51 protein-coding genes and 1 pseudogene (2 of these 52 only partly in view) are annotated in these 57,671 nt (G+C 67.8%); 9 read left to right on the top strand and 43 right to left on the bottom strand.

Annotated elements, in window-relative coordinates; all coding sequences use genetic code 11:
- The 7 genes from ABD206_RS01980 to ABD206_RS01950 form a co-directional block, all read right to left on the bottom strand.
- A protein-coding gene (locus tag ABD206_RS01980) for an ATP-binding cassette domain-containing protein (RefSeq protein ID WP_344068504.1) crosses the window boundary here: on the bottom strand, nucleotides 1-1,462 show its 5' portion. Its footprint begins 665 nt before the window's first position; the window shows 1,462 of its 2,127 coding nt (coding positions 1-1,462); the start codon lies at nucleotides 1,460-1,462; its stop codon lies beyond the left edge, outside the window.
- Between the two features lie 67 nt (nucleotides 1,463-1,529).
- Nucleotides 1,530-2,279: a biotin/lipoyl-containing protein gene (locus ABD206_RS01975; protein ID WP_344068501.1), complete on the bottom strand. Its 750-nt coding sequence runs from the start codon at nucleotides 2,277-2,279 to the stop codon at nucleotides 1,530-1,532.
- Nucleotides 2,276-3,697 (bottom strand): SagB family peptide dehydrogenase, encoded by a 1,422-nt coding sequence (locus ABD206_RS01970; RefSeq protein WP_344068498.1) that lies wholly within the window; start codon nucleotides 3,695-3,697, stop codon nucleotides 2,276-2,278. Before ABD206_RS01970 ends, ABD206_RS01975 begins: the two co-directional genes overlap by 4 nt.
- Nucleotides 3,697-5,964 carry a TOMM precursor leader peptide-binding protein gene (locus ABD206_RS01965; protein ID WP_344068495.1) on the bottom strand — a complete coding sequence of 756 codons (2,268 nt, stop codon included), beginning with the start codon at nucleotides 5,962-5,964 and terminating at the stop codon, nucleotides 3,697-3,699. Before ABD206_RS01965 ends, ABD206_RS01970 begins: the two co-directional genes overlap by 1 nt.
- Nucleotides 5,965-6,029: 65 nt before the next feature.
- Nucleotides 6,030-6,416: a hypothetical protein gene (locus ABD206_RS01960; RefSeq protein WP_344068492.1), complete on the bottom strand. Its 387-nt coding sequence runs from the start codon at nucleotides 6,414-6,416 to the stop codon at nucleotides 6,030-6,032.
- Between the two features lie 5 nt (nucleotides 6,417-6,421).
- A complete protein-coding gene (locus ABD206_RS01955) occupies nucleotides 6,422-6,802 on the bottom strand; it encodes a hypothetical protein (protein WP_344068489.1) in 381 nt (126 codons plus the stop codon).
- A gap of 180 nt (nucleotides 6,803-6,982) precedes the next feature.
- Entirely contained in the window at nucleotides 6,983-8,254 is a 1,272-nt protein-coding gene (locus ABD206_RS01950; protein ID WP_344068485.1) for a M50 family metallopeptidase, read from the bottom strand.
- A gap of 87 nt (nucleotides 8,255-8,341) precedes the next feature.
- On the opposite strand from ABD206_RS01950, the gene ABD206_RS01945 reads away from it, so the two are divergent.
- The 4 genes from ABD206_RS01945 (at nucleotide 8,342) to pflA (ending at nucleotide 13,569) form a co-directional block, all read left to right on the top strand.
- Complete coding sequence (locus ABD206_RS01945) at nucleotides 8,342-9,958, top strand: Mur ligase family protein (RefSeq protein WP_344068482.1); 1,617 nt, start codon at nucleotides 8,342-8,344, stop codon at nucleotides 9,956-9,958.
- Between the two features lie 35 nt (nucleotides 9,959-9,993).
- Nucleotides 9,994-10,257 (top strand): GlsB/YeaQ/YmgE family stress response membrane protein, encoded by a 264-nt coding sequence (locus tag ABD206_RS01940; protein WP_344068479.1) that lies wholly within the window; start codon nucleotides 9,994-9,996, stop codon nucleotides 10,255-10,257.
- Nucleotides 10,258-10,472: 215 nt separating this feature from the next.
- Entirely contained in the window at nucleotides 10,473-12,755 is a 2,283-nt protein-coding gene (gene pflB / locus ABD206_RS01935; protein ID WP_344068476.1) for a formate C-acetyltransferase, read from the top strand.
- 1 nt (nucleotide 12,756) lies between these two features.
- Nucleotides 12,757-13,569, top strand: coding sequence for a pyruvate formate-lyase-activating protein (pflA, locus tag ABD206_RS01930; protein WP_344068473.1), 813 nt, complete (start codon nucleotides 12,757-12,759; stop codon nucleotides 13,567-13,569).
- 13 nt (nucleotides 13,570-13,582) lie between these two features.
- Here pflA and dxr read toward each other — a convergent pair whose 3' ends face one another.
- Both dxr and ABD206_RS01920 read right to left on the bottom strand, forming a co-directional pair.
- Nucleotides 13,583-14,665 carry a 1-deoxy-D-xylulose-5-phosphate reductoisomerase gene (dxr, locus tag ABD206_RS01925; RefSeq protein ID WP_344068471.1) on the bottom strand — a complete coding sequence of 361 codons (1,083 nt, stop codon included), beginning with the start codon at nucleotides 14,663-14,665 and terminating at the stop codon, nucleotides 13,583-13,585.
- 26 nt (nucleotides 14,666-14,691) lie between these two features.
- A complete protein-coding gene (locus ABD206_RS01920) occupies nucleotides 14,692-15,642 on the bottom strand; it encodes an FKBP-type peptidyl-prolyl cis-trans isomerase (RefSeq protein ID WP_344068468.1) in 951 nt (316 codons plus the stop codon).
- A 135-nt stretch (nucleotides 15,643-15,777) separates the two neighbouring features.
- Here ABD206_RS01920 and ABD206_RS01915 point away from each other — a divergent pair, with 135 nt between their 5' ends.
- On the top strand, nucleotides 15,778-16,503 hold the full coding sequence (locus ABD206_RS01915) for a lysophospholipid acyltransferase family protein (protein WP_344068466.1): 726 nt from the start codon (nucleotides 15,778-15,780) through the stop codon (nucleotides 16,501-16,503).
- A gap of 7 nt (nucleotides 16,504-16,510) precedes the next feature.
- Here ABD206_RS01915 and ABD206_RS01910 read toward each other — a convergent pair whose 3' ends face one another.
- A complete protein-coding gene (locus ABD206_RS01910; protein ID WP_344068463.1) occupies nucleotides 16,511-16,987 on the bottom strand; it encodes an OsmC family protein in 477 nt (158 codons plus the stop codon).
- A 33-nt stretch (nucleotides 16,988-17,020) separates the two neighbouring features.
- On the opposite strand from ABD206_RS01910, the gene ABD206_RS01905 reads away from it, so the two are divergent.
- The gene (locus ABD206_RS01905; protein ID WP_344068460.1) at nucleotides 17,021-18,010 is read left to right on the top strand and encodes an asparaginase; all 990 of its coding nucleotides are present in this window, start codon (nucleotides 17,021-17,023) and stop codon (nucleotides 18,008-18,010) included.
- A 5-nt stretch (nucleotides 18,011-18,015) separates the two neighbouring features.
- Here the strand turns inward: ABD206_RS01905 and ABD206_RS01900 are convergent, their stop codons facing one another.
- The 19 genes from ABD206_RS01900 to prmC form a co-directional block, all read right to left on the bottom strand.
- Entirely contained in the window at nucleotides 18,016-20,760 is a 2,745-nt protein-coding gene (locus tag ABD206_RS01900) for an FtsK/SpoIIIE domain-containing protein (protein ID WP_344068457.1), read from the bottom strand.
- A 91-nt stretch (nucleotides 20,761-20,851) separates the two neighbouring features.
- Complete coding sequence (locus ABD206_RS01895) at nucleotides 20,852-21,625, bottom strand: PP2C family protein-serine/threonine phosphatase (RefSeq protein ID WP_344068454.1); 774 nt, start codon at nucleotides 21,623-21,625, stop codon at nucleotides 20,852-20,854.
- Nucleotides 21,626-21,704: 79 nt separating this feature from the next.
- Nucleotides 21,705-23,657, bottom strand: a complete 1,953-nt coding sequence (locus ABD206_RS01890) for an ABC transporter ATP-binding protein (RefSeq protein ID WP_344071384.1) — start codon at nucleotides 23,655-23,657, stop codon at nucleotides 21,705-21,707.
- Between the two features lie 26 nt (nucleotides 23,658-23,683).
- On the bottom strand, nucleotides 23,684-25,417 hold the full coding sequence (locus ABD206_RS01885; protein WP_344068451.1) for an ABC transporter ATP-binding protein: 1,734 nt from the start codon (nucleotides 25,415-25,417) through the stop codon (nucleotides 23,684-23,686).
- Between the two features lie 26 nt (nucleotides 25,418-25,443).
- Nucleotides 25,444-26,445: an aldo/keto reductase gene (locus tag ABD206_RS01880; protein ID WP_344068448.1), complete on the bottom strand. Its 1,002-nt coding sequence runs from the start codon at nucleotides 26,443-26,445 to the stop codon at nucleotides 25,444-25,446.
- A 77-nt stretch (nucleotides 26,446-26,522) separates the two neighbouring features.
- Complete coding sequence (locus ABD206_RS01875) at nucleotides 26,523-27,215, bottom strand: large exoprotein (RefSeq protein WP_344068445.1); 693 nt, start codon at nucleotides 27,213-27,215, stop codon at nucleotides 26,523-26,525.
- Between the two features lie 133 nt (nucleotides 27,216-27,348).
- Nucleotides 27,349-28,095, bottom strand: coding sequence for a YaaA family protein (locus tag ABD206_RS01870; protein ID WP_344068442.1), 747 nt, complete (start codon nucleotides 28,093-28,095; stop codon nucleotides 27,349-27,351).
- A 115-nt stretch (nucleotides 28,096-28,210) separates the two neighbouring features.
- Nucleotides 28,211-28,471: a F0F1 ATP synthase subunit epsilon gene (locus ABD206_RS01865; RefSeq protein WP_344068439.1), complete on the bottom strand. Its 261-nt coding sequence runs from the start codon at nucleotides 28,469-28,471 to the stop codon at nucleotides 28,211-28,213.
- Nucleotides 28,472-28,473: 2 nt separating this feature from the next.
- Entirely contained in the window at nucleotides 28,474-29,922 is a 1,449-nt protein-coding gene (gene atpD, locus ABD206_RS01860; RefSeq protein WP_344068436.1) for a F0F1 ATP synthase subunit beta, read from the bottom strand.
- A 23-nt stretch (nucleotides 29,923-29,945) separates the two neighbouring features.
- Nucleotides 29,946-30,842 carry a F0F1 ATP synthase subunit gamma gene (locus ABD206_RS01855; RefSeq protein WP_344068433.1) on the bottom strand — a complete coding sequence of 299 codons (897 nt, stop codon included), beginning with the start codon at nucleotides 30,840-30,842 and terminating at the stop codon, nucleotides 29,946-29,948.
- Between the two features lie 21 nt (nucleotides 30,843-30,863).
- Nucleotides 30,864-32,501: a F0F1 ATP synthase subunit alpha gene (gene atpA, locus ABD206_RS01850; protein ID WP_344068430.1), complete on the bottom strand. Its 1,638-nt coding sequence runs from the start codon at nucleotides 32,499-32,501 to the stop codon at nucleotides 30,864-30,866.
- Between the two features lie 59 nt (nucleotides 32,502-32,560).
- Nucleotides 32,561-33,349: a F0F1 ATP synthase subunit delta gene (locus ABD206_RS01845; protein ID WP_344068428.1), complete on the bottom strand. Its 789-nt coding sequence runs from the start codon at nucleotides 33,347-33,349 to the stop codon at nucleotides 32,561-32,563.
- Entirely contained in the window at nucleotides 33,349-33,903 is a 555-nt protein-coding gene (locus ABD206_RS01840) for a F0F1 ATP synthase subunit B (protein ID WP_344068426.1), read from the bottom strand. The genes ABD206_RS01845 and ABD206_RS01840 overlap by 1 nt, the downstream gene beginning before the upstream one ends.
- A 28-nt stretch (nucleotides 33,904-33,931) precedes the next feature.
- On the bottom strand, nucleotides 33,932-34,165 hold the full coding sequence (gene atpE, locus ABD206_RS01835; RefSeq protein ID WP_324253920.1) for an ATP synthase F0 subunit C: 234 nt from the start codon (nucleotides 34,163-34,165) through the stop codon (nucleotides 33,932-33,934).
- Between the two features lie 49 nt (nucleotides 34,166-34,214).
- Nucleotides 34,215-35,012 (bottom strand): F0F1 ATP synthase subunit A, encoded by a 798-nt coding sequence (gene atpB, locus ABD206_RS01830; protein ID WP_344068422.1) that lies wholly within the window; start codon nucleotides 35,010-35,012, stop codon nucleotides 34,215-34,217.
- Nucleotides 35,013-35,172: 160 nt separating this feature from the next.
- Nucleotides 35,173-35,640, bottom strand: a complete 468-nt coding sequence (locus ABD206_RS01825) for a Cg1360 family ATP-synthase-associated protein (protein WP_344068418.1) — start codon at nucleotides 35,638-35,640, stop codon at nucleotides 35,173-35,175.
- Nucleotides 35,637-36,782 carry an MraY family glycosyltransferase gene (locus ABD206_RS01820; protein ID WP_344068415.1) on the bottom strand — a complete coding sequence of 382 codons (1,146 nt, stop codon included), beginning with the start codon at nucleotides 36,780-36,782 and terminating at the stop codon, nucleotides 35,637-35,639. Before ABD206_RS01820 ends, ABD206_RS01825 begins: the two co-directional genes overlap by 4 nt.
- A complete protein-coding gene (locus ABD206_RS01815; protein WP_344068412.1) occupies nucleotides 36,779-37,504 on the bottom strand; it encodes an L-threonylcarbamoyladenylate synthase in 726 nt (241 codons plus the stop codon). Before ABD206_RS01815 ends, ABD206_RS01820 begins: the two co-directional genes overlap by 4 nt.
- Nucleotides 37,505-37,560: 56 nt before the next feature.
- Entirely contained in the window at nucleotides 37,561-38,457 is an 897-nt protein-coding gene (prmC, locus tag ABD206_RS01810; protein WP_425561153.1) for a peptide chain release factor N(5)-glutamine methyltransferase, read from the bottom strand.
- A 98-nt stretch (nucleotides 38,458-38,555) separates the two neighbouring features.
- On the opposite strand from prmC, the gene cysK reads away from it, so the two are divergent.
- Together cysK and epsC are read left to right on the top strand one after the other, a co-directional pair.
- Nucleotides 38,556-39,494 carry a cysteine synthase A gene (cysK, locus tag ABD206_RS01805; protein ID WP_344068409.1) on the top strand — a complete coding sequence of 313 codons (939 nt, stop codon included), beginning with the start codon at nucleotides 38,556-38,558 and terminating at the stop codon, nucleotides 39,492-39,494.
- A gap of 5 nt (nucleotides 39,495-39,499) precedes the next feature.
- On the top strand, nucleotides 39,500-40,078 hold the full coding sequence (gene epsC / locus ABD206_RS01800) for a serine O-acetyltransferase EpsC (RefSeq protein WP_344068406.1): 579 nt from the start codon (nucleotides 39,500-39,502) through the stop codon (nucleotides 40,076-40,078).
- 32 nt (nucleotides 40,079-40,110) lie between these two features.
- On the opposite strand, the gene ABD206_RS01795 is transcribed toward epsC, so the two are convergent.
- The 12 genes and pseudogenes from ABD206_RS01795 to ABD206_RS01740 form a co-directional block, all read right to left on the bottom strand.
- Nucleotides 40,111-41,664, bottom strand: a complete 1,554-nt coding sequence (locus tag ABD206_RS01795; RefSeq protein ID WP_344068403.1) for an MFS transporter — start codon at nucleotides 41,662-41,664, stop codon at nucleotides 40,111-40,113.
- Nucleotides 41,661-43,397 carry an amidohydrolase gene (locus ABD206_RS01790; protein WP_344068400.1) on the bottom strand — a complete coding sequence of 579 codons (1,737 nt, stop codon included), beginning with the start codon at nucleotides 43,395-43,397 and terminating at the stop codon, nucleotides 41,661-41,663. Before ABD206_RS01790 ends, ABD206_RS01795 begins: the two co-directional genes overlap by 4 nt.
- Nucleotides 43,398-43,433: 36 nt before the next feature.
- On the bottom strand, nucleotides 43,434-43,853 hold the full coding sequence (locus tag ABD206_RS01785) for a hypothetical protein (protein ID WP_344068398.1): 420 nt from the start codon (nucleotides 43,851-43,853) through the stop codon (nucleotides 43,434-43,436).
- Nucleotides 43,854-43,913: 60 nt separating this feature from the next.
- Nucleotides 43,914-44,996, bottom strand: coding sequence for a peptide chain release factor 1 (gene prfA, locus ABD206_RS01780; RefSeq protein WP_344068396.1), 1,083 nt, complete (start codon nucleotides 44,994-44,996; stop codon nucleotides 43,914-43,916).
- 28 nt (nucleotides 44,997-45,024) lie between these two features.
- Nucleotides 45,025-47,013, bottom strand: a pseudogene (gene rho, locus ABD206_RS01775) (transcription termination factor Rho); the annotation flags it as partial.
- A gap of 176 nt (nucleotides 47,014-47,189) precedes the next feature.
- Nucleotides 47,190-48,131: a homoserine kinase gene (thrB, locus tag ABD206_RS01770; RefSeq protein ID WP_344068393.1), complete on the bottom strand. Its 942-nt coding sequence runs from the start codon at nucleotides 48,129-48,131 to the stop codon at nucleotides 47,190-47,192.
- Nucleotides 48,128-49,216 carry a threonine synthase gene (thrC, locus tag ABD206_RS01765; RefSeq protein WP_344068390.1) on the bottom strand — a complete coding sequence of 363 codons (1,089 nt, stop codon included), beginning with the start codon at nucleotides 49,214-49,216 and terminating at the stop codon, nucleotides 48,128-48,130. Before thrC ends, thrB begins: the two co-directional genes overlap by 4 nt.
- Before the next feature lies 1 nt (nucleotide 49,217).
- Entirely contained in the window at nucleotides 49,218-50,555 is a 1,338-nt protein-coding gene (locus ABD206_RS01760) for a homoserine dehydrogenase (protein ID WP_344068387.1), read from the bottom strand.
- A complete protein-coding gene (lysA, locus tag ABD206_RS01755; RefSeq protein WP_425561152.1) occupies nucleotides 50,552-51,964 on the bottom strand; it encodes a diaminopimelate decarboxylase in 1,413 nt (470 codons plus the stop codon). The genes ABD206_RS01760 and lysA overlap by 4 nt, the downstream gene beginning before the upstream one ends.
- Before the next feature lie 144 nt (nucleotides 51,965-52,108).
- A complete protein-coding gene (locus ABD206_RS01750; protein ID WP_344068381.1) occupies nucleotides 52,109-52,834 on the bottom strand; it encodes a GntR family transcriptional regulator in 726 nt (241 codons plus the stop codon).
- Between the two features lie 19 nt (nucleotides 52,835-52,853).
- Nucleotides 52,854-53,789 (bottom strand): nucleoside hydrolase, encoded by a 936-nt coding sequence (locus ABD206_RS01745; RefSeq protein WP_344068378.1) that lies wholly within the window; start codon nucleotides 53,787-53,789, stop codon nucleotides 52,854-52,856.
- 95 nt (nucleotides 53,790-53,884) lie between these two features.
- A complete protein-coding gene (locus ABD206_RS01740; RefSeq protein ID WP_344068375.1) occupies nucleotides 53,885-54,730 on the bottom strand; it encodes an LmeA family phospholipid-binding protein in 846 nt (281 codons plus the stop codon).
- A gap of 282 nt (nucleotides 54,731-55,012) precedes the next feature.
- Between ABD206_RS01740 and ABD206_RS01735 the strand changes: the two genes are divergently transcribed.
- Nucleotides 55,013-55,768 carry a hypothetical protein gene (locus tag ABD206_RS01735; protein ID WP_344068372.1) on the top strand — a complete coding sequence of 252 codons (756 nt, stop codon included), beginning with the start codon at nucleotides 55,013-55,015 and terminating at the stop codon, nucleotides 55,766-55,768.
- On the opposite strand, the gene argS is transcribed toward ABD206_RS01735, so the two are convergent.
- Both argS and ABD206_RS01725 read right to left on the bottom strand, forming a co-directional pair.
- Nucleotides 55,769-57,436, bottom strand: a complete 1,668-nt coding sequence (argS, locus tag ABD206_RS01730; RefSeq protein WP_344068370.1) for an arginine--tRNA ligase — start codon at nucleotides 57,434-57,436, stop codon at nucleotides 55,769-55,771. It abuts the gene before it with no gap.
- A 51-nt stretch (nucleotides 57,437-57,487) separates the two neighbouring features.
- Nucleotides 57,488-57,671, bottom strand: the 3' portion of a protein-coding gene (locus ABD206_RS01725; RefSeq protein ID WP_344068367.1) for a transglutaminase-like domain-containing protein. Its footprint extends 626 nt past the window's final position; 184 of the gene's 810 nt are visible here — the last part of the coding sequence; the start codon falls outside the window, past its right edge; the stop codon is at nucleotides 57,488-57,490.

The raw sequence follows: 57,671 nt of genomic DNA, 5'->3' as shown, positions 1-57,671 counted from the left end.
CGGTGGGGTCGTGTCGCGTGCTGTAGCCGAAGGTGACACCGCGGAGCCTCAGCACGGGCGGCTCGGTCGTGTCGGAGTCGGTCGTACGCGCCGTCGTGCGGAACCGCAGGTCAGGCGACAGCCCCGTCACATCATCGAGCGCGCGCAACTGGGCACGCAGAAGCTGGATCTCACCGCCGGCATCCACGAGGGTATTGACGGGTTCGTTGAGCGCGAAAGCGAATACCTGCACTGCCAGCAGCGCCCCGAGCGTGAATTCGCCGGATACGACGAGCATGCCGCCGATGGTGAGGACGCTCGCCGCCGTCAGCAGGGATGTCACGACCGGACTGGCCACGAGAATTGCATCGGTCCCCGCCATCGACGCGTTCGCGCTGAGGTAGGAGGCCTGCCTGCCGGTCAGCGCCCGCAGGCTCTGCCTTTCAGTACCTGAAGCCTTGATGGTCTCGATGCTGTCGATCTGCGAGAGCAGCACGCCGCGCAACTCGTCCTGATCGAAGGTCACGCGCGACTGCGCGGTGGTCCGCGCCCGCACGACAGCGCGGAGAACCAAGAGGTTGATACAGGCCAACAGGATGACGATCAGGCCCAGGAGCAACTGGTAACTCAGCAGCAGCGTCGCGTAGGCGACCACTCCGACCAGCGCGATCGCCGTCGCCGCGAGCCGACCGGCGATCGCCTGCGCGACCGCGGTGTTGTACGTCAGTCGCTGCGCGAGATCCCCCGCCGAACGTTGCATGAAAAAGCTCAACGGCAGGGTCAGCAGTCGCTCCAGAAACCGCGTCGCTCCGACCAGAGCGAGCTTGGTCTCCAGCCGAGCCAGCACAAGGTACTCAAGCCAGATCGAGGCGAACTGGATCGCCGCGATCGCGACGAAAGCGATGACCAGATTGACCGCCGTCGAGGTGAGGTCGCCATCCAGGGCGCTGTCGACGAACGCCTGACTGAGCGGGCCCACCGCGACCCCGGTGACCATCGTGAGCAGACCGGCCAGAGCCGCGAACACCATGCCGCCGCGTGACTTCGCCATTCGTGTCGCCAGCGCCCGGAGCGTGCTGAAGGGGCGACCATCGCGGCGGAAGTCCGGCGTTCGCTCGAAGGTCAGCGCGGCATCCGAATACTGGTCGGCGAACTGTTCTGCCGACATCCGCACGCGACCCTTGTCCGGATCATTCACCGTGAATGTGCCGCCGTGCGCACCCTCGAGCACAACGAAGTGCGACTCCCGCATCCAGATGATCGCGGGCATCGCCATGCCGTTGAGTTCGGCGAGTCCGCGCAGGTGGCCTTTCCCCTCGATGCCGTAGTCCCGGCCGGCGCGCACGAGGTCGAGCGCGGTTGCGCCGTCGCGGGAGATGCCGCACGCCTCTCGCATCTCGGCGATCGGAACCCAGCGCCCCTCGCGGGCGAGGATCATCGCGAGGGATGCTGCGCCGCACTCCACCTCGGATAGCTGAAGCACAGACGGCACCTTGCGTCGCGGCCCCGTCGCCACCCGTCGGGCAACCGCCACGCGCGTGGCACGTTCACTACCCGACATCCGCGCTTCCCCAGAGGATCTGCCACGGCGAGACGGTCGCATAGCGGATCTGCACGTTCGCCAGCTCGCCTGCGGTCGCCGTCTCCGACTCCTCCAGATCGATCTGCACACGATAGGCCGCGCCGCCGTCGTCGGCGAGTTGCTGCTCGGCGAACGCGGCGAGCCCGAACACGGCATCCATCTCGGCCGCCGGCGCCGGAATCTCACTCACGGCACTCACCGTCGCCGACAGATCAGCGGAGCCGGCAATGGCGACGACCACGTCGTCACCGCTGTGGATCCGCGCCGCCTCCACCTGCGAGGCGTAGAACAACAGCGTCGACGTCGACGCGTCGGACACGATGATGAACAAGGGTGTCTGAGACTCCACGGCCGACCCGTCCGCAACGAGGACCGCGTGGATGGTGCCTGCACCCGTTGCGACCGCGGCCGTGACGCGACTGCCGTCGGCAGAGGTGATCTCGGCGACCTCATCGCCCTGCGATACCTCGTCGCCGAACGTCACGCTCAGTCGCACGACGCCGTCCGCTCCCGCCAGAACACTCTGCTGCCCCTGCGACGAATAGGCGACCGCGGTGCCTTCCGCTACCAGCGGCACAGCACCGAACAGCGCCCAACCGAGCGCGCCGACGACCACCAGCGCCAGCGCGGCGAGCGCGACCCACAGCCGTGGCCGCGTGGTCGACGTCGCCTCGTCCAGGCGATCCGCAGATGAGGTGAATCCCGGGGCGTCGGTCACTCTGGCACTTCCCGCTCCTCCGCCGGCGCTGTGCGCCGCTCGGTCGGATCCGGCGTGTTCAGAATGAACTCGCCGATGCGAGGCTCCGCCCACATCGAGACGCCGCTCACCTGGGCGAACAGCGCGGAGTCGCCGCCGCCAAGCGCGCAGGGCGCGAGTCCCATCGCCGTGGCGGTCATGTACCAGGTGCTATACAGCACGCCGAGGTCCTTGAGCGCGAGCGCATAGGGGATGGCCTCGTACTTGTACGTCAGACGTCCCATCCGCGCCGTGACGAAGAACATCACGTCCGGATACGAGTCGGTGACCGCGGTCCGTGAGATCTCATCCGCGAGTGCCTCGAGCCCGTCGCTCCACGGCGAGAGCGGCACGAGGGCGTGATCGGCGGGGTTGTAGTGGTAAAGGCCTCGGTCGAGACCGTCCACGCGGTTCACGAGCGGATAGATCTCGAGTTCGTAGTCAGCGCCACCACCCGGATAGGGCCGCAGACTGATGTCTTCGCGGTCCGTGGACCTTTGGGCGCGCACGCGCGCGCTGCGATACAGAAACTCACCCAATTCGTCCGCGGTGACCGCCCGCGGGCCCGATCGGCGCCACGACTGGCGTGATTCTTGCACCGTGACCAGCGGGGGGTCCGTACGGCTGAGGTCGGCGAGGTCAGGACGAGCGAGCGGGATGCTCGGGGCATCCGACGCCGATGTCACAGCCGGGAGCGGGGCACGCATCGAGGCATTCGCGTAGGTCCCGCCGTAGGGACCGTCGTGATAGCCGAGCCGGCTGCGGGTATGGAAGACGCTGTCATGGAATGACCACTCCCGAAGCTCAGGAGACGAATCCTCGTCCGGACGCAGGTGCCCGGTCTCGAGCAGGGCGATGACGACCGCTTCGGCGAGCGCATCGTCGACACCCTCGGGCCACGTCAGCTCACGCCACGGCACCCCGGATGCCTGCGCGAGGGTGGCGATGACCGCGGGCAGACGCCAATCGGTCACGCGCACGAGTGAGGTGGACCGTGCACACTCGAAGATCATGCCGTCGGGGTCGGCGCGCAGATACGCGGTCGGGTCCACACGCACACGATCAACGGCGCGCCCCCCGGTGTCATCGAAGACCATCCGACGGATGACCGCAGCGGAAGGGATTCCGATCGACTCGACAACCAGCCCCGCCCGGACGAATTTCTCGAGGGTGCGGTAGACCCAGACGGTATCGGTGGCCGCTCCCCCGACGATCGAGAGCAGGGAGGCGACGTCGGCTCCGCCGTCGCTGAGGTGATGGAACATCGTCCGTCGCTCGCGCTGACGTACGGACAGGGAGAGCTCGCCGCGCGGGGTCGCCAGCAGGATCGCTTCGCCGATCTCGCTTACGCTCACGTCGTCGTCGAACCGGTATCGGCGCAGCGTGTGAGGACGGATCATCAGAAGAACACCGGTGTGGGGTTGAGGTCGCTCTCGGACAGCGGTTCCGCGAGCCACCCCAGTTCGACCGGGGTGTCATACAGGCGACCAGGCGCACGACGATCCCAAAAGTGTCGGAGCCCCGGAGCCAGCGCCTTCACGACCGCCATCCCCGTGTCGGGCCGGCTCTGGTCCAGCAGAAGGACGCGCGGTCCCCGCGCCTCGATGAGGTCGATCGTCGTCTGCACCTCGGTCGCGAGATCATCGCCGGTGAGCGTCGCAAAGTCCGAGTGCCGTCGCTGCTCACCCGAGGGGACCAGATACGGTTCCGATTCGACTGTCGCAGTCCGCCACCACTCGGTGGCGCCCGGGTCGAAGGCTTTGTGGAGATCGCCTTCGTCGATGGTCGAAAGCGCGGCGAAGAACTGTGTGGCTTCGGTGGCAGCTCGTAGCACCGCGACATGCGGATCGAGGTGGGCTCCAAATCCCAGGATGATCTGATCTGATTCATCCGGGGCGGCGTCACGCCGCGGCGCGCAGGCCGCAACCACGGGGATGCCGATGTCGTTCGTCACGTCGATGAGCCAGAAGTCTCGACCGTTCGTGTCGAGCCAGTCGATCAGCTGACGCAGATAGTCGGTCATGAAGTCCTCGAGGCGCAGCGCGGGCCGACGCACGCGGCTGTACCACCACGTGGCCACGGCATCGCGCTCCACGAGCTCCAACAACCCCTGGAGCGCTGCCTCGGCAATCGTGCTGCCGGCGGCGCACCCGTTGGAGTCCGCGTAGAACGACCTACGATTCGGAGCGTCTTGCGGCGCGAATCTCGAGTAGTTGTAGTAGAGCAGTCCCGTCGGGACCCACACGTGTTCTTGCGCGGTCGGGGACCACATCGGGCTCCAGTCGGTCGGCAGCTCCGGATCGAAGACCTCCGGCACGGTCTGAAGGGCGTTTCCCGACGCGTTCGTCTCTCGGCGCCGCTCGTATTGGGCGTCGGAGAAGAGCATGATCTCTCTGGGATCGACCACATTCGGCGCAAAGTCAGACAGCAGACCGAATCGACGGATCTCGTTGCCCCGATAGACACCGCTGTAGCGTTCGACGGCTTCCCCGAGCGCGCCCATCTTCGCCTGCGCATCGCTTGTGCCCTTACCCCCGCTCTGCGACCTGAGCGACGATCTCAGGAACGCCAGGCTGTCAGCGTGCGTCGCCCAGTTGTGACTGGAGGCATACGTGTGCATGAGCGTGTCATCGTCCGCGGTGATCCGCTGCAGCCCACCGACGACTCCGGTGATGGGGCTGACCAAGTGCCCGAATCGGGCCAGGGCCTCGTCCACCGTGAGCGCGCGATGTCCACCCGGGTCGCTCGTGAGCGGCGAAGAGGAGAACTCCATTGGCTGCGGCTCGCGCGTCGTCTCGGGTAGCACCTCGTCGCTGTGCATCCCCGAGACAAACCGCGGCGGATAGGTCACGCTGTGCCAGGTGCGCTCCCACGTGACGGTGTCGATGCTCAGTAGCGAACCGGTGAGCTCGGTGGCTCCCGCTGACCCGATCCATCCCGCGATCTCGGTCGCGAACATCGCCCGCACAGCGGGGGTGGCGGCACTGGGTCCGCTCGCGGTGATCGGCGTCGATCCCGTGACGTCTTCGACGAACGCGTCCGTGGCGAAGTTCAAGCGGATTCTGTCGATCAGCCCTTGCCAGCTGGCCTCGGTTCTCGGAAGGAAGGCCGGACCGATCCATCCCGAGAGCGCCTCGGGCTTCACCAGAATCCAAGGCACGGCCCGCTCGGCGTGTGCGCGAGCGATCGAACCGAGTTCCGGGCGCCGATAGTCATCGACGACGACGACGGTCAGGTCCCCCTCATCACCGACGTGCACGCCGGCCGACCGCAGCGCGTCGATCATCGCCGCCAGGTCGACCTCCCCCACGGCGATGACCGACACCGTCATCTCTGACAGTCGAGTCGACGCCAGCGCCGGGTCGACCTCTCGACGCCACCAATAGGCGCGCTCACCCGAAGGTGCCAGCTGCGCGTCGGCGTCTTCGAGATATCCGCGCCGCTCAAGGGTGGCCAGCGCGAAGTACACCTGCGCGCCGCTGATCGTGCCGGCCAGGTCCGCGACGATCTGCGACGCGGACCGCTCTCCGTCGATGAGCGGACACACCCGAGAAAAAGCCGCGCCGTTCAGCGCGATCGGCCCCCCTTCGGTGAGCAGGAGCGTCCCCTCCTTTCCGAAGTGGAACGGGTGGTATTGCGGCTTGAAGCGCGGTCGTGCGAGGGTCATTCGTACAGGGGTCCAGACTCGTGCGGTGCGGTGGGGCTGCGTCGTGCCGCGGCACGTCGGAACGCTCAGTGCGCGTTGTCGGGGCTTGCCACACCGGTGCAGCAGCAGGCGGTGAGCGTCGAGCAACTGCAGGCGACGGTGTTGTGATGCGACCTGGCACCACCGATCTGGGCGAGATCGTCCTCGGAGACGTCCTCGTCACTCGGTGCCTGCGGGATGGGCACTCGCATTTTTCCGGAACCGTCCTCGGCGAGGCTCCAGTCACCGGGCTTGGCCGCGGGGTCGTCGTAGAACTCGATCGGGTGCTGCTCCGGCCACCGCAGGTCAATCTGCGCGAATGCCGACGTAGGGTCATCCAGCAGCTGCGCTTTGAACTCGGGATCTGCCCATGCCAGACCCACCGCCTGGGCCAAGCCGTCGGTGATCTCTCGGATGTCGTCGTCAGTGGTCATCGTCGTCAGACCCAGTCATCCTGGCTGACGACCCCGCCCGACAGCAGGCAGCAGCAGCACATGACCGTGGACTTGTGCGACTGGGCACCGCCGATCTGGGCGAGATCGTCGTCCGACACCGAGGCCTCGTCCGGAATGCTCGGGATCGGAACGCGAAGCACGGCGTCCTTGCCCTGTCCGCTCATGGTCCACGAACCCAACTCCGCATCCGGTGCGTCGTAGAACTCGACGCGATGCTCCTCTGGCCATTCGATCGCGATCTGCGCGAAGGCCTCACCAGGATTCGCGATGAGAAGCGCCTTGAAGTCCGGGTCGGCCCACGCGAGGCCGATGAGCTGCTGCATCTTTTCGTGCATATCGTCGCGGTATGCCGTATCCGTGCTCATCGCTTCGCATCCCTTATTCACATCAGTTATGGCAACTCATTCAGGTACAACGAGTCTGACCATAGTGGGAACAACGGATGGCGCGCAAAAGGCCCGATGATCGCTCACAGCAACGTCAAAGACCGCTCACGAGATGCACAGAGTGGCGAGACGTGTCGAAGACTGAATGCCACGTCAGCCTCAGAACAACGACACCGGGTTGATGAGGTCAGCGAGGATCAGCACCCCGCCCATCACGACGATCGCGATCACCACCACGAACGTCACAGGCACGAGTTTCGTGGCATCGATGGGGCCGGGCTCGGGCCGGCCGATGAGTTTGGCCCACTTACGCCGGATGCCGTCCCACAGCGCGACCACGACATGGCCGCCGTCGAGGGGCAGCAGCGGCACGAGGTTGAAGACGAACAGCGCGATGTTCAGGGATGCCAACAACGACAGCATGACCGCGATGCGGTTCACGATCGGCGCATCGGCCGCCGCGACCTCGCCGGCGATCGCGCCGGCGCCGACGATCGAGAGCGGGCCGTTGGGATCGCGGTCCTCCCCCGTAACCAGCGACGCGGCCGTCTCGTAGACCTTCACCGGCATCTGCACGACGATCTCGGCGACGGCGACGACATTCTCAGCCGCGGCGACCGGCGCCGCCCACAGCGGCTCGCGCACGAACTCGGTCGCGCCCGTGATGCCGATGACGCCCACCTGCACCTCGGTGCCGTCCGACAGGGTCCGCGTGACCTCCGCCGGCGTCACGGCCAGCGCGACCTGCTCTCCGTCGCGATCGACGACGACGCGCAGACTCTGCCCGGCGGCATCCTGGATGATCGCCGCAGCCTCGGCGAAGTCGGCAACCTCCTGGCCGTCGATCGAGACGATCTCATCGCCCGCTTCCATCCCCGCTGCCGCGGCGGGCGCGAGCGGGTCATCCGCGGTGCAGGCGGACGCGGATGTCGTGGCCACACAGTCCGAAACGGCGCCCACCGTCGTGGTGACGGTCTGCACGCCGATGCCGCTGAGCACGATCATCATCAGGACGATCGCGAAGAGCAGGTTCATGAACGGCCCGCCGAGCATGATGACGATGCGCTTCCAGACGGGCAGACGGTAGAAGACCCGACTCTCGTCGACGCCTTCGAGACTCTCGTCGTTGGCGACCCGCGCATCCTGCACCATCGTCGCGAAGAAGCCGCCGCCGGCGCGCCCCTCGGCCTTCGAGGGCGGGTACATGCCGGCCATGGAGATGTAGCCGCCCAGCGGAATCGCCTTGATGCCGTATTCGGTCTCACCGCGACGGCGCGAGAAGAGCGTCGGACCGAAACCGACCATGTACTGGCCGACGCGCACGCCGAACTTCTTGGCGGGGACGAGGTGTCCGATCTCGTGGAGGGCGATCGACACGGCCAGGCCGACGACGAGCACGACGACGCCGATGACGAACGCGATCATTTCCACCCGGTCACGCTAACGCGTCCGCCTTTGAGTTCTCCCAACGCGCCGCAGACGGGTGCACGCGAAACCGGGTGAGAAGATGGTCTCGCCATGACGACAGTCCCCTCGAACCTGCCGCCCGTGCTCCGGCCCGCGCACCCGCCCGTCCATGCGCTCGCGGAGCTGGCGCGCTTCGTGGATGCCGCCGTCCACGGCGATCCCGCGGGGGTCACCGTCACCGGACTCACCCTGGCCACCGCCGACCTGCGCGAGGGCGACCTGTTCGTCGCGATACAGGGCGGTACCCGCCACGGCGCCGAGTTCGCGGCCGCCGCAGCCGACAAGGGCGCGGTCGCCATCCTCACCGATGCCGCCGGCCTCGAACGCGCCGCAGCGTCGGGACTCCCAGTGCTGGTCGTGAGCGACCCGCGCGGCATCCTCGGTGCCCTGTCGGCCTGGGTGTACGCGACGGGGGCGGATGACGACCTGCCGACGCTGTTCGGCACGACCGGAACCAACGGCAAGACCAGCGTCTCGCACCTGCTCGAGGGCATTCTCACGCAGCTGGGCATCACTTCGGGGCTCTCGTCCACGGCCGAGCGCCATATCGCCGGAGAGGTGATCGTCTCGCGCCTGACGACGCCCGAAGCGTACGAGATGCACGCCCTGCTCGCCCTCATGCGCGAGCGCGGCGTCGAGGCGGTCGCGGTCGAGGTGAGCGCGCAGGCGCTCAGCCGCAAGCGCGTCGACGGGATCGTGTTCGACGTCGCGGGATTCACGAACCTCACCCACGACCACCTCGACGACTACGCCGACATGCAGGAGTATCTGGAGGCCAAGCTTCCGCTGTTCCGCCCCGATCGAGCCCGTCGCGCGGTCATCTGCCTCGACTCGGCCGCGGGCGCGACCGTCGTGGCTGCGAGCGAGGTGCCCGCCGTCACGATCGGCACCCCCGCCCTCGCGGCAGATCCGGTCGCCGCTGCCCGAGCCGACTGGGTCGTCGAGATCATCGACGAGGACCCCACCGGCACGCGCTTCCGTCTCAGCGGCCCGGACAGCCGAGTCCTCACCACCGTCGTCCCCGTCATCGGGCAGCACATGGCCGCCAACGCGGGGCTGGCGATCGCGATGATCGCCGAGGCCGGATTCGACTGGGACCACATCGCGCGCATCCTCGAGCGCGACGGCCGCATCCACGCGTACCTCCCCGGACGCACCGAGCGGGTCTCGGGCGATCGGGGGCCGGCGGTCTACGTGGACTTCGGTCACTCCCCCGATGCGTTCGAGAAGACCCTCGCCGCCGTCCGCCGCGTCACGCCGGGCAAGGTGCTGATGCTCTTCGGCGCCGACGGCGACCGCGACAAGACCAAGCGCCACGACATGGGTCGCACCGGCGTCGAGGGCAGCGACATCCTCGTGATCACCGATCATCACCCGCGCTTCGAGGACCCCGATTCGATCCGGGCGACGCTGCTCGAGGGCGCGCGCAACGCGCGGCCTGATGCCGATATCCACGAATACTCGCCCCCCGAGCGCGCCATCGTCGAGGCCGTGAAGCTCGTCGGTGACGGGGATGCCATCCTCTGGGCCGGGCCCGGGCACCAGGATTACCGCGATATCCGCGGCCAGCGCACGCCCTACTCCGCTCGCGAGCTCGCACGCCGCGCCCTGCGCGATGCCGGCTGGCCTGTGCCCGAGCCCCGCTGGCCGGTCCCGTACGCTGACTGAGGACCCGCCCGCCTCTCCCGACGGAAAGAGACCTGATGAGCTTCCTCGCCTTCGCCCTGCTCGGCATTCTCACCGGCGTCATTGCACGCTGGATTCTGCCCGGCAAGCAGGTCGGTGGGTGGCTCGCGGCGATTCTGCTCGGCATCTTCGGTGCCATGGTCGGTGGGTGGATCGCGGGACTCCTGGGCTGGAACGTCTACGACAGCTTCTGGAACTTCGGAGCCTGGGTGTTCGCGATCCTCGGGTCGATCCTCGTCCTCACGATCTTCGGACTGCTCTTCGGCCGCAAGCGCCGCTGACGCACGCGTATCCCGGGCGCGAGCGCCAGCCACGGGACTTTTGTGGTCTGACCACAAGACACAGTGTGGTCAGACCACATGTGTTGGTGTGATCGTGCACCTTCCCGCCGAGACCTTTGCGGCGTCCTACGCTCACTCATGAGGGCACCCGGACAGTGGTGAACCGCCGCCGACGAGGCCCCCGACACTTCGACATCCACGAAGGAGATTCGGCCATGAGCACCGTCACCACCAACGGCACCGTCCACCCCGCCGACCAGGCAGACGCCATCCCCGCCGCCTGGACCGGCTTCGTCACCGGCCCCTGGCAGGACGCCATCGACGTCCGCGACTTCATCCAGCACAACTACGCGCCCTACACGGGTACCGCCGACTTCCTCACCGGAGCGACCGCCCGCACGACCCACGTCTGGGAGACCCTCACCGCGCTCTTCCCCGCCGAGCGCGAGCGCGGCGTGTACGACGTCGACGCCACCACCCCCTCGACGATCACGGCGCACGCACCCGGGTACATCGACAAGGACGCCGAGCTCATCGTGGGCCTGCAGACCGACGCTCCTCTCAAGCGCGCGATCATGCCCTACGGCGGTTGGCGCATGGTCAAGGGCGCCCTGGAGACCTACGGCTACGAGGTGCCCGAGGACCTCGAGAAGGTGTTCACGACCTACCGCAAGACACACAACGACGGCGTCTTCGACGTCTACCCGCCCGCCGTCCGCCGCGCGCGCTCCAGCCATCTCATCACCGGACTCCCGGACGCCTACGGCCGCGGTCGCATCATCGGCGACTACCGGCGCGTGGCCCTCTACGGCACCGATGCGCTCGTCGCGGCGAAGAAGGCCGAGCGCGCTGCGATGGACATGGAGTTCTCGACCGAGGACATCATTCGCGAGCGCGAGGAGAACGCCGAGCAGATCCGGGCCCTGAAGGAGCTCGCGCAGATGGCGGCTTCCTACGGCTGCGACATCACCCGTCCCGCGGCGACCGCCCAAGAGGCGATCCAGTGGCTCTATTTCGCGTACCTGGGTGCGGTGAAGGAGCAAAACGGCGCGGCGATGAGCTTCGGCCGCAACACCGGCTTCCTGGATGTCTACATCCAGCGCGACCTCGCAGCGGGCGTCCTGACCGAGAGCGAGGCCCAGGAGCTGATCGACGACCTCGTCATCAAGCTGCGCATCGTGCGCTTCCTTCGCACCCCCGAGTACGACGCCCTGTTCTCCGGCGACCCGACGTGGGTCACCGAGTCGATCGGCGGCACGGGCGAGGACGGACGGACCCTGGTCACCAAGACCGCATTCCGGTTCCTGCAGACCCTCTACAACCTGGGCCCCGCCCCCGAGCCGAACCTGACTGTGCTGTGGTCGAACGACCTGCCCGCGGGCTTCAAGGAGTTCTGCGCGAAGGTCTCGATCGACACCTCTTCGATCCAGTACGAGTCCGACGCCCTGATCCGGGGCCTGTGCGGCGACGACGCGGCGATCGCCTGCTGCGTCTCCCCCATGAGCGTCGGCAAGCAGATGCAGTTCTTCGGCGCCCGGGTGAACCTCGCCAAGACCCTTCTGTACGCCATCAACGGCGGACGCGACGAGGTGACCGGAAAGCAGGTCGCCCCCATCATGCCGGCGGTGGTCGGCGATGTCCTGGACTACGACGACGTGCGCGGCAAGTTCCGCACGATGATGCAGTGGCTGGCTGCAACCTACGTCGACGCGCTCAACTGCATCCACTACATGCACGACAAGTACGCGTACGAGCGGCTCGAGATGGCCCTCCACGACCGCGAGGTGCTGCGGACCATGGCCTGCGGCATCGCCGGCCTCTCCGTCGTCGCCGACTCGCTGTCGGCCATCAAGTACGCGACCGTCACCGCGGTGCGTGACGAGTCCGGACTCGTGTCCGACTACCTGGTCGACGGCGAGTTCCCCACCTACGGCAACGACGACGACCGCGTCGACGACATCGCTCGGGAATTGGTCACCGAATTCATGGAGATGCTGCGCACCCACCCCACCTACCGGGATGCCGTGCACACCCAGTCCGTGCTCACGATCACCTCGAACGTGGTCTACGGCAAGGCCACCGGCAGCACCCCCGATGGTCGTCCCGCCGGCGCTCCGTTCGCCCCGGGTGCGAACCCCATGAACGGACGCGACACCCACGGCATGCTCGCGGCCACTCTGTCCGTCGCGAAGATCCCCTTCGAGCAGGCGCAGGACGGCATCTCGCTGACCACGACCGTGGTGCCGGCAGGCCTCGGCCGCACCGAGACCGAACGCGTCGCGAACCTCGTCGGTCTCCTCGATGCGCAGATGGCCGCCGGTGGCTACCACCTCAACGTCAACGTCCTCACTCGCGAGACGCTCGAGGACGCGATGGAAAACCCCGACGCCTACCCGCAGCTGACCATCCGCGTCTCCGGATACGCCGTCAACTTCGTTCGTCTGACGCGCGAGCAGCAGCTCGATGTCATCAGCCGGACCTTCCACGCCGGAGTCTGACATGTCCGCGATCGCCCTGGATGCTCCGGCGGTCGGGCAGGACCGCGTCGAGGTGCACCACCAGCGCCTCGACGCGGTGCGCGCGGGCTCGGTCGCGAGTGTCCACTCCTGGGAGCTCGTGACCGCCGTCGACGGCCCCGGCACCCGCATGACACTGTTCCTGTCGGGTTGCCCGCTGCGCTGCCAGTACTGCCAGAACCCCGACACGTGGAATCAGCGGGACGGCTCCCTGACCTCGATCGATGAGATCCTCACGCGGCTTCGTCGCTACCGGGGGGTGTTCGCCGCCACCGGCGGCGGGCTCACGATCTCGGGGGGCGAACCGCTGCAGCAATCGGCCTTCGTCGAGCGGCTCGTCCACGAAGCCGCCGAGCTCGGCATCCACGCCGCGATCGACACCTCCGGCTATCTCGGCCGCCGCGCCAGCGACGCGCTGCTGGATGACCTCAGCCTCGTGCTGCTGGATGTGAAGTCCGGGCTGCCGCAGACCTACGCGGAGGTCACGGGCCGCGATCTCCAGCCCACGATCGACTTCGGGCAGCGGCTGGCCGAAAGCGGCCTGCCGACCTGGATCCGGTTCGTCCTGGTCCCGGGCCTCACCGACGCCGTGGAGAACGTCGACGCGGTCGCCGACATCGTGCATGGATGGCGCAATGTCGAACGCGTCGAGGTTCTCCCCTTCCACCAGATGGGTGCGAGCAAGTGGGAACGGCTGGGTCGGGCCTACCCGCTCGCCGAGACCCGCGCCCCCGAGCCGGAGCTGATCGAGCGCGTGCGTGCACAGTTCCGCGCTCGCGGGCTGCTGACCTTCTGAAGACCCGCGCGCGTCACGCCGCCGCAACCACCGCGGCGGCGTGTTCGCGCGCCCACCGCTCGGCCTCGGCGAGGCTCTCCCGAGTGAGCGCGTCGGGCGCCTCGTGTGCGTCCACGACCCGTCGCACGGTCTCGACGATGTCGAGGAAACCGATCGCACCGTCGTGGAAGGCATCCACCGCGACCTCGTTCGCGGCGTTGAACACCGCGGGGTAGGTCTTGCCTGCCGCACCTACCTGCTTGGCCAGTGCGACGGCCGGGAAGGCACTCTCATCGAGCGGCTCGAACACCCAGGTGCTGGCCGTGGTCCAGTCCAGGGGGGAGCCGACCCCCGGCACCCGGTGCGGCCAGGCCATCCCGAGCGCGATCGGCAATCGCATGTCCGGAGGTGAGGCCTGGGCGATCGTCGATCCGTCGGTGAACTCCACCATCGAATGCACGATGGACTGCGGGTGCACGACCACGTCGATCCGCTCGAAGGGGATGTCAAAGAGCAGGTGGGCCTCGATGATCTCGAGTCCCTTGTTCACCAGCGTCGCCGAGTTCGTGGTGACGACCCGGCCCATGTCCCACGTGGGGTGGGCGAGCGCCTGCTGCGGGGTGACACCGGTGAGTTCTTCGCGCGAGCGGCCCCGGAACGGCCCGCCCGAGGCGGTCAGGACGAGCCGCCGCACCTCTGCCTCCGTGCCCGCGCGCAGCGCCTGCGCGATCGCGGAGTGCTCGGAGTCCACGGGGACGATCTGCCCCGGAGCGGCGAGCGCGGTCACGAGCGCACCGCCCACGATCAGCGACTCCTTGTTCGCCAGCGCGAGCGTGCGCCCGGTCTCGAGGGCCGCGAGAGTGGGACCGAGTCCCACCGAACCCGTGATGCCGTTGAGGACGACATCCGCCTCGACATCCCGCACCAGCTGCTCGGCCTCGGCGGCCCCGATGGCGGTGTGTGTGACACCGAATTCGGCGGCCTGCGCCGTCAGAACATCGCGCTGCGAGCCGGTGGCCAGTCCCACGAGCTCGAACAGGTCCGGGTTGGCGCGGATCACATCCAGCGCCTGGGTTCCGATCGAGCCGGAGGATCCCAGGACGATGACGCGACGCATGCCGCTCAGCCTATCCGCGTCCCCGATCAGCCCTGCGTCTCGTCCGAGATGATCTCGACCACGAAGACGAGCGTCTCACCCGCCAGCGAGTTCGTGTTCGAGGTGGATGCCACCCCGTAGCCGCACTCGGGTGCCATCGTCACCAGCACGGTGGAGCCGACCTTCTGCCCTTCGAGCGCGCGCTGGAACCCGGACACGACCTGCGTCGTGGTGAAGGTCGCCGTCGCGCCGTTCTCCCAGCTGGAGTCGAAGACCAGTCCGTCACTCCAGGCGACGCCGCTGTAGTTCACGGTGACGCTGTCGCCGGATTCGACCGTCGCACCGTCGCCTTCCTCGAGGACCTGCACGACCACACCCGCCGGCGCCTCGGCGTCGGGGATGGTGATGGTGGGCACGCCGGAGTCATCGAAGGTGACCGTCGGCATCTCGCCGGAGGCATCGACAACCTGGCACCACTCATCGGCGGGCGTTACCTCGAGCACGTCGATCGCGTAGATCTCGGTGGCATAGCCCGACGTGCCGGGCACCGCCAGGACGATCCGAGAACCGGCGGTCGCGCATCCGAAGAACTCGTCGATGCCGGAACCGACCTCGACCGGGATCGCGGGCAGCACATCCTCGCCGTAGCCTGCCGACTCGAGCTGCTCACCGGTGGATCCGTCGTACACGGTCAGGGCGTACGAGACGTAGGCGCTCTGTGTCAGCGCCGTCCCGTCACCCTCGACCGCGACGGTGCGCTCGGTCTCGGTGACCTCGACGGGAGTCGTGAAGCTGACGGTGGTGGGAACCTCACCGACCGCGCCCTCGACCGTAATGGCTTCCGATGCCGCACCGGAGGGTGCGGCGGCGGCGCACAAGTCCGTGCTGGTGCCGGCCGCATCGGCCGAGGCGTCGGTGCCGTCGGAGGACGTGCACCCGGCCAGCAGGAGCGCCGCGGCGGCGGCGATGGACAGGGCGGCAAGCGGACGTGAGCGCACGGGGTTCCTCTGCAATTTCCTCAGCTGTGTGACACGGGAGATTCCATCCTCCCGCACCGATTCTCTGACTGGGCTGGGAATCTACCTTCCCAGAGCATGCCATCAGCGGTATGCCGGCGGGACTAGCCTCGATGGATGAGCTCCGACACGCGGTTCGCGTACGCCTTCGGCCGCTTCCTCATCACGCCGATCGCACGGCTCGTCTATCGCCCCCGAATCGAGGGGCGCGACCTCGTCCCCCGCAGCGGTCCCGTGATCTTCGCGAGCAATCACCTGTCTTTCATCGACTCGATCGCCATTCCGGTCAGCGCACCCCGTCAGGTCCACTTCCTCGCGAAGTCGAGCTACTTCGAGGGGCGCGGTATCGGCGGGTGGGCATCGAAGCAGTTCTTCCGTTCGATCGGCGCCATCCCCGTGCGCCGCGGCGCAGGTCAGGCAGCCTTGGACGCTCTCGACCAGCAGCGTCGACTGCTGGCGTCCGGCAGCGCGGTGGCGCTCTACCCCGAGGGCACGCGATCCGTTGACGGCCGCCTGTACAAGGGGCGCACGGGCGTCGCCTTCCTCGCCCTGCAGACCGGCGCCCCGGTGGTGCCGGTGGGCCTCATCGGCACGAACGTCATCATGCCCAAGGGCGCCACTCTCCCCTCGCTCAAGGAGCGCATCACTGTGCGCTTCGGATCTCCGATCGACCTCTCGCACCACGGCGACCCCGCCTCGGGCAAGGCCCGCCGAGCCGCGACGGACCAGATCATGGCTGCCATCCACGCGCTCTCCGGCCAGGAGCTCGCCGGCGCGTACAACGACGCGCCCGCCCTCGACATCTCCGCGAGGACTCAGACCGAGCCGGTTTCGACCCACTGAGCAGCCGTCATCGATCGGCGACGATCACCGTCGCCTCGTGGCGGACCGGGAAGTTCACGGAGTTGGCGATGAAGCACCACTCATTCGCCTGCGCATGAGCGGCCTGCGCCGCGTCCAGCATCGACGCATCGGCCACAGTGACGACCGGTCGCAGCGTCACATCACGGAAATGTCCGCCACCGCGCCCGTCCTCGACCATGACACCCGTCGCGCGGTCCTCGTACGCCGTCACGACGACCCCTGACTGCACCGCCGCGTGCAGGTAGGAGAGCAGGTGGCACTCGCTCAGCGCCGCCAGCAGCATGTCCTCGGGGTTCCAGCGGGTCGGATCGCCCCGGAACGGCTTGTCGGCGGATGCGAGCACCGCCGGTTTGCCGTTGCTTTCCAGGGTCACCGATCTGTCGTAGTCGCGGTATCCGCTCGTTCCCGTTCCCCGGTTGCCGGTCCACGTCGCGGTGACCGCATAGGCGTGCTCTCCCCACATGTCGATCAGTATGCCCGCCGATAGGCTGTCGTGGTGCCGCACACCTTCTCATCCTCCGCAGCCGTCGAGCTCGCCGTCGTGGAGCGCGGCGGCTTCATCGAGTCCCGGCACAGCGGCAGTGCCATCGTGTTGTCCCCCGACGGCACCATCCGCGAGACCTTCGGCGACACCACCGCGCCGATCCTTCCCCGCTCGTGCCTCAAGCCGATCCAGGCCCTCGTGTTCCGGGCCGCCGGAGTGGAGCTCACCGGTGCCTCCTTGGCACTGTCGGCCGCGAGCCACTCGGGAACCGACCGCCACGTCTCGGTGGTACGCGGCATCCTCGGCGACGCGGGCGTCGATGAGTCCGCACTGCGGTGCCCCGCCGCCTGGCCGGGCGATCCGGCGACGCGCGAGGAACTGTCCCGCCGCGGCGCGGGACCCGAGCGCATCCGCATGAACTGCTCGGGGAAGCACGCGGCGATGCTCGCCGCCTGCGTCGCCCAGGGCTGGGACACGTCGACCTATCTCGATTTCGACCACCCGCTGCAGGTGCAGATCCGCGAGCTGATCGAGCGACTCACCGGCGAGCGCGTACAGGCGACGGTGGTCGATGGGTGCGGAGCGCCGGCATTCGCCGTGAGCCTGGCGGGTCTGGCGAAGGCCATGCACCGCATCGGCACCTCCTCGGATCGATCGCCGTTCGCTCTGCACCGCAGCGCCGCCGAGCTGGTGGCTGCGGTTCGCGAGCAGCCCTGGACGATCGATGGGCCTGGTCGTCCCGACACGGTGGCGATCGAGACGCTCGGCGTGTTCGCCAAGACCGGTGCGGAAGGTGTCATCGTGATGATCGCACCCGATGGGACGACGGCCGCCGTGAAGATTCTCGACGGCTCCGCCCGTGCGAGCGAGGCGGTCGCGATCCGGCTGCTGGAGCGCGCGGGAGCGGTGACGCCGGAGAACTCTGCCGCGGCGATGCGCGCGCTTCCTTTGCAGGTTCACGGCGCAGACGCGGTCGTCGGCCACATCCGCCCGGCGATCTGACCGCCTCACCGCTCGGGCGCGGTATGAACCCGGCGCACGCGTGCGCCGGGTTCGAGCAGCCAGGATGCCCCCGAGCCCGGGTCGCAGTAGGGCGCAAGCTCGCGCTCGCCGGTGAGGACTCGGTACTCGGCGGCGCACGAGACATCGATCAGAACGGTCCCCGCCAGACGCATCGCGGTGAACTCGCCCCAGGCGCGCTGCCAGCCGTCGGGATCGGCGCGCACGACAGACCCGGCCGAATCGGGCTCTCCGAGGCCGCGGATCCCGATCCCCGCTGCCTCCCAGCTCTCGGCCGTCGCCCGCGCCCTCGGAGTATCACGCGTGACCCACGCTGTCCTCCCCCGGGTCGGTGTCCACACCTCGCGCACGCGAGCCGGAGCCGAATCGTCGGGGAGCGCAGCCCTGGCCACGTGGACCTCCAGCCCGTCGAGGTGTCCGCGACCGGACGGTGCATTCGGCGACCAGAGCTCGGGGCGGCCGCCATGGGCAAGATGGTCGCTCTTGGACCGCTGGCGCAAGAGCAATCGGTGCGGCAACAGGTCGGCGACGCGCGCGAGCGCCCCGCCCAGATGCTCGGCTCCCAACAGCACGGGTCGACCGCCGCCGCCGGCGCGGACGATCTGCTCGATCAGCCGCAGCGCCGCGGCCGCGTACTCCTGGGGGAAGCGTGCCAGGAGCGCATCCGCCCCGTCGATCACGAGTCCCCTCCGCGGCTCGGCAGACGTCGCACTGAGCACATCCCACGCGTGCTCGAGATCGGCCGCGCTGATCCACTCGAGCGGATCCGGCTGCTGCTCGGCGACGGTGGCGAGTGCCGTCGAGGTACCGCTGCCGGTGGCACCCACCACGCACATCCCCCGAGCACCCGCGGGGATGCCGATCGGTCGCTGGCGCTGGAGGTCGGGCTCGTCGGCTACTCCCAGCAGGAACGTGCCGGGCAGGCGAGGGAGGTCCGCAAGCGCGATGACCTCCGGCAGCGGCGGCAGCCACGGCGGGCGGATCGGGTGATGGTCCCACCGCCCGACCGCTGTGCTCAGCACCTCGTCGTCGGCCGCGACGACACGCAGGCCGCGGGCGTGGACGTCACCGGCACGACGCAGCAGCGCCGCACCGACGCCTGAGGGCAGGGATGCGGCGTCATCGGTGTCGAGCATGAGTCGACTGTCAGCAGCGTCCGCTGCCCGCAGGCTCAGTCGGAGCGGGCAGTTGGCCAGCAGCGCGTCGCGGAACACGCCCTGCGCACGTTGAGTGCCGAGGATGAGGTGGATGCCCAGCGCGCGACCCCGGGCCGCGAGGTCCACGAACAGCGCGGCCAGTTCCGCATGGGCGTTCATGAGCGCCGCGAACTCGTCCACCACGACGACGAGCCGCGGCAGCGCTCCGGATTCGCCGATCTCCCGCACGCCGTCAGCGACCAGCGCCGCCTCACGATAACGAATCTCGGCGCGCAGGCTCAGCAACGCGCGGCGGGCCGTCGCATCGTCGAGGTCGGTGATGAGTCCGGCGACGTGAGGAAGGGCTGCGAGCGCGGCGAATGCCGTCCCACCCTTGAAGTCGGCCAGAGCGATGTTGACCTGCTCCGGGCTGTATCGCGCGCACAGCGCGATGACCCAGGTGCGCAGCAGCTCGCTCTTACCCGCGCCCGTGACACCGGTCACCACGGCGTGGGGGCCATGCCGCACCAGGTCGACCTCGCAGACCGCGTCACGCGCGACACCGATCGGCACCGGAAGACCCACCGCTGCATCCGGCGGCACCTCCCCCGACTCCAACAGGTCAGCCAGCGCCATCGGGCCCCCATCGACAGGCTCACGCCACTGCTCGGCGAGGATCCCCGCCACAACAGCCAACTGCGTCGCGGAAAGCAATTGCGGCGCAGCGCTCACAACGTCGCCGGAGACGTCGATCGTTGCCACTACCCGGGCACTCGCCTGCTGCGGCGCCGATCCGAGATGCACCACGCTTTCCCCGCGCGCGAGAGCGGGCGTGGAAAGGATCAGCTGCACATCGTCGGCGCGGACGACCTCGTGTGCCGCATCCGCCACCCCCACGTGCAATCGGCGGGGCGCGCCGACCCGCACATGGGGCAGCGCGGCCACCTCGGGAAATCCGGCCTCGACCGCTCCCAGCACCTGCCATCGACCGGGCGGGTGAACGAGGCAGACCTGGGCGAGAATGGCGCGCATCGCCCCCTGCGCCAAGGTCGCCGAGCCGCAGACGTCGATCCGTCCGCGCAACGGAATGCCCACCGGCGCATCGCAGAGCACGTCGGCCTCATCCGCGAGCCCGGCGTCGTCCCCGGTTCCCTCGACGCGCGTCTCGCTTCGAGCCCGTCCCGAACCGAACACCACCCATCCCACCCTCGGCGGCACGTGTCGCCAGATCTCCTGGGGGCGAGAGAGCAGCCCCCAGATGTCGGGCGCGCGTAGCCACCGGTCGGTGCGCTCACGCTCGTGCGCCTCGGCGAGGCTCCGGAGTGCTTCTGATCGTCGTCGAACATCCGCTCTTCGCCGTCGACGCCGGGCCCGCCGCGCGAGCCATCGTCGGTCGACCACTCCCCCGACCAGCATCAGCGGACCGAGCGCGGCGAACCACAGCGTCAGCAGCGATCCCGTGACCGCCCACAGGACGAGGGCCCCGAGGATCGGCACGAGCGGCGCGATGAGCGCGCCGCCGGCGGCATGCTCCCGGCTGTCGGTCTGCGGCAGCCTGACGACGCGTTCTCGAGGCGGAGACGGGGAGGCGGGCACCTGCCCGAGCACACCACTGCCGGGACGCGTGCACGCCGTCGGCGCCGTTCCCGTCGCAGCGTTGCTCCGAAACGGACGAATGGGGAGGAGCCTAGATCCCCATGCGCCGCACGTTCACGACGATCACCGTGATGTTGTCGCGGCCGCCGTTTTCCAGTGCGGCATCCAGCATCGCTGCGGCGGCGGCACCGGGGTCACTGTGCTGATCGAGGAAGTGCTGGATGCCGTAGTCGGTCAGCTCCTTGGTCAGGCCGTCCGAGCAGACCACGAAACGGTCACCGTCGAGAACGTCGAGACGCACGTAGTCGGGTACGACGCCTTCGCTCGGGCCGAGGGCGCGGGTGATGACGTTGCCGTAGGGGTGATTCTCGGCCTCCTCGGGCGTGAGCTTGCCCGAGGCGATCAACTCCTGCACGACCGAGTGGTCGGTGGTGACCTGACGGATCATCCCATCGCGCAGGACGTACACCCTCGAGTCACCGATATTGAGAGCGATCCACGCGGGCCGGGCACCGGAGTCGTCGAGGTAAAGCCCGGTCACCGTCGTGCCGGTGGCCTCGTCGGTGGCATCAGGGTGACTGGCGATGTCTTTGACCGCACGTTGAAGGGCCTTTTCGATCGCCTTCTTGGAGACCGAGCCGGTGTCGGCAACGGCTTTCAGCCGCTCGACGGCACTCGCGCTGGCGATCTCACCACCGATGTGCCCCCCCATACCGTCGGCCACGACGAACAGCGGGTACTCCGCCAGGACGGCATCCTGGTTGATCTCGCGGCGACGCCCGGTGTCGGTGACCTCTGCCCAGACGAGTTCGAGCCGGTCGTGAGGGAGCTCGACGGTGCGGGTGTGGGCGACTACTTCAGTCACGCGACCTTCCTTGCCGGACGATGAGCCGACGCGCGACGCCGACCCGTCACATACTAGACCACGGCTCGCGCGCACCCGGTCACCGCGTACGTGCCGGGGATCCGGCGGGGTCGTCATCCTCCGCCGGCGCTTCGAACTGCGCGTTGTACAGGCGCCAGTAGGCGCCGCGAGCGCGCAGCAGATCGTCGTGCGATCCCTGTTCGACGATTGCGCCGCTCTCCATCACCAGGATGAGGTCCGCATCGCGGATCGTGGACAAACGATGGGCGATCACGAACGACGTGCGGTCTTCGCGCAGGCGCGCCATCGCCCGCTGGATCAGCAACTCGGTACGTGTGTCGACCGACGACGTGGCTTCATCGAGGATGAGGATGCGGGGGTCGGCCAGGAACGCCCTGGCGATGGTCACGAGCTGGCGCTCCCCCACCGAGAGGTTCGTCGCCTCATCGTCGAGCACCGTGTCGTATCCCTCCGGCATGGCGTGCACGAATCTGTCGACGTAGGCGGCGGTGGCGGCCGCCATGATCTCGGTCTCGCTCGCGTCGGGCCGCCCGTAGGCGATGTTCTCGCGGATGGTCCCCGCAAACAGCCAGGTGTCTTGCAGCACCATGCCCGTGCGCGCCCGCACGTCCTTCCGGGTCATCAGCCGGGTGTCGAGCCCGTCCAGGGTGATCGCGCCGGAGTCGACGTCGTAGAAGCGCATGATGAGGTTCACGAGCGTCGTCTTACCGGCGCCGGTGGGTCCCACGATCGCGACAGTGCTGCCGGACTCCGCTGCCAGCGACAGTCCATCGATCAGCGGGGTGTCGGCTACGTACCGGAAGGCGACATCGTCGAACGCCAGAGATGCCGCGTCCCGCGGGACCGTCGGCGCGTCGTCGGCGTCTGCCTCCTGCTCCGACTCGTCGAGAAGTTCGAACACCCGCTCGGCGCTCGCAACGCCGGACTGCAGCAGATTCGCCATCGAGCCGAGCTGGCTGAGGGGCTGCGTGAACTGCCGTGAGTACTGGATGAACGCCTGCACGTCACCGATCGAAATCAGACCGGCGGCAACCTGCAGCCCGCCGACCACCGCGATCGCCACGTACACGAGGTTCCCGATGAACATCATCGACGGCATGATGATGCCCGAGAGGAACTGTGCGCCGAAGCTCGCGCGGTAGACCTCCTCGTTCTCGCGCGAGAAGTCGGCCTCGACCTGCTTCTGATGGCCGAAGACCTTGACGAGAGAATGTCCGGAGAAGGTCTCCTCGACGCGCGCGTTCAGAACGCCGGTCGCCTTCCACTGCGCCACGAACAGCTTCTGCGAGCGACGCGCGACGACAACGGTCACGAGGATCGTCAGCGGGATCGTGACCAGGGCGATCACCGCCAGCAGCGGCGAGATCACGAACATCATGATGAGCACGCCGACCACCGTCAGCAACGAGATCACGACCTGGGAGAGCGTCTGCTGGAGGCTCTGACCGATGTTGTCGACGTCGTTCGTCACACGGCTGAGCAGTTCACCCCGCTGGATGCGGTCGAAGTACGACAACGGCAGCCGGTGGATCTTCTCCTCGACCTCAGTACGCAGGCGGTGCATCGCCCGCTGGACGACGCCATTGAGGATGCGCGCCTGGAGCCACCCGAAGATACTCGCGCCGATGTACACGGCGAGTACCAACGCGAGGATCTGGGCCAGCGCGGCGAAGTCGACGCCCTGCCCCGGCACGAAGGTCATGGTGGAAAGGAGGTCGGCCTGGTCCTGATGCCCGCTCGCGATCAGCTGATCCATGATCTGCTGCTGCGTCGTCCCCGCGGGCACGTCGGAAAACTGCAGCGAGACGAATCCCGCGAAGACGATGTTCGTCCCGTTGCCGAGCAGCTTCGGACCGAGGACCGACAGCGCCACGGAGAGCACCCCGAGCACCAGCACCACGGTCAGCAGCGGTGTCTCCCGGCGCAGATGGCCGAGGAGGCGCATGGCGCTCGCACCGAAGTTCTGCGCCTTCTGCACCGGCGCTCCGCCGCGCCCCATCGGCCCACCCATCGGGCCGCGCGCCGGACCGTGCCCGCTCACGCTGCCTCCTCCGCCGACAGCTGGGACTCGACGATCTCGCGATAGGTCTCGCAGCTCGCCATCAGATCTTCGTGCGGGCCGATGCCGACGATACGGCCATGGTCGAGAACGAGGATCTGGTCGGCGTGCTGAATGGTCGAGACACGCTGCGCCACGACGAGCCGCGTGGCGTGGGGCAGCTCCCGATCCAGTGCGCGCCGCAGCGCCGCATCCGTGCGAAGGTCCAGCGCCGAGAAAGAGTCGTCGAACACGTAGATGGGCGGCTGCTTCACGAGTGCCCGTGCAATCGCGAGACGCTGTCGCTGACCTCCGGAGAAGTTCGTCCCGCCCTGCGCGACCGGTGCATCCAGCCGCAGCGGCTGCGCCTGCACGAACTCCCGCGCCTGGGCGATCTCCAGCGCCCGCCAGAGAACGTCGTCATCGGCGCCCGCATTGCCATAGCGCAGGTTCTGGGCGATCGTTCCGGAGAAGAGGAACGCCCGCTGCGGCACGAGCCCGATTCGCTCCCACAGATCGTCCGGGTCGTAGGCGCGCACGTCGAGGTCGTCCACGCGCACAGTGCCGCCGGTGACATCGAACAGGCGCGGAACGAGTCCGACGAGCGTCGTCTTGCCCGAACCGGTCGACCCGATCACCGCGGTGGTCGTTCCCGGTTCGATGGTGAAGGTGAGCTCTCGCAGCACCGGCTCGTCGGCACCCGGGTAGGCGAACTCGACGCGATCGAACTCCACCCGTCCCGTCGTCGCGGGCGCGATCGCCGCGTGCGCGGGCGCCGCCACCGAGGCATCCGTGTCCAGGACCTCGCCGATGCGGGTGGCGCACACCGCCGCGCGAGGGATCATCACGAACATGAACGTCGCCATCATCACACCCATGAGGATCTGCATGAGGTAGGTGAGGAAGGCGAACAGCGTGCCGATCTCGACGGCACCATCCTGCACCTGGGACGCGCCGAACCAGATCACCGCGACGCTGGAGAGATTCATCACGAGCATCACGGCCGGAAACATCAGCGCCATGAGGTTTCCCGCGCGAAGCCCGGTCTCCATGACATCGGTGCTCGCCCGCTCGAAGCGCGCCCGCTCGTGGTCCTCGCGAACGAAGGCGCGGACCACCCGGATCCCGGTGAGCTGCTCGCGCAGGATCTGGTTGACGCGGTCGATGCGCTTCTGCATGAGCGTGAAGGCCGGGACCATGCGCCAGACCACCAGCGACACGATGACCAGGAGCACCGGGATCGACACCGCCATCAGCCAGGACAGACCGACATCCTGTCGCACGGCCATGATGACGCCGCCGATCGCGAGCATGGGGGCGGAGATCATGATTGTCGCCGACATCTGCACGAGCAGCTGCACCTGCTGCACGTCGTTCGTGTTGCGGGTGATGAGGGACGCAGCGCCGAATCGGCCGACCTCACGCTGGGAGAACGCGACGACCTTCTCGAAGAGGTCCGAGCGCAGACCCTTGCCCATCCCCATCGCCAGGCGCGAGCCGAAGTAGACCGCGACGATCGCACACACGATCTGCACGAGCGAGAAGACGAGCATGATCCCGCCGGTCGACCAGATGTAGGGGATGTCCCCGGTCACGACGCCGTTGTCGATGATGTCGGCGTTGAGTGCGGGAAGGATCAGAGCCGCGATCGACTGCGCGAGCTGGAAGACCACGACCGCGACGATGAGCGGCCACGCGGGGCGGAGGTACCGCACCAGAAGGGTCCAGAGCATGGGACTCCTTTTCAGACCTCAGGTCGTCAGTACGTGGATGCCGCGTCGGCGGGCAGCGGGAAGATCTCCTCGATCGCGCGGACCTCCTCGGCCGTCGGGCGCCACGCCGAGGCGACCGCGTTCGCCCGGACCTGCTCAGGCGAGGTGGCGCCCGCGATGACGCTCGGGATCACGGGGTGCGACAGCATCCACCCCAGGGTCGCCTGGAGCATGGATATCCCACGCTCATCGCAGAAGGTCTGGTACCGCTCGAGGGCATCCCACGGGGCGTCGCGCCAGATGTGGGGGCGCTGGCGCGAGATCCGGGAGTCGGCGGGAGCGTCGTGGCGGCTGAACTTTCCGGTGAGAAGTCCGTTCTGCAATGGGAAGAACGGCAGGATACCGAGCCCGAATCGCTCGGCCGCGGGCATCATCTCGCGCTCGGCGCCCCTGGCTAGCAGGTTGTAGTAGACCTGCGAGGAGATGAAGCCGACCTGGTGCCGGGATCGCGCGATCGCATCGGCATCGGCGAGCTGCCACGCGGCGAGGTTCGAGTGACCGATATAGCGCACCTTGCCCTCGCGGACGAGATCGTTGAGGGCGTCGAGCGTCTCATCGATCGGGGTGGACGGATCGGGGGTGTGCAGCTGGTACAGATCGATCCAGTCCGTCTGCAGACGCCGAAGCGAAGCCTCCACGGCCTGGCGGACATAGGTGCGCGACCCCTTCGCGCCCGTATGGCCGAGATCCACCGCCTCGTGGCCGAACTTGGTGGCGAGCACGAACTCCTCACGGTGCCCTTTGAGCGCCTCCCCCATCAGGGTCTCGGACAGTCCCGGACGCATCCCGTACATGTCCGCGGTGTCGAGCAAGGTGACACCTGCCCCTCGCGCGGCGTCGAGCACGGCGCGCGTACCCTCGACGTCTTCTGTGCGGGTGCCGGCGCGGCCGAAGTTGTTGCACCCCAGGCCCATCGTCGAGACCAGCAGACCGGAGGATCCGAGGTGTCGCTGTTCCATCGCAGACGAGGGCTCGTGCAGTGCTGCCATGCCTTCCACGCTAGACCTTCTGACCGACATGCAGATGGCCCCCGCTCATCGAGCGGGGGCCATCTGGACAGCAGTGCTCAGGCCTTGGGGGCCTCGGGGTCTGCCGGCGGTTCGGCTGCGGGAGGCTCCGGGGCTGCGGGAGGCTCGGGCGCTGCCGGAGGCTCCGGAGTCGCGGCCGGCGGAGCCGGGGGTGCGTAGCCGGTGGGAGCGGTCGGCGGCGCGGCGTAGCCCGGCGCGGTGGCGGGGTTGGACGGGTAGCCACCCGCGGGAACCTGCGAGGGGATCCCCTCCCAGGTCGAGCGGTCGGCGAAGAAGCCGTTGCGTGCCCACGGGGCCGCGGGGATCACGAGGTTCCAGCGCGACTTGTCGAACGCGGCGATACCCAGCCAGACGATGGACAGGAAGAAGTAGAGGATGAGCCAGACGGCCTCCTTCTGCAGCTTCAGCCCCACGCGCCAGGCGGCCAGCATCGACAGCACGAGCGTGGCCAGCGGCAGCAGCCAGCCGACGGCGGGGATCCAGCTGAGCAGGATGTTCGCCCCCAGCGCGTACAGCACCAGCCACGGGCTCAGATCACCGAGCTTGAAGAAGATCATGAAGTTGTAGACGGGAACCCATGCCCGCCACTTCCCCGTGACACCCGCTTTGGTGAAGATGTTCATCAAGAACCACGACGTGAGCACGTAGCCGGCAGCCGCGAAGATGAGCCAGAAGAAGAAGAAGAAAATGAAGAAGGCGACTGCTGCGCCGCCACCATCGTCGTAGTACATGATCGTTCCTCCCGAACGGTCAAGACTCGCACCATCTCGAACGGTGCGGACGGGCAGGTCACCCGCGTTCGCCATGCTAGCGACAGGGACGGTCCGCTGTCATTCTTCTGGGCGGCACGCCGCCAACCCCCGATCAGACGACAAGCAGGAGTTCACCGGCATCAGACTCATGAAGCTCGATGCCCGATTCCGCAGCCCACTGCAGCAGGTCGGGAAGAGAATCGATCGCGGTATGAGACTCGGCCAAGGCGCGGACGAACCGTCCCTTCGCCGCCTTGTTGAAGTGGTTCAGCGCCCGCGTGACACCATCGGCGCCGTGTGAGACCACACGGACATAGAAACCCCGGTCGACGGGCGCGGCACCGAGGGCCACATAGGCCTCCGATCGCAGATCCAGCACGAGGCCTGCTGAGGTGTCGGCGAGACTCCGTGCAACCGGCTCCGCCCACAGGGACCGCAGCGGCGGCAACCCCGGAAGACGGCCGGCGGCGGCAAGACGATAGTACGGAATCGCATCGAGGGCGCCGACCGGACCGAAGGGCGCGCTGTGGATCAGCACATGATCCGACAACCACGAGCGCGCCGGGGCATCCACACTCGAGGCCTCCAGCGCGTCGTACAGCACGCCGGTGTACCGGTCGATCGCCGGCATGCCCGGGGCCGATCGAAGAAGTGCGTTGCGCCCGATATCGGCACGCTGCGTCTTTCCAAGCTTGAGCGCCCGCGCGGCAGCCTCCTCGTCATCCGAGAGCGTGACGAGCGCATCGACGACACGCTCGCGCAGCGCGGTGAGCTCGGGGAAGACCAGGCCCTCGATATCCCATGTCGGTCCGCCCTCATCAACGCGCTTGGTCTCCGAGGGCGGCAGCAGAATCAACATGAGCCGATCAGGCTCCTCTCACAGCGGGATGGTCAAAACGACGGGCATCGGAAAACGCCAGAACAGGACGGTGCCGAAGCATCCGCCCTGTTCTGGCGATATGTCCTGCGCGGGATCAGGCGACGAGCGCGGCGTTCCCAGCCACGATCGTGACGATGTCACGCTCGATCGAGAGGAACCCGTCCTGCGCGTTCGCGATGACCTTCGACCCGTCTTCCTTGGTGATGCGAAGCTGCCCCTCGGCGAGGATCGCAAGCACCGGCTCGTGACCGGTCATGAAGCCGATCTCGCCCTCGATGGTCTTGGCCACCACGAGCGAGGCCTCGCCCGACCAGACCTCGGCATCGGCCGAGACGACGCTGACGTGCAGGGCCATGGTCAGCCGTTCTCCTTCTGGATGCGAGCCCAGTTCTCCTCGACGTCGGAGATGCCACCGACGTTGAAGAAGGCCTGCTCGGCGACGTGGTCGTAGTCACCCTTGACGATCGCATCGAAGGACTCGATCGTCTCCTTGATCGGGACCGTGGAGCCCTCGACGCCGGTGAACTTCTTGGCCATGTAGGTGTTCTGCGAGAGGAACTGCTGGATGCGACGCGCACGGGCGACGACGACCTTGTCCTCTTCGGAGAGCTCGTCAACACCGAGGATGGCGATGATCTCCTGCAGTTCCTTATTCTTCTGGAGGATCTGCTTCACCGCGGTCGCCACACGGTAGTGGTCCTCACCGATGTAGCGGGGGTCCAGGATGCGGCTCGTCGAGGTCAGCGGGTCCACCGCGGGGTACAGACCCTTCGAGGCGATCTCACGGGAGAGCTCAGTGGTCGCATCCAGGTGCGCGAAGGTCGTCGCCGGAGCCGGGTCGGTGTAGTCATCGGCGGGAACGTAGATCGCCTGGAGCGAGGTGATCGAGTGACCACGCGTCGAGGTGATGCGCTCCTGGAGCACACCCATCTCGTCGGCGAGGTTCGGCTGGTAGCCCACCGCGGAGGGCATGCGGCCGAGCAGCGTCGAGACCTCGGAACCGGCCTGCGTGAAGCGGAAGATGTTGTCGATGAACAGCAGCACGTCCTGCTTCTGCACGTCGCGGAAGTACTCCGCCATCGTCAGCGCCGACAGGGCCACGCGAAGACGTGTCCCCGGCGGCTCGTCCATCTGGCCGAAGACAAGGGCGGTCTTGTCGAAGACGCCCGCTTCGTCCATCTCGTGGATGAGGTCGTTGCCCTCACGGGTGCGCTCACCGACACCGGCGAACACCGACACGCCACCGTGATCCTGCGCGACGCGCTGGATCATCTCCTGGATGAGGACGGTCTTGCCGACACCGGCACCACCGAAGAGGCCGATCTTCCCACCCTGGACATACGGGGTGAGAAGGTCGATGACCTTGATACCGGTCTCGAACATCTGGGTCTTGGACTCCAGCTGGTCGAAGTTCGGCGCCTGGCGGTGGATGCCCCAGCGCTCGGTGATCTCGACCTGCTCGCCGGGCTCGGCGTTGAGGATGTCGCCGGTGACGTTGAAAACGCGGCCCTTGGTGACATCGCCGACCGGGACTGAGATGGGCCCGCCGGTGTCACGCACCTCCTGGCCGCGCACGACTCCGTCGGTCGGCTTCAGCGCGATGGCGCGGACGAGGTCGTCACCGAGGTGCTGAGCGACCTCGAGCACCAGCTCGGAGGACTCACCCTCGATCGTGATCGTCGTCTTCAGCGCGTTGTAGATGTCGGGGATCGCATCGTGCGGGAACTCGATGTCGACGACAGGGCCGGTGACGCGCGCGACGCGACCGACCACAGCGGTCTTCTCGGCGGTAGCGGTGGGTGTCATGGTCATTCTCTTTCGTGGAAGGTCTACTTGCCCGACGCCAGAGCGTCGGCGCCGCCGACGATCTCGGCGATCTGCTGAGTGATCTCGGCCTGGCGCGCGTTGTTGCGCAGGCGGGTGTAATCGGTGATGAGCTTGTCCGCATTGTCGCTCGCGGACTTCATCGCCTTCTGCGTGGCAGCGTGCTTGGCAGCGGAGGACTGCAGCAGGGCGTTGAAGACACGGCTCTGGATGTAAACCGGCAGAAGCAGGTTCAGCACGGTCTCGGCATCCGGTTCGAACTCGTACAGCGGGTAGATGAGGCTGGATGCCTCGTCCTCTGCCTCGACGACCTCGAGCGGGAGCAGGCGGACCTGCTCGGGGCTCTGCGTCATCATGCTGACGAAGCGGTTGTACACGAGGTGGATCTCATCCACCCCGCCGTCCGCTCCCCCGCGGTCGTACGCCTCGAGCAAGGCCGCGGCGATCTCTTCGGCGGTGTGGAAGTGCGGGGTGTCGGTGTCGCCCGTCCACTGCGCCACACTCGCCATCTTGCGGAACTGGAAGTACCCGACGGCCTTGCGCCCGACGAGATAGAACACCGGCTCCTTGCCCTGCTGCCGCAGCAGCTCCGCCAGCTCCAGCCCCTCACGCAGGATCTGCGAGTTGAACGCGCCGGCAAGACCGCGGTCCGAGGCGAAGATGACCACCGCAGAGCGGCGGATCTGTTCACGCTCGGTCGTCAACGGGTGATCGACATTGGAGTGCGTCGCCACAGCCGAGACCGCGCGCGTCACCGATCGCGCGAAGGGGGCCGAGGCGCGCACGCGCGCCATCGCCTTCTGAATGCGCGAAGCCGCGATGAGCTCCATCGCCTTCGTGATCTTCTTGGTCGTCTGAGCAGAAGAGATCTTCTGCTTGTAGACCCTGAGTTGTGCGCCCATGGTTACTGTCCGCGCGCGCCCTTAGTGGCGGCCCTTGACGATCTTCTCCTGGTTGACATCCTCTGCGGCGGCGGCCCCGACCTCTTCGTGACCGGGCTTGGCGATGGCCTGGCCCTTACCCGAGCGGAACTCGAGCACGAAGTTGTCGACGACCTTCTCGAGCTCGGCGACGAGGTCGTCGGTGAGGACGTTGGTCTCGCGCAGCGTGTCGAGGATCGAGGTGTTGCGACGCAGGTAGTCCAGCAGCTCGCGCTCGAAGGGCAAGACATCCTCGACCTCGATGGTGTCGAGCTTGCCGTTGGTGCCGGCCCAGATCGAGACGACCTGCTCCTCCACCGGGTACGGGGAGTACTGCGGCTGCTTGAGCAGCTCGGTCAGACGCGCACCGCGAGCCAGCTGGCGACGTGACGCCGCGTCCAGGTCGCTCGCGAACATCGCGAACGCCTCGAGCGAGCGGTACTGGGCAAGCTCCAGCTTGAGCGTTCCCGAAACCTTCTTGATCGACTTGACCTGAGCGTCACCACCGACGCGGGACACCGAGATACCCACGTCGACAGCGGGGCGCTGGTTCGCGTTGAACAGGTCGGACTGCAGGAAGATCTGGCCGTCCGTGATCGAGATCACGTTGGTCGGGATATAGGCCGACACGTCGTTCGCCTTGGTCTCGATGATCGGAAGCCCCGTCATCGACCCGGCACCCAGCTCATCCGAGAGCTTCGCGCAACGCTCGAGCAGACGCGAGTGCAGGTAGAAGACATCACCCGGGTACGCCTCGCGGCCCGGCGGGCGACGCAGCAGCAGCGACACGGCGCGGTAGGCCTCGGCCTGCTTCGACAGGTCGTCGAAGATGATCAGGACGTGCTTGCCGCCGTACATCCAGTGCTGACCGATGGCCGAGCCAGTGTAGGGGGCGAGGTACTTGAAGCCGGCGGGGTCCGAGGCGGGAGCGGCGACGATCGTCGTGTAGTCCATCGCACCGGCGTCCTCGAGCGCGCCCTTCACGGCGGCGATCGTCGAACCCTTCTGGCCGATGGCGACGTAGATGCAGCGCACCTGCTTGTTGACGTCGCCCGACGCCCAGTTGTCCTTCTGGTTGATGATCGTGTCGATGGCGATCGCGGTCTTGCCGGTCTGGCGGTCACCGATGATCAGCTGGCGCTGTCCGCGACCGACGGGGATCATCGCATCGATCGCCTTGATGCCGGTCTGCATCGGCTCGTGCACGCTCTTTCGCTGCATCACGCCGGGGGCCTGAAGCTCGAGAGCGCGGCGGCCCTCGCTCTCGATGGCGCCGAGACCGTCGATCGGGTTGCCGAGCGGATCGACGACGCGACCCAGGTAGTTGTCGCCGACGGGGACCGAGAGGACCTCGCCGGTGCGGGTGACCTGCTGGCCTGCTTCGATGCCCGAGAAGTCGCCGAGGACGACGACACCGATCTCGTGCTCGTCGAGGTTCAGCGCGAGGCCCTGGGTGCCGTCCGCGAACACCACCAGCTCGTTGGCCATGACGCCGGGCAGGCCCTCGACGTGCGCGATGCCGTCGGCGGCGTCGATGACGGTTCCGACCTCGTTCGCGGCGGCGCCGGAGGGCTCGTATGCGGCGACGAAGTCTTTCAGCGCATCCCGAATGACATCGGGGCTGATGGAGAGTTCTGCCATTGTCTTCCTTCGTTCGTGGGGCCGCAGCCCCGAAAGTCTTCGCCCGTCGGGCGGGTTGTCTAGCCGGCCAGCCGCTGGCGGAGATCCGCCAGGCGAGAGGACACGCTCATGTCGATGACGTCGTCGGCGATCTGCACGCGCAGCCCTCCCACCACCGTGGGGTCGACGACGATGTTCAGGGAGACCTGCGTCCCGTAGCGACGGCTCAGCAGGTCGGTCAGGCGCGCCGCCTGTGCGGCGCTGAGGGGCGCAGCCGCCGTGACGGTGGCCACCGCCCGTCCGCGCTCATCGGCGACGATGCGGATCGCACGCGAGAGCAGCTGGCGCACGCGACGCTCGCGCGGATGCTGGACGAGGGACGCGGCGATCAGAACCGCGGCCTCACCCGAGCGACCGTCGAGGATCTTCTCGACGAGGGCGCCCTTCGCGGATGCCACACCGAGGCGGCTTCCGAGCGCAAGCTCGAGCTCCGGGTTGGCCGCGACGACGCGCGAGAACTCGAACAGCTCGGCTTCGACATCCTCGGTGCTCGCGATGGTCGCCGCGCGGACCGCGAGCTCCTCGATACCGTCGATCAGATCGGACGGCGAGGACCACCGCTGCTGCACCGCGTTGGTCAGCAGCGTCGCTGTGGTCGGCGACATGGCGGCACCGAACACGTCGCTGATCACCTTCGCGCGAGCGGCGGGAGCCGCTGCCGAGTCGGCGAGCGCACCGGCCAGCTGGGAGGTCTGTCCCAGCTCCCGCGCAGCCACGAAGAGTTCGCGAGCGACGTTCAGGTCGACGCCGGTCGCCGCAGACAGCGCCGCGGTCGTTTCCGCGAGTGCCTGATTCGTCGCACTGCCCATTACTTGGCCGCCGTCTCGGAAGCTTCGAGGTCGGCGAGGAAGCGGTCCACGACGGCCTGGGCCTTCGTGTCGTCGGAGAGGGTCTCCCCGATGACACCGCCAGCCAGGTCGAGTGCCAGGGTGCCGACCTCGCTGCGCAGCGACACCAGCGCGGTCTGACGCTCGGCGTCGATCTGCGCGTGCGCCGCCGTGGTGAGGCGGGTGGCCTCGGCGGTGGCGTTCTCCTTGGCCTCGGCGACGATCTTCTTGCCGTCCTCGCGGGCGGCGTCGCGGATCTCGCCGGCTTCGCGTCGGGCATCGGCCAGCTGGGCCGTGTACTCCTCGAGCGCGGCCTCGGCCTTGCGCTGGGCCTCGTCGGCCTTGGCGATGTTGCCCTCGATGGCGGCGGCGCGCTCATCGAGCAGCTTCTTCATACGCGGCAGTGCGACGCGCCAGAAGATCAGCAGGATGACGATGAAGCACACCGACGACCAGATGATGTCGTACCACGCCGGAATCAGCGGGTTGTGCGTCGCCCCCTCTTCGGCGGCGTACGTGACAAGAGCGCTCAGCATCCTGTCTCCTTAATCGACGGGTGTGGGATCAGACGAAGATGAAGCCGGCGGCGATACCGATGAACGCCAGTGCCTCGGTGAAGGCGATACCGATCCACATCAGAACCTGGAGGCGGCCGGCGAGCTCGGGCTGACGAGCAACGCCCTCGATCGTCTTGCCGACGACGATGCCGACGCCGATGGCGGGGCCGATGGCCGCGAGGCCGTAGCCCATCGTCGCGACGTTGCCGGTGACCTGGGCGAGAACCGTAGTTGCGTCCACGGGTTTTTCCTTTCGGTTGGGTATTGGGCGCGGCTGGAAGCCGACCCGCTCAGTGCTCCTCGGCCACCGCGAGCTGGATGTAGACCGCGGTGAGGAGGGCGAAGACGTAGGCCTGGAGGACAGCCACCAGGATTTCGAACAGGGTGAAGACGAAGCCGAAGGCGAGGCTGCCGGCGGCCAGCGCCGACCACCATCCGCCGAGGTCGAGCAGGAAGAACTGCGTGGCGGCGAAGAAAAGGACCAACAGCAGGTGACCGACCATCATGTTCATGAGGAGTCGGAGAGTCAGCGTGACCGGTCGGATGACGAACGTCGAGATCAGCTCGATCGGGGTGACGATGATGTAGATCGGCCACGGCACGCCCGAGGGGAACAGCGAGTTCTTGAAGAAGTTCTTCGGGCTCTTCTTGATGCCGGCGTAGATGAAGGTGACGTAGCTGACGACCGCGAGGACGAGGGGCACCGCGATGACCGCTGTGCCGGCGATGTTCAGGAACGGGATGATGCCCGTGATGTTCATGAACAGGATCATGAAGAACATCGTCGTGAGGATCGGCAGGAACCGCTGCCCGTCCTTCTTGCCGAGCAGGTCTTCTGCGATGTTGACGCGGACGAAGTCGAGACCCATCTCGACGAGGCTCTGGAAGCGGCCCGGCACGACGCGCATGCGACGGGTTCCGAGCCAGAAGATCAGGATGACCGCGGCGGCCGCGAGGAACTGGATGAGGGTGATGCGGGTGATCGAGAGGAACTCGAGGCCGAAGAGCTGAACGATCGGCTCCGGGAAGAATTCATCGACCGACGGGCCGTGGAATTCTGCGCCCTCTTCGGCGGCGGACACGATCATGGTCGCGACTTCGGTAAACAGCGCTGGCTCCAGCTTCGGGGCAAAGGCATGGCGCCGTTGCGACGATGGGCGGTGAAGATTCGGACCCGCAAGCGCTCGTCAGACGAGCGGCGGGCGCACACACCACCCTACCAAATGTCAGGGACCTCTCAGGCCGCCGTCAGTCGACGGGCCTCTCATCCTCGGGGTTCGCGGTCGGGAGCGAGGTGTCGCTGGCATACGGCAGCCGCATGCGCAGCAGCACGACCACGTCGACGATGAGGGCCGCGAGGACTCCGGCGACGAGGGAGAGGAAGAAGACCACCGGGTTCACCCAGGCAAGATCGCGGAAGACGAAGAGCACCACGAGGAACACGACGAACTTCAGCAGCCAGCCACCGAGCACGATGCCGAAAAAGAGCGGCACGTACAGATCCGTTCCGAACCAGCGGTTCGCGATGAGGATGCTGAGCCCGGTGATGCCCAGGAACACCGCCGCCAGCACGACGCCGGTCAGCGCGCTCCACAGGCCACCTTCTCCGGCGACCAGATAGCCGACTGTGCCGCCGACCAGAGCGAGCGCAGCGGTGACGATCCCCGACCACATCAGGGTCATGCGAAGAATGGGGGTGCTGGATACGGATGTCATGAACTCTCCTGTGGCGCGCGACGGCGCGCGGGTGGGGTCAGGGTGACGACGAGGCACGCGGCGATGCCCAGGATGCCGTAGGCGACACCGATCAGGTACTCCCCCGGCCAGTCCGAGGAGGTGCCGATGTACATCAACAGCAGTGCCAGACCGATCACGGCGGTCCAGGCATAGAAGATCAGGACGGCGTCCCGGTCCGCATGTCCCATGTCGAGCATGCGGTGATGGAGGTGTTTGCGATCGGGAGAGAAGGGCGACTTACCGGCGCCGACACGCCGGATGATCGCCAGCCCGAAGTCCAGCAGCGGCAGCAGCACGATAGCGATCGGCAGCAGGATCGGGATGAAGGCGCCGAGCAGCTGCGAGCGACCGAAGTTGTCGGGGTCCAGCTGTGAGGGGGTGACCTGACCGGTGATCGCGATCGCCGAGACGGCCATGAGCAGACCCAGCATCAGCGCGCCACCGTCACCCATGAACAGCTTCGCCGGCGACCAGTTCCACGGCAGGAAGCCGATGCACGCGCCGATCAGTGCCGCAGCGATGAAGGAGGCGAGATTGAAGTAGGTCGTCGCCCCGGCGTCGCGTACCAGCAGGTATGAGTAGGCGAAGAACACGGCGTTGGCGATCAGCGCCACCCCCGCGACGAGGCCATCCAGCCCATCGATGAAGTTGACGGCGTTCATCACGATGACGATGGCGAGCACGGTGAGGACGAAACTCATCCAGCTCGACCCCACCGTAAGCCCGCCGATGGGCAGCGACAGGATCTGCAGTTTCCCGAACCAGGCGATGATCCCGGCGGCGACGATCTGCGCGCCGAGCTTGATCATCCAGTCGAGATCCCACACGTCGTCGGCCACCCCGACGATCACGATCAGGGTCGTCGCGCCGATGATCGCCCAGACCGCTCCCGGGTCCGCCCAGAAGATCGCGAAGAACGGGTGCTGCGACGAGGCCACGAATGCGGCGAGGACACCGAGGTACATCGCCACACCACCCAAGCGCGGCGTCGGGGTCTTGTGGACGTCGCGTTCGCGGATTCCGGGATACAGCTTGTAGCGGATGCTCAGCCGCCACACCAGCCAGGTCAGACCGAACGTCAGGACCGCGGTGAAGGCGACGACCAGTAGATACTGTGTCACGCGCTCGGACCGGGCTCGTCGACGGTTCCGGCCGTGTCATCTGCGGGGGTCGTCTCCTCCGGGAGCTGCAGGATCTCACCGAGGACGTCACGAAGACGCTCGAGCGCGATCGCGCCCTCGCGGAGCACCCGCACCGTACCCTCCCCGCGACCGACGAGCCCCGTGAGATCGAGAATCGTCGAGGAGGTGCCGATCTCGGCCGGTCCGCCGTCCAGGTACACGTCCACGCGATCCCCGAGCATCTCGCGGGCATCGGCGCACGCCGTTGCCGCCGGCTCCCCCGTGAGGTTGGCGCTCGACACCGCGAGCGGGCCGGTCTCTTCGATCAATTCGAGGGCGAGACGGTGATCGGGCATCCGCACCGCCACCGTGCCGCGCGTTTCGCCGAGATCCCAGTTCAGGGAGGGCTGCGCGGGGAGAACCAGGGTGAGACCCCCCGGCCAGAACTTGTCGATGAGATCGACGGCGGCCTTCGGAAGTTCCGCGACGAGGGCGCGCACCATCGAGACACCGGCGACGAGCACCGGAGGTGGCGACTGGCGAGTGCGGCCCTTCGCATCGAGCAGGCGCTGGACCGCGATCGAATTGAACGCGTCGGCGGCGACGCCGTACACGGTATCCGTGGGGATGACCACGAGCGCGCCGCGCGCGATCGCCTGGCGAGCCTGACGCATGCCCGGCAACAGCTGCGACTCGTCGCGACAGTCGAATTCGAGGGCCATGGCGCGTCCATTCTACGGGCGGGCGGGTGCGCGTCCGTGAGGGGCGCGCACGGCGATCACGGCCGGACGGCCGTCGTGACGCGATCGCGCATCGTCAGATCCTGATGGGTGGCAACCGCTCGCCACCCGTCCGCGGTCAACAGGCCGCGGATGTCGGCTCCCTGAAGCTCGCCGTGCTCGATCGCGAGGACTCCCCCGCGGTGAGCCAGCCGCCACGCCGTGCTGCTCACGCGTCGCACGACGTCGAGACCGTCGGATCCGCCGTACAGCGCGCTCGGCGGATCGAACCAACGGACTTCCGGATCGCGCGGGATCGCGGCGTTCGGCACATACGGTGGGTTGCTGGCGACCACGGACACCGTGCCGTCGAGATGGGTGAGAGCGGTGTCGAGATCGTCGAAGACCACCCGTGCGTTGTCCGCGGCGACCTCCGCGAAATTCTCTTTCGCCCAGATGAAGGCGTCGACCGCGTTTTCGACGGCGATTACCCGCGCGTGCGGGACCTCGGTCGCAATCGACAGCCCGACCGCGCCGGATCCGGTTCCGAGATCCACCGCGACCGGTGCAGGGGCGGCCACCGCCATGAGCGCATCGATCGCGATCTGTGCGAGCATCTCGGTCTCGGGCCGCGGCACGAAGACGCCCGGCCCGACCCGGAGCTCCAGGTGTCGGAAGGGGGCACGTCCCGTGAGGTGCTGGAGCGGCTCACGCGTCGCGCGACGCTCGACAAGATGTGCCAGCTCGGCACTCTCCGCCTCTCCGAGCACGTCCCCACGGATCGCAGCGGCCTGCACCTCTCCCCGCCCGACACGCAGGACGTGCGCCAGCAGCAGCTGCGCATCCACCTCGGCGTCGAGGATGCCCGCGCGCGCCAAGCGCCCGCTCGCGAGGGCGAGCGCGGCACGCACCGTGACGGGTGCGGACAGGTCGGGCGCGGCTGGCACGGTCGTCAAGCCTAGGCGCAGGTGACGATCTTCGTCATAATCGCCCGGTGCTGTGCCCTCTCGCCTACGCTGGGGAACCGTCCCGACCTCCGCGTGAAAGGCCCGCCATGACCGGCATCCACAACGACATCACAAGCGCCTTCGGCAACACCCCGCTGGTGCGCCTGGGCCGCGTGGCCGAGGGCGTGGATGGCAACATCCTCGCCAAGCTCGAGTTCTACAACCCCGGTTCCAGCGTCAAGGACCGCCTGGGCATCGCCATCGTCGACGCCGCAGAGGCCTCCGGCGAACTCCCGCCGGGCGGAACGATCGTCGAGGCCACCAGCGGCAACACCGGCATCGCGCTGGCGATGGTCGGAGCCGCCCGCGGCTACAAGGTCATCCTCGCGATGCCCTCCTCGATGTCGAACGAGCGCAAGCTCCTGCTGAAGGCGTACGGCGCAGAGCTCGTCCAGACCGACCCGGCCCTGGGCATGAAGGGTGCCGTCGCCAAGGCGGAGGAGATCGTCGCCGAGACCCCCGGCGCGGTCCTCGCCAAGCAGTTCGCGAACGCCGCGAACCCCGAGATCCACCGCAAGACCACCGCCGAAGAGATCCTGCGCGACACCGACGGCAAGGTCGACTACTTCGTCGCGGGCATCGGCACCGGCGGAACCATCACCGGCGTCGGACAGGTTCTGAAGGACCGCGTGCCCGGAGTGAAGGTCGTCGCGGTCGAGCCTGCGGACTCCCCGCTGCTGACCAAGGGAACCCCCGGCCCCCACAAGATCCAGGGCATCGGCCCGAACTTCATCCCCGAGATCCTCGACCAGGGCGTCATCGACGAAGTCATCGATGTCCCCTTCGACGCCGCGATCGAAACGGCGCGCGACACCGGCACGAAGGACGGCATCCTCGTGGGCATCTCCAGCGGCGCTGCCATCTGGGCCGCCCTGCAGATCGCCGCGCGCCCCGAGGCAGCCGGCAAGAACATCGTGGTCATCATCCCGTCCAACGGCGAGCGCTACCTGTCGACCCCGCTGTTCGCGCACCTGCAGGAGGGCTGAGCCCCGTGGGCGTCAGGCTCGCGCTCTCGCGGGTGCGGGAGGACATCGCGGCGGCGAAGCTGCGTGATCCCGCGGCGCGCGGCAGCCTCGAGATCGCCGTGCTCTACTCGGGACTCCACGCGATCTGGTCGCACCGCGTCGCGCACTGGCTCTGGCAGCGCAACGCGCGCTTCCTCGCCCGTGCCCTCTCGCAGCTGACGCGGTGGCTGACAGGCATCGAAATCCATCCCGGTGCGACGATCGGACGGCGCTTTTTCATCGACCACGGAATGGGGGTCGTGATCGGCGAGACCGTCGAGGTGGGCGATGACGTCATGCTCTACCATCAGGTGACCCTCGGTGGCCGTCAGCGCGAGGGCGGCAAGCGCCACCCCACCCTGGGCGACGAGGTTGCCGTGGGCGCCGGGGCGAAGCTGCTGGGCCCGATCACGATCGGCGCCCGGTCCGTCGTCGGCGCAAACGCCGTCGTCACCCGCGATGCCCCCGAGGACAGCGTGCTGACCGGCATCCCTGCCAAGCCCCGCAGGCGCAAGCCCAGCCACGACACACACGCCATCTTGACGATGCCGGACTACCAGATCTGAGAGATCCGATCCGCGTTCGCTGACAGCCGCCGTCAGGCTGCGGCCGGTGCCTTCGTCGCCTCGATCGCGGCCCACCGCCGGTACGAGACGATCGTCATGAGAGCCAACGCGGCCACCACCACGGCCGTGATGACGGCGACCCAGAAGAACGCGACGTGGTACGAGTCGGCGGCGGCGGACAACAGCGCGGTCCCACCCTCGGCACTGGAGGGCACTGTTCCGTGCTGTGTGTATTGCTGGATCGCGTCGAGCGCCTGGCCGGTGCGCGTGGGCGGCACACCCGCCGCCTCCAACTTGTGGATGACGCCGCCCGTGGTCAATGCGTCCACGAGCACCATGCTCACCGACAGGCCGACCGCGTAGCCGAACTGGCCGATCGTCGTGCGCGATGAGGTGACGGCACCGAAGTGCGCGGGCGGGGCGATCCGGATGACGAGCGCGCCGTAGGGCACGAGCCCACTCATTCCGAAGCCGATCAGCACGAGCGCGGGCAGGAACAGCCAGAACGAGTCACTCAGGAACGTCAGCGCCAGCGAGAGAAATCCGATCGTGGTCGCACCGGCCGTGATCGCGACCGCCGTCGCCGGCGACATCCCCTTGGTCAGCATCCGGCCCAGCAGCACGGATGCCACGACCGAGACGAGTGTCATCGGCAGCTGGGCGAGCGAGACCTCGAGGGTGTGGAAGCCGTAGACGAACTGCCAGATGTTGGCGAATTGCAGAATCGCGACGGCTTGGGCGATGTTGAAGGCGACACCCATCCCGATCGCGGCGATGAACCCCGGGTTGCGGAACAGGTCGAGAGGAAAGAAGGCCGTCTGCTTACGCTCGACGACAGCGAAGACCACGAGCAGGACGATGCCGAGCAGGAACGGCGCCCACGTCAGCGGGGACGTCAGCCCCGCCCCGGCGTGGCTGACGCCGTAGAGGACGCCGATGATGCCGAGGGCAAGCAGGATCTGGCCGCCGACATCGGCCGGCCCCGAGCCGGTCTTGGACTGGACGGGGAGCACGAACAGCACTGCGACCAGGCACAGCGCACACAGGATCGGGACGACCAGGAACGACAGCCGCCAATCGAGCGAGGCCATCGAACCGCCGACGAAGCTCGCCGCGATCATCGCGATCGCGCCGTACGCCGCGAACGCACCCATCGCCGAGGCGAGCTTCGCCTGGGGCACGACCGCACGGATGTAGGCGAAGGCGGCACCGAACACCGCGCCCAGCCCGATGCCGGCCAGCGCGCGACCGGCCATATACATGATCGGGTCGAAAGCCGCCGCGGCGATCAGGTCGCCCAGGATGGACGTCAACAGCGCCAAGATCAGCAGTAGCTTGCGGCCGATGCGGTCGGCCAGGAGACCGGTGCTGATCACCGTCGCGGCCAGCATCAGGGTGGAAATCGATGCCGCGATGGTCTGCACCCCGGCATCCATGCCGAGCGCACGCGCGGACTCGACGAGTGCCGTGCTCGCGATTGTCGGATCGGCGGTCTGGATGCCGCTCATGACGCCGAGCAGAGCGACCTGCACCGCGACAGGTGCCGCCGCCCTGGTCGAGGGAGCGAGAGGAGCGGACGAGCTCACGCGCCTGCCCCGGCAGGGTGGGACGCGCAGCACACGGGGACCCCGAGCTTGTGGAGCTCGCGGAGCGCGCTGTCGTCGACCTGGCGCGACATCGCAAGGAAGGCATCCAGATCGATCGGCTCACCGCCGAGCCAGGTCCCTTTCACCTCGATCGACCCGATCGTGTCGGGCGCGACAGCGTAGGGATCAGCACCCAGGAGGACGAAGTCCGCGAGCTTTCCCACCTCGATCGAGCCGACCTCGTGCTCCGAGCGCAACGCGTACGCCGCGTTGATCGTCTCCGCTTGCAGAGCCTCGTGCACGGTGACAGCCTGCTCCGGGCCGTGGAGGGCGCCGGAGGGCGTACGGCGAGTGATGGTGGCCTGCATGTTCAGCAGCGGCGTGGGAGGCGTCACGCTGCCGTCGTTGTGGTAGCACACCTTCAGGCCGGCGTTGAACGCGTCGCGCGTCCGCGTCCATTGGGAACCGATCGCGGGTTCGAACATGCCGCCGTCGAGCAGGTCGCCCCAGCGGTAGAACTGGAACGGCCCCATCGACGGGACGACGCCGAGCGAAGCCATCCGGGGAAACTGGTCTGCGCGGGCGCCACCGATGTGCTCCACGCGCCACCGATGGTCCGTGCCCAGCAGACCGTGCACCGTCAGTGCGCGGCTGAACGCGTCGAGCACGATATCCACGCCGACGTCCCCGTTCACGTGGAAGGCCATCTGCCACCCGGCCGCCACGTAGCGGTCGAGGAGCTCGTCGAGCTGCTGTCGCGTGTAATTCATCGCGCTCTCACCCGTGGCTCCCGGCGTGATGCCGGCTGCTTCGGTGACGTGGGTGTCGAGGTAGGGCGCGCTCATTGCAATGTTGCCGACCCAGGGCGACCCATCGGCCCAGAGCTTGATCCCCACCTTGCGCAGCATGTCTTCGGGGACGTCGGAGTCGAAGGGATCGTTCGCGTCGGACTCGGTCGACATGTGGTACAGCCGGATTCGCAGCGGGCAGCCGGGGATCTTGGCGATCGCCTCGTACGGTGCCCTGAGTTCAGCTTTGTAGGTGTGCTCAGAGCTCGACGTGATGCCGGCGGCGGCCATGAGCGCGTAGAACTCGACAGGACCCTGCAGCGGATGCCCCGACTTCTGCACTCCTTCCAGGACCGGCTCGACGAAGGCCATCATCGCTCCCACCTCGAGCGCGCGCCCCGTGAGCGTCCCGTCGGGATGGCGGTCGAACGAGGCGTTCGGCGGATCTGCCGGGGGGTTGACATCCCATCCCAGGTGCGTGAGGACGGCGCTCGTCACGTAGGCGGTGTGGCCGGAGTTGCCCACGAGGGCGACCATGCGGTCGCCGAAGATTGCGTCGAGCACCGCCGCGTCCGGCTCGGGGCGCTCTTGCAACAGCCCGTCGAAGCCGAAGAACGCGAGTGGAGTCCCTTCGGGCGTCTCTGCGAGCGCCCGTTCGAAAACCGCGACGACGTCATCCCACTTCGGCGCGAACCACGGCGCCACCCAGTATGCCGGTGGCATCATGGTGGCACCGGAGAGCACCGGGTGCGAGTGGGACTCGACGAATCCGGGAAGCAGCGCCGCGGCTCCGGTGTCGACCACCTCCGCATCGGGCAGTGCCTGCGTGCAGAGGTCGAGCGAGCCGACGGCGACGATCTTGCCGTCCGCAACAGCGACGGCCTCCGCGCGCGGAAGGTCGGGATCCATCGTGATGACGGTATCGGCGGTGAGAATGCGGTTCACGGCATAGTCCTTTCAGACGGGAAGGGTCCGACGTCACTACTTCTTGGCACGGTCATCTTTGGCGTCCCTCACCGCATCGCGAATGAGTACGAGAGGCAGCAGCAGTGTCGCGAGAGCAGTCACGAGCCAGATGATCACCGGAGCGAGGATCCAGGTCAGCAGCACCGGTGTCTCGATCCGCAGTCCACCGATCGGCAGGATGATCACGACGAGCAGCGAGATGAGGGTCGAGATGATCCCGATCCCCCCGAGGAGAGCCGGTGCGTTGCGGCGGGCGACGCTCTCGATCCAGGGCGCGAGCACGCTCTGCAGGATCGCGAAGATCACCACGCACAGCAGGAAACCCCACCACTGGTCCCACTGGATGACGAAGCCCGGCAGGATGAGGTCGGCGACGATGAGACCGAACGCGGCCGAGGCGACGAAGATGAACGTCCGGATGAGGAAGAGGATCACAGCCCCGACGTTAGCGGCAGACCGAATCCCGCGATCCCGGCGCGCGGGAAGACCGGTGCGTTACTGCGGCTCCGCGCCGAGAGCTGCGAGGCGTTCCTCTTCGTCCGCGGCGATGCACGATCCGATGATCGGATCCAGCGCCCCGTCCATGACGTGGTCGAGGTTGTATGCCTTGTAGCCGGTTCGGTGGTCGGCGATACGGTTCTCGGGGAAGTTGTAGGTGCGGATGCGCTCGGAGCGGTCCATGCCGCGGATCTGCGAGCGCCGCGCATCGGAGGCGGCAGCATCCCGCTCCTCCTGCTGCTTGGCGAGCAGGCGCGCGCGCAGCACGCGCATACCCGCCTCCCGGTTCTGCAGCTGGCTCTTCTCGTTCTGCATCGAGACGACGATGCCGGTCGGGAGGTGGGTGATGCGTACCGCGGAATCGGTCGTGTTCACCGACTGGCCGCCGGGACCTGAGGAGCGGAAGACGTCGATCTTCAGGTCGTTCTGGTCGATGTGGATCTCTTCGGGCTCATCAACCTCGGGAAAGACCAAGACGCCTGTCGTGGAGGTGTGGATGCGTCCCTGCGACTCGGTCGCGGGAACCCGCTGCACGCGGTGCACTCCCCCCTCGTACTTCAGGTGTGCCCATACCCCCTGCGAGGGATCGGTCGAAGATCCCTTGATCGCAACCTGGACGTCCTTGTAGCCGCCGAGGTCGGATTCGTTGCGCTCGAGCAGCTCCGTCTTCCACCCGCGCGAGGCGGCGTACTGCAGGTACATCCGCAGCAGGTCGGCGGCGAACAGCGCACTCTCCGCGCCGCCCTCTCCCTGCTTGATCTCCATGATCACGTCGCGCGCGTCATCCGGATCACGAGGGATCAGCAGACGCCGCAGCCTCTCCTGCGCCTCGGCCACGCGCTCCTGGAGCGCGGGCACCTCTTCCGCGAACGCATCGTCCTCTTTCGCGAGCTCGCGCGCGGCATCCAGATCGTCGGATGCCGCGACCCAGCCCTCGTGCGCGGCGACGATGCGGCTGAGCTCCGCGTATCGGCGGTTGACGCGCTTGGCGCGCGCCGCGTCCGCGTGGACGGCAGGGTCCGAGAGCTCGACCTGCACCGCGCGGTGTTCTTCGATCAGCGCGCGGACAGAGTCGAACATGGCTGGCTCCGCCATGGGCCCTCCGTGCTCAGCGGATGCTGCTGTCGTGCCCGTTGCCGCCCGTGGGGGGTGCCGGGATCGACTTCTGCATCTGCACGAGGAACTCGACGTTGGACTGCGTCTCCTTGAGCTTGCCGAGCACGACCTCCAGGGCCTGCTGGGGCTCGAGGCCGGCGAGGGCGCGACGCAGCTTCCAGGTGATCTTGACCTCGTCGGGCGAGAGCAGCATCTCCTCGCGGCGGGTGCTGGATGCGTTGACGTCCACAGCAGGGAAGATGCGCTTGTCGGCCAGTTGGCGGTTCAGGCGCAACTCGCTGTTGCCGGTGCCCTTGAACTCCTCGAAGATCACCTCGTCCATCTTGGATCCGGTCTCCACGAGCGCCGTGGCGAGGATCGTGAGGGAACCGCCGTTCTCGATATTGCGCGCGGCGCCGAAGAAGCGCTTGGGCGGGTAGAGCGCCGAGGCGTCGACGCCGCCGCTGAGCACCCGGCCGGAGGTCGGAGCGGACACGTTGTAGGCGCGTCCGAGGCGGGTGATCGAGTCGAGAAGCACGACGACGTCGCGACCGAGCTCGACCAGGCGCTTGGCGCGCTCGATCGCGAGTTCAGCGACCGTCGTGTGATCCTCGGCGGGCCGGTCGAAGGTCGAGGCGATGACCTCGCCCTTGACCGAGCGCTGCATGTCGGTGACCTCTTCGGGGCGCTCGTCGACGAGGACGACCATGAGGTGCACCTCGGGGTTGTTGATCGCGATGGCGTTGGCGATCTGCTGCAGGACGATCGTCTTGCCGGCCTTCGGGGGCGCGACGATCAGGCCGCGCTGACCCTTGCCGATGGGAGCGACCAGATCGATGATGCGCTGCGTGAGCTTCTCGGGAGCCGTCTCCAGGCGCAGCCGCTCCTGCGGGTACAGCGGCGTCAGGTTGCCGAACTCGACACGACCGGCGGCGTCGTCCACCGAGAGGCCGTTGATGGCATCGACCTTGACCAGCGCGTTGTACTTCTGACGGCTGGACTGCTCGCCCTCGCGCGGCTGCTTGATCGCACCGACGACGGCATCCCCCTTGCGCAGGTTGTACTTCTTGACCTGGCCGAGCGAGACGTAGACGTCGCTGGTGCCGGGCAGATAGCCGCTGGTGCGGACGAACGCGTAGTTGTCGAGGACATCGAGGATGCCCGCGATCGGGATGAGAACGTCGTCCTCGCCGATCTCCGGCTCGAACTCGTCGTTCTGCCCCTGCCCCCGGCGCTTGTTGCGCTGACGGGTGCGGGAGTTCGTGTTGCCGCTCTGGGCTCCGCCTGCGGAACCGTCGTCGTCGGTCGTGGCGGTTGCGTCGCCGCTCTGCGCGCCGTTGCCGCCACCGTTGTTCCCGCTGTTGTTGCGGTTGCGATTGCGGCTCCGGCTGCGGCTCCGGCCGCGGCCGGAGGTCGGCTCTTCGGACGACGCCTCGGCAGGTGTTTTCTCGTCCTTCACGTCGGCGACCGCCTCAACCGGCTCGGCGGCTGCCTCGGCAACGGATGCCTCGGCGGGGCCGTCCTCGACGGGAGCGGCCGCGGCAGTCGCTTCGGCGGCGGGCGCAGAAGCATCCGGTGCCGGTGCCGGTGCAGCGGCATCCGCAGGAGCGGCATCCGCAGGAGCGGCATCGCCGCTCTTCGCGCGGCGCGGCGCGCGCTTGCGTGCCGGTTTTTTCACGGGTGCTTCGGCAACAGGCTCTTCCGCGGGCGCGGCGACGTCGGACCCCGCAGCCGGGGCGCCGGCCTCGTCGACCGACGCGGCGGTCTCGACGTCCTTTTCGACCGACGCAGCTGTCTCGACGGGCTGAGCCTCGGCGGCGGCTTCTTCGGCCTTCGCCTCGGCCTCCGGGGCTTCTTCGACGGGCGCGGCCTCGTCGACGGCGCCGTCGGCGACCTCGACGGTGTCAGTGGTGGATTCGACGGTCTCGTTCTCGGACGCGTCAGTGTGGATCTCGGAGATGGACTCCACGAGTACTCCCTTGTGAAACGAATGATGGGTGCGTACCGCACACGATGAAGCCGCCGCGAGGGCCGGATCCGGCCGCGTCGGAACGCGGCGCGGATGGTTTCATCTGCCGCTCGTCACCTCGTCCGAGCCAGAACGGATCCGCTCGTAATCGGGTGAGGTGAGAGCTGTGCGGAGAGTCGCACGAGTGCAGCAGGGGCCAGATACACGAGTTACGCGGTACCCCCCGCGTGCTCTTTCACTGTACCACCCTTGAAGTCGACGGCCAGCATGTGTGCGTCCCACGGGGTGTCCGTGACCTCGGCGGCCACCGCCGAAGCCTCCAGCCGCCGTCCAGGACCGTCCGCGAGCACCAGGACACTCGGTCCCGCGCCCGACACGACGGCAGCGAACCCGCGCTCCCGGAGCGCTCGCACGAGTCGGTCGGTCTCGGGCATCGCCTGCGCGCGGTAGTTCTGGTGCAGCTTGTCCTCGGTGGCTGCCAAGAGCAGTTCGGGGCTCTGGGTCAGCGCAGCGATGAGCAGAGCGGAGCGCGAGAGATTGAACACGGCGTCCTCGCGCGGGACGTGCAACGGTTGGAGGCTCCGCGCAACAGAGGTCGACATCGTGAATTCCGGGACGAAGACCAACGGCGAGACGCCGCGGTGCACGAGCAGCTTCTTGTGCTGGGGCACCGCGTCCTGCATCCAGGCGATCGTGAGGCCGCCGAACAGCGCCGGCGCGACGTTGTCGGGGTGGCCCTCGAGTTCGGTAGCCAGGCGCAGCAGCGTCTCGGGTCCGATCTCGACGTCACCTTCCAGTAGCCCCTTGACCGCGAGGATCCCGGCGACGACGGCCGCGCCTGAGCTGCCCAGACCCCGACCGTGAGGGATGCGGTTGTGGCCTCTCAGCGTCAGGCCGGGAACCGGGCGACCGACTGCTTCGAAGGCGTACGCCATGGCGCGATAGACGAGGTTGCTCTCGTCCCGCGCCACCTCGGCGGCTCCCTCACCTTCGACCTCGATCGTCAGGCCCGGCTCGGCCGAGGCGGTGACGACGAGGTCGTCGTACACACTCAGCGCGAGGCCGAGCGTGTCGAATCCGGGACCCAGGTTGGCACTCGTCGCCGGCACGCGGACGGCGACCGAGCGCTCCTGAAGTCCCGGTGCGCTCACGCGGTGCCTCCGGTGGCCACAAGGCCGAGAACGGATGCCACGTCGGAGGTCGTCGCGTCGACGATGGTCGGGGTGACCTCGGTGCCGTCCTCCTTGCGCAGGGCCCACTGCGGGTCCTTGAGTCCGTGCCCGGTGACCGTGAGGACGATCGTCGCGCCCGCGGGGATCACTCCCGCCTCGGCGCGGTCGAGCAGACCGGCCACGCTGATCGCCGACGCCGGCTCGACGAAGACGCCGACTTCGGCGGCCAGCACCTTCTGCGCTGCGAGGATGCGGTCGTCGTCGATGGCGCCGAACCAACCCTCGGTGGCGTCGCGCGCTTCGAGGGCCAGATCCCACGAGGCGGGGTTGCCGATGCGGATCGCACTCGCGATGGTCTCGGGGTTCTTGACGACTTCGCCCCGCACGAGTGGCGCGCTGCCCGCTGCCTGGAAGCCGAACATGCGCGGGACGCGGGTCGCGGCACCGCGCGCGGCCTCCTCACGGTAGCCGCGCGAGTACGCGGTGTAGTTCCCGGCGTTGCCGACCGGGATGAAGTGGAAGTCCGGAGCGTCGCCGAGCACGGAGACGATCTCGTACGCCGCCGTCTTCTGCCCCTCGATGCGGTCGGGATTGACCGAGTTGACCAGGTGCACGGGGTAGTTGTCGGCGAGCTCACGGGCGATCTCGAGACAATCGTCGAAGTTGCCGCGGATCTGGATGAGCCGGCCGTTGTGGGCGACGGCCTGGCTGAGCTTGCCCATCGCGATCTTGCCTTCGGGGACGAGGACGGCAGCGGTGATGCCCGCATGAGCCGCATAGGCGGCGGCGGATGCCGAGGTGTTGCCCGTCGAGGCACAGATCACCGCTTTCGCACCGTGCTCGACAGCGCGCGAGAGCGCCACCGTCATGCCGCGGTCCTTGAACGAGCCCGTCGGGTTCATCCCCTCGAATTTCACCCACACCTGAGCACCGGTGCGCCGGGACAACGCCGGTGCGGGGATGAGCGGGGTACCCCCCTCCCCGAGCGACACGACGGTCGAGGTCTCGGTGACGCCGAGCCTGTCGGCGTATTCGTGCATGACTCCTCGCCAGAGGTGTGCCATGTCAGTCTCCTTCTACTCGCAGCACCGAGACGACGCGATCCACGACATCGCTGGCGGCGAGTCGCTCGACGGTCTCGGAGAGGTTCTGTTCCTGGGCCTTGTGGGTGCCGATCACGAGCTTGGCGATCCCGCGGGGGTCTGCCGCGACGCGCGCGAGCGGATCTCCCGACTCGTCGGCGACGGTCTGCTCGACGGTGGCGATCGAGACATCACCCTCGCTGAGGATGGTCGCGATCGTGGCCAGCACGCCCTGACGGTCTGCCACCTCGAGGGTCACCTGGTACTGGGTGTTGACCTTGCCGAACGGCAGGAGCGGCAGATTTGCGCGCGTCGACTCCCCCACGCCGACGCCACCGGCGATGTGACGCCGCGCTGCCGACACGACATCGCCGAGGACGGCGGAGGCGGTCTGGACCCCGCCGGCGCCGGCACCGTAGAACATCAGGTTTCCGGCTGCCTCCGCCTGCACGAAAACGGCGTTGTTGGCGCCGTGGACGCTCGCCAGCGGGTGCTCGCGCGGTACGAGCGCGGGGTACACGCGGACGGAGATCTCGTCGCCCGTTTCCTCGGCCACGCGCTCGCAGACGGCGAGCAGCTTGATGACGTAGCCCGCCTTGCGCGCGGATTCGATCATCGAAGCGTCGATCTGGGTGATCCCCTCGCGGTGGACGGCATCCAGGGGAACCGACGTGTGGAACGCGAGGCTCGCGAGGATCGCGGCCTTCTGCGCAGCATCGTAACCTTCGATGTCCGCGGTCGGGTCGGCCTCGGCGTAGCCGAGCTCCTGGGCCTGACGCAGCACATCCGCGAAGTCGGCACCCTCGGTGTCCATGCGATCGAGGATGTAGTTGGTGGTGCCGTTGACGATGCCCATGATCCGTTGCACGCGGTCGCCGGCCAGCGAGTCGCGGAGCGGACGGATGATGGGGATCGCGCCGGCGGCGGCGGCCTCGTAGTAGACCTGCGCACCGACCTGGTCCGCAGCCTCGAAGATCTCGGGGCCGTGGGTGGCCAGCAGCGCCTTGTTGGCGGTCACGACATCGGCGCCGGAGTTGATCGCCTGCAGCAGGTAGGTGCGGGCCGGTTCGATGCCGCCCATCAACTCGATCACGATGTCGGCGCCCACGATGAGCGACTCGGCGTCGGTGGTGAACAGCTCGCGCGGCAGGTCCACGGCGCGCGGGGCATCCACATCGCGCACGGCGATGCCGACGATCTCGAGGTGGGCGCCGGCTCGATCGGCGAGTTCGTCAGCGTGCTGCCGCAGCAGTGCGGCGACCTGGGAGCCGACGACTCCCGCACCCAGGAGTGCGACGCGTAGGCGGCGGTAGTCGGTCATACCGTCCCTTCCGTTGGAGCGATGCCGGCATCTCGGGCCAGCAGGTCATCGACGGTCTCGCCGCGCACGATCACGCGTGCGGCACCGTCACGCACCGCGACCACCGGGGGACGCGGGACGAAGTTGTAGTTGTTCGACAGCGAAAAGCAGTAGGCGCCGGTGGCGGGAACCGCGAGGATGTCGCCCGCGGCGATGTCGGCCGGGAGGTATTCCGCGTCGACCACGATGTCACCGGCTTCGCAATGCTTGCCGACGACGCGCGCCAGGGTGGATCCGGCTGCGGTTGCCCGCGACACGACCCGGGCGCTGTACTGCGCACCGTAGAGCGCCGGACGGGCGTTGTCGCTCATGCCGCCGTCGACGCTCACATAGAGGCGCGTCACCCCACTCTCCAGCGCAACGGGCTTGGTCGTCCCCACCTCGTAGAGGGTGACGCCGGCGCGGCCGACGATGGCACGCCCCGGTTCGAACGCGAGGTTCGGCATCCGTACCCCGCGGGCCGCGCACTCTGCGGCGACGGCGTCGACGATGCCGTCGGCGAGCTGCTCGATCGGTGTCGGGGTGTCGGCCGAGGTGTAGGCGATGCCGAACCCGCCGCCGAGGTTGACGACTTCCAGTTCCCCCCCGGACAGAAGATCCGAGTAGAGGGCCACGATGCGAGACGCGGACTCGGCGAAGCCCGCCGTCCCGAAGATCTGCGACCCGATGTGGCAATGCAGGCCGACCAGCTCGAGCGCGGCGACCTCGCGGATACGAGCGGCGGCGGCGACCGCGCCGGTGAGGGTGAAGCCGAACTTCTGATCTTCGTGCGCCGTCGCGAGGAAATCGTGGGTCTCGGCGTGCACGCCGCTGTTGACGCGGATGAGGACGCGCTGGCGCATCCCATGTGCGGCCGCCACCTGAGCGATGCGCTCGATCTCGATCGGGCTGTCGATGACGATCGTTCCGACGCCGGTTTCGACCGCATGGGCGATCTCTCGCACGCTCTTGTTGTTGCCGTGGAAGCCGATGCGCGCGGGATCGATCCCCGCGGCGAGCGCAACGGCCAATTCTCCCCCGGTCGCGACGTCGACAGCCAGTCCTTCATCGGTCACCCAGCGCACGACCTCCGCGGACAGGAACGCCTTGCCCGCGTAGTACACCCGCGCCGAGACACCGTGACGCTCGGCCGCAGCGGCGAATGCCGTCCGCGTGCGTCGGGCAGCCGCGCGCACGCCGTCTTCGTCGAGCACGTAGAGCGGCGTGCCGAAGCGTGCCGCCAATTCGGTGACCGGGCACCCTCCGATCCTCACGACACCCTCCGCATCGCGCACGGCATCAGCGGGCCACACCTGCGCGACCAGCTCGTTGACGTCGGCGGGTGCCTCGAGCCACTCCGGGACGGGCGGCGAGGAGGGATGGGCGGACACGAGAGAACCAATCGGTGAAGTCATCGGCGCCGACAGAGGCGACGCGGCGGCGATCCGGGCGGTCGGAGCACGCGCCGGGGCACTGCCCAAGAGTCTAGGGCACGCACCGATCCGCGCTGAGTCGCGATCTCTCCCCCGCCGGGGTCAGGAGGTCTGCGCGACCGTCAGCGTCCCTTCCTCCGGGAGGACGAGGTGCTTGGCGAACAGGAGCGGGGAGCCCCGATGGCTGACGTGCTGGGTCAGGACGATCGCGCTCTGATCGCTCTGCGCGCCCAGCAGGCGAGCCCGATGCTCTCCGAGCACGCTCATCGACACGTCGCACACGGCGCGCAGCTGGGAGCTGGCCAGATCCTCGAGGATGCCCGCAAGGGCGGTGCGGCCGGCGCGCGGTGCGGCCACCCCGCCGTCGGCGCGTACCGCTTCGAACGCGACCGCGATCGGTCGTCCATCGACAGAGATGACCGACTCCCAGACATCCACGCCCTCGGTCCCCGAGATCGCGAGCGCCTCGACGAGAAGCTGGGAGGGCGACTGACGCTCCTCGAGCACGCGCCGCACGGCCGTCGTACGCCCCTCGCCGGCCAGAAGGTCCTCCAACGGGCGCAGCCGCTCCAGGCCGATCCGTGGCTGTGCCGCGCTCGCGAACCGGCCCACCCCGCGCCGCGTGACGATGAGGTGGTCCTCCTCGAGCAGCAGCATCGCCTCCCGGATGACGGCGCGACTCACCCCGAACTGCGCTGACATCTCGGCGTCGCTCGGAAGCATCTGCCCGGGCTCGGCATCCCCGCGGCGGAGGGATCTTGACACACTGTTGTAGACCGCGACGCGCAGCGGCTGACCGACGACGAGCGTGAGCGGCTCCAGGTTCATGCGTCCTCCCTGTTCGGTGTCATCTCAGCGACGCGAGCATCGTCTCGAAGAAGAGGTCCTCATCGATCGCCTCGATCACGCGCGCGTTCGGTTCCTTGCCCGACCGGTGCACGGCATCCACCAGACAGTACCCGGCGGTGAGCCCCTGACCGGTCTCGATGTCGACGTGGTAGTCCGACGCCGCGGTGACGATGCCCGGCTCGACGGCGATCGCCGCGGCGATCGAGTCGGGGTGCGTGCTTCCCTCCATGCCGTGGGCCTTCTTGTTGTAGGCGAGGGTTCCCTGGTTGGCGCGGGTGAAGAACCGCGCGGCCGGGGTGTCGAGTTCTTCGATGATCTTGAGCTTTTCTGGACCGAACACTCCCTGCCGCATCACCAGATCCCAGGGCACGAGAGTGAGAGTGAAACCGGCGCGTGTGACGATCGCGGCCGCCTCGGGATCATGGAAGAAGTTCGCCTCGGCCGCGGCCGTGATGTTCCCGACCGCGTTGTTGGTGCCGCCCATCACGATGAGCTCTTTCACCTTTCCGGCAAGCGATCGATCTGCGGCGACCATCAGCGCCAGGTTCGTCAGCGGAGCCTGACCGATGATCGTGAACTCCCCCGGGTTCTGCGCGACCAGCCTCGTGAGCGCGCTGACGGCATGCTCCGCTTCCGGCCGCTGCGAGGCGCGGGGGAAGTTCGCCCCACCGAAGCCGTCCGCGCCGTGCACGTAGGACGAGTCATCGAACGGGGCGAGCAGCGGGAGCCGAGCACCCTCGTACACGGGGATATCCCCGCCGCGACCGGCCACCTCGATCGTGTACAGCGCGTTCTCGACCATTTGATCGAAGCCGACGTTGCCGTAGTTGATCGTGACCGCCTCGAGCTGCGCGTTCGGATGCCGCAGTCCGATGAGCATCGCGAAGGCATCATCTTGGGCGGTATCGGTGTCGATGATCAAGCGAACACTCATGGCTCTCCTTCACGCTGGTCCAGATAGATATCAGTTGTCAGACATCTATCTGGATACTAGTCGAGTCGCAGCCTGTGACGGCCTGGGGGCTTTCCTCAGTCGCAGGTGCCGTTCTGCTGCAGCGTAGAGTCACTGAGGATCCCGCCGTCGATCGCGAACGTCGCAACAAGCTCCTCCCCCGCGACGGATGCCGCAGTGAGGGTCGCACCGGCGGGCAGGAACTGGGCGACGCAGATGCGCCAATCCTGCAGGATCGGGTCCGCGATCGCGCCGAACTGGGAACGCACCTGCGCGGCGGACACCGTGAGGCCGCTCACTTGGAGCGTGTCGGGCGTGAGGAGCAGCTCCCCCTCGTCTGCCGAGGGAACGAGCCCGAGCGAGATCGGGATGCCGATCCCGAACAGGGAAAGTTCGGTGCCGACCGAGATCACAGGCTCATCCAGGGCCAGTTCGAGGATGTCGATCGCGGCGACGCCGTCCATGAGGGCGGTGACCTGTGTCTGGTCGAGTGAAACGACCGCTTCTCCCCCCGCCATCGTGTGCGGGGCCACCATCGAGACCTGCTCGACCGCGACCGTCACGTCGGCGGTGGCCGCGCCCAGCGGCACATCCTCGGAGCTGATGGTGAGGGCATCCAGCGTCGAGGTGAGCAGCTGCGGCAGGAAGGGTCCCGGAATCGCGACGTCGACGGGGTGGTCGGCCGGCAGCTCCAGCTCCGTGCGCACCTGGTCGGCGATGCTCGCCTCCACGGCGCTCTTGACGCCGACCTCGACCACGACGATCGCGACACCGATCAGCACGAAAAGGGCTGCCGCTCCCCCGACGAGCCACGGCCAGACACGACGCTTCGGCTTCGTCGCCTTGCCGGAGGGGTCGGCGAGCACCCACTGGTACCGCGCGTCCGGAATCGGATCGGTCGGGTGCTCATCGTTGGATAGCATCGGAACAATTATCGGGGGGACAGACCTGTGGGATTCACGAAAGCCACCCTCTCAGGAATCGTCGGGCTGATACTCGGCGCCGCATCGCTCGTGGGCTGCACCGCTGAGGCCGCGGTCACCCCCGCACCAACGAGCGCTCCCTCGGACTCGGCGGCCCCTGCGCCGACGAGGATGCCGACCGCGACGGCATACGCGGAGCCGCTCCAAGCGTTCGGCGGCGACTGCTCCAACGTTTTTGCCGACGTCGCGCATTTCACGGGAACCGACACGAACATTAGAGAAATGTTCGTCGCGCCTAACGGACGCGCCACGCTCGGCGGGCTCATATGCAGCTACTGGCCAACCGACGGGAATTGGCTCTACGCGGAGGTCTTCCCCGTGTCATCGCTCACTGCCGACGTGCTGCAGCTGCGCGATGAGTGCGGCTGGGGTGGAGACTACGGCCTGTGCCGCGCGTCCACGATCAGTGCGGGTGTCTGGATCTCTCTGACCGCAGAGCCCAGCGTCCGAACCGATGACCCGACAACGGCGCCTATCCCGGACTGGCTCACGGAAGCCCTGGACGATGCGGCATCCCGCGTCTCCACCTGGGCCGAGCCTCATGCGGCAACGCGGACCGCCGCATGGTGGAATATCGCCGACGCGTGCACGCAGATCGCCTCACAGCTGGACATCCCGGCGATCCTGATGTCCTCCGACTACATCGAGGGCTACCCGACGGATGCCTTTTCGACCGGCGCGATCGCCGACCTCGTCGAGGAGCAGGGGACCGAGGAGTGGTGCGCGTGGTACTCGTATGAATCCGGCCGCGGGATATACCTGGAGCTCTTTCCCGGCGCCGGAAGCACGTGGAGCAGCTACACAAGCGACGCGATTCTCCTCGAAGTGGAAGGGGCAAGCTCCGCGGCGCAGGTTCCCAACTTCATGGGGGGCGAAGCCACCCTCGCAACCGATGGCACGAACGTCGTTGCAGTCAGCCACACCGACGCGGACCATGCGATGATCGCCGCGGCGGTGTTCACCGCTCTCGGGCGCTGACTACATCCGCTCGGGAGCGCTGACGCCCAGCAGGTCCAACCCGTTGCGGAGGACCTGTCCGGTGGCGTCGTTCAGCCACAGGCGCGTGCGGTGCACGGACTCGATCGGGGCATCCCCGAGCGGGACGACGCGGCAGTTGTCGTACCAGCGGTGATAGAGGCTCGCCAGCTCCTCGAGGTAACGGGCGACGCGGTGCGGCTCGCGCACGTCCGCGGCGAATGCGACCGTGCGCGGGAACTCCTGCAGCGCGCCGAGCAGCGCGGACTCGGTCTCGTGGGTCAGCGTCTCGGGGGCGAACTCCCCGCGGGTCACACCGGCATCCGCCGCGTTGCGGGCGACGTTGTGAGTGCGCGCGTGGGCGTACTGCACGTAGAACACGGGATTGTCGTTCGTGCGCTTCTGCAGCAGCTCGGGGTCGAGGGTGAGCGGCGAATCGGCAGGGTAGCGCGCGAGCGAATAGCGAAGGGCATCCGTGCCGAGCCACTCACGCAGGTCGTCCATCTCGATGATGTTGCCCGCGCGCTTGGACAGTCGCGCCCCGTTCACCGAGACGAGCTGACCGATGAGCACCTCGATGTCCTTCTCGGGGTCATCGCCCGCGGAGCCCGCGAGCGCCTTGAGACGGTGCACGTAGCCGTGGTGATCGGCGCCGAGAAGGTAGATCTTGTGCGCGAAGCCGCGATCGCCCTTGTTGAGGTAGTACGCGGCATCCGCGGCGAAGTAGGTGTACTCACCGTTGGAGCGGCGGATGACGCGGTCCTTGTCATCGCCGAAGTCGGTCGTGCGCACCCAGACGGCACCCTCGTCGTCGAAGACGTGACCCTGGACACGGAGGCGATCGACGGCTTCGTCGACGAGGCTCGGCCGACCGTCGGATCCGGCAGCGTGCAGGATGCGCTCGGAGAACCACACGTCGAAGTGGACGTTGAACTTCTCCAGAGATGCTTGGATCTCTCCGAGCTGGAACTCATAGGCGAGGTCGCGGGCGACGACGACCTGCTCTGCGGGGTCGAGCTCGAGCAGGTCGGGGCGGGCGACGAGGACCCGACGGCCGAGCTCCTCGATGTACGCGCCGGCGTAGCCGTCCTCGGGCGTCGGCTGACCCGCGGCCGCGGCGACCACGGATCGACCGAACCGCTCCATCTGGGCGCCGGCGTCATTGATGTAGAACTCGCGGGCGAGCGTGGCACCGCTGGCCAGCAGCAGGCGCGCAAGCGAATCGCCGAGCGCCGCCCACCGGGTGTGACCGATGTGGAGGGGTCCCGTGGGATTGGCGCTGACGAACTCGAGGTTGATCGTGTTGCCGCGCTGGGAGTCATTGGCCCCGAAGGCGGCCCCGGCCTCGACGATGGTCTTCGCGAGAGAGCCCGCGGTGGCGGCATCCAGGCGGATGTTGATGAACCCGGGGCCTGCGACCTCGACACTCGCGACACCCTCGACCTGCTCGAGTCCCGCGGCGATCTCGGCGGCGAACTCGCGTGGGTTCGCCCCGACCGCCTTGGCGAGTTTGAGAGCGGCGTTGGAGGCCCAGTCGCCGTGATCACGGTTCTTGGGACGCTCCAGCGGCAGGTCGGATGCGGTCAGATCCGCCGCGGAACCCTCTCGTCGCGCCTCAGCGAGCGGTGCGATGACGGCCAACAGCTGGGCGGAGAGTTCTTCGGGGTTCATAGCCGCCCCATTCTAGGCGAGGTCACCGTGCCCTCCCTGTGCGCGTGGAGATCATGCGAGGGTGACGAGCTGCTCGAAGTCGTCGGCAGGAGTCGATGCCTCGGGCGCGTCAGCCAGCCAGGCGTCCACGCGCATGCGCTCGAGGGTCAGGTTGCCGCCGTGATAGCTGAGAAAGGCACAGTCGGCGGCATCCCGGCCTGTCGCGATGCGCACGAGCGAGTGCCGATCGGCGAGA

It is taken from the genome of Microbacterium sediminicola (assembly GCF_039531125.1).
Lineage (GTDB): Bacteria > Actinomycetota > Actinomycetes > Actinomycetales > Microbacteriaceae > Microbacterium > Microbacterium sediminicola.
This window is presented reverse-complemented; position numbering and strand designations above follow the sequence as displayed.

Bases quoted from the DNA above. Each gene is read 5' to 3' on its own strand.
- ABD206_RS01970 (WP_344068498.1), bottom strand. From the start codon at position 3,697: ATGATCCGTCCTCACACGCTGCGCCGATACCGGTTCGACGACGACGTG.
- ABD206_RS01965 (WP_344068495.1), bottom strand. From the start codon at position 5,964: ATGACCCTCGCACGACCGCGCTTCAAGCCGCAATACCACCCGTTCCAC.
- ABD206_RS01960 (WP_344068492.1), bottom strand. From the start codon at position 6,416: ATGACCACTGACGACGACATCCGAGAGATCACCGACGGCTTGGCCCAG.
- ABD206_RS01955 (WP_344068489.1), bottom strand. From the start codon at position 6,802: ATGAGCACGGATACGGCATACCGCGACGATATGCACGAAAAGATGCAG.
- ABD206_RS01945 (WP_344068482.1), top strand. From the start codon at position 8,342: ATGACGACAGTCCCCTCGAACCTGCCGCCCGTGCTCCGGCCCGCGCAC.
- ABD206_RS01940 (WP_344068479.1), top strand. From the start codon at position 9,994: ATGAGCTTCCTCGCCTTCGCCCTGCTCGGCATTCTCACCGGCGTCATT.
- pflB (WP_344068476.1), top strand. From the start codon at position 10,473: ATGAGCACCGTCACCACCAACGGCACCGTCCACCCCGCCGACCAGGCA.
- pflA (WP_344068473.1), top strand. From the start codon at position 12,757: ATGTCCGCGATCGCCCTGGATGCTCCGGCGGTCGGGCAGGACCGCGTC.
- dxr (WP_344068471.1), bottom strand. From the start codon at position 14,665: ATGCGTCGCGTCATCGTCCTGGGATCCTCCGGCTCGATCGGAACCCAG.
- ABD206_RS01915 (WP_344068466.1), top strand. From the start codon at position 15,778: ATGAGCTCCGACACGCGGTTCGCGTACGCCTTCGGCCGCTTCCTCATC.
- ABD206_RS01910 (WP_344068463.1), bottom strand. From the start codon at position 16,987: ATGTGGGGAGAGCACGCCTATGCGGTCACCGCGACGTGGACCGGCAAC.
- ABD206_RS01890 (WP_344071384.1), bottom strand. From the start codon at position 23,657: ATGGGTGGGCCGATGGGGCGCGGCGGAGCGCCGGTGCAGAAGGCGCAG.
- ABD206_RS01885 (WP_344068451.1), bottom strand. From the start codon at position 25,417: ATGCTCTGGACCCTTCTGGTGCGGTACCTCCGCCCCGCGTGGCCGCTC.
- ABD206_RS01880 (WP_344068448.1), bottom strand. From the start codon at position 26,445: ATGGCAGCACTGCACGAGCCCTCGTCTGCGATGGAACAGCGACACCTC.
- ABD206_RS01875 (WP_344068445.1), bottom strand. From the start codon at position 27,215: ATGTACTACGACGATGGTGGCGGCGCAGCAGTCGCCTTCTTCATTTTC.
- ABD206_RS01870 (WP_344068442.1), bottom strand. From the start codon at position 28,095: ATGTTGATTCTGCTGCCGCCCTCGGAGACCAAGCGCGTTGATGAGGGC.
- ABD206_RS01865 (WP_344068439.1), bottom strand. From the start codon at position 28,471: ATGGCCCTGCACGTCAGCGTCGTCTCGGCCGATGCCGAGGTCTGGTCG.
- atpD (WP_344068436.1), bottom strand. From the start codon at position 29,922: ATGACACCCACCGCTACCGCCGAGAAGACCGCTGTGGTCGGTCGCGTC.
- ABD206_RS01855 (WP_344068433.1), bottom strand. From the start codon at position 30,842: ATGGGCGCACAACTCAGGGTCTACAAGCAGAAGATCTCTTCTGCTCAG.
- atpA (WP_344068430.1), bottom strand. From the start codon at position 32,501: ATGGCAGAACTCTCCATCAGCCCCGATGTCATTCGGGATGCGCTGAAA.
- ABD206_RS01845 (WP_344068428.1), bottom strand. From the start codon at position 33,349: ATGGGCAGTGCGACGAATCAGGCACTCGCGGAAACGACCGCGGCGCTG.
- ABD206_RS01840 (WP_344068426.1), bottom strand. From the start codon at position 33,903: ATGCTGAGCGCTCTTGTCACGTACGCCGCCGAAGAGGGGGCGACGCAC.
- atpB (WP_344068422.1), bottom strand. From the start codon at position 35,012: ATGATCGTGTCCGCCGCCGAAGAGGGCGCAGAATTCCACGGCCCGTCG.
- ABD206_RS01825 (WP_344068418.1), bottom strand. From the start codon at position 35,640: ATGACATCCGTATCCAGCACCCCCATTCTTCGCATGACCCTGATGTGG.
- ABD206_RS01815 (WP_344068412.1), bottom strand. From the start codon at position 37,504: ATGGCCCTCGAATTCGACTGTCGCGACGAGTCGCAGCTGTTGCCGGGC.
- cysK (WP_344068409.1), top strand. From the start codon at position 38,556: ATGACCGGCATCCACAACGACATCACAAGCGCCTTCGGCAACACCCCG.
- prfA (WP_344068396.1), bottom strand. From the start codon at position 44,996: ATGTTCGACTCTGTCCGCGCGCTGATCGAAGAACACCGCGCGGTGCAG.
- thrC (WP_344068390.1), bottom strand. From the start codon at position 49,216: ATGGCACACCTCTGGCGAGGAGTCATGCACGAATACGCCGACAGGCTC.
- ABD206_RS01760 (WP_344068387.1), bottom strand. From the start codon at position 50,555: ATGACCGACTACCGCCGCCTACGCGTCGCACTCCTGGGTGCGGGAGTC.
- ABD206_RS01750 (WP_344068381.1), bottom strand. From the start codon at position 52,834: ATGAACCTGGAGCCGCTCACGCTCGTCGTCGGTCAGCCGCTGCGCGTC.
- ABD206_RS01745 (WP_344068378.1), bottom strand. From the start codon at position 53,789: ATGAGTGTTCGCTTGATCATCGACACCGATACCGCCCAAGATGATGCC.
- ABD206_RS01740 (WP_344068375.1), bottom strand. From the start codon at position 54,730: ATGCTATCCAACGATGAGCACCCGACCGATCCGATTCCGGACGCGCGG.
- ABD206_RS01735 (WP_344068372.1), top strand. From the start codon at position 55,013: ATGTTCGTCGCGCCTAACGGACGCGCCACGCTCGGCGGGCTCATATGC.
- argS (WP_344068370.1), bottom strand. From the start codon at position 57,436: ATGAACCCCGAAGAACTCTCCGCCCAGCTGTTGGCCGTCATCGCACCG.